The sequence below is a fragment of the Pseudomonas sp. MS19 genome, from assembly GCF_013277615.1.
GTDB lineage: Bacteria > Pseudomonadota > Gammaproteobacteria > Pseudomonadales > Pseudomonadaceae > Aquipseudomonas > Aquipseudomonas marincola.
In genome coordinates, this window is record NZ_VBTO01000005.1 from 1 (window position 1) to 57,671 (window position 57,671).

Below are 57,671 nucleotides of genomic sequence, written 5' to 3' on the forward strand. Positions count from 1 at the left end.
GTGGGGTTCATGGAGCGGATACGAAGCACTCAACTTAAAGCAACTCCGAATCGACAGTAGTTCGCAGGCAGTATGGGGCTGTCCGCTTTTGGTCCAGATTGTGTAAAAACGCAGGCACCAATCTTGATATGATTTGACCAGACTTCATCTCAGCAGGAGATGCCTGTGCGGCGATTCATTCAAGGTGAAAGTCGGACTCAAGTTACCTTGCTCCCCGAGAGTTTGGATGACTATGTGACGGACACTAACCCAGTGCGGGTAGTTGATGTATTCGTCGCCGAGCTCGACCTAGGCAAGCTGGGTTTTGAAGGTGTCGTACCAGCGGAAACAGGTCGGCCCGCTTACCATCCTGCTGATCTGCTCAAAATTTATATCTACGGTTACCTCAACCGCATCCAATCCAGCCGTCGCCTTGAGCGAGAAGCTCAACGCAACGTTGAACTCATGTGGCTGACTGGGCGCTTGATGCCTGACTTCAAAACCATCGCCAATTTTCGCAAAGACAACGGCAAGGCAATTCGCGCTGTATGCCGTCAATTTGTAGTGCTGTGCCAACAGGTAGGGTTGTTTTCTGAAGCACTCATCGCCATCGATGGAAGCAAGTTCAAAGCGGTCAATAATCGGGATCGCAACTTTACTAGCGCCAAGCTCCAGCGGCGTGTGGAAGAGATTGAGTCGAGTATCAATCGTTACCTAAGCGCACTCGATACCGCAGATCGTCAGGAGCCTGTCGTTTCGCAACCGAAGATCGAGCGACTGCACGGCAAGATTGCTGCGCTGAAAGTAAAAATGCAGGAGCTCAAGGAAGTCGAGGTGCGGCTCAATGAGACGCCGGATAAACAGATATCGCTGACCGATCCTGATGCCCGCTCGATGAAGACCCGAGGCACGGGCATCGTTGGCTATAACGTGCAAACAGCCGTAGATGCCAAGCACCATTTAATCGTGGCTCATGAAGTGACAAACGACGGGAGTGACCGAAGCCAACTAAGTCCGATGGCTAAGCTGGCGAAACATGCCATGAGTGTAGAAAAACTATCGGTGGTGGCTGATCGGGGCTACTTCAAAAGCGAAGAAATATTGGCCTGTCACCAGTCGGATATAACCGTACACGTACCGAAGTCTATGACCTCAGGGGCCAAGGCAGATGGGCGATATAGCAAGACTGAATTTATCTACGATACTGAAAGCGACGAATACAAGTGCCCAGCAGGGCAGCGCTTGATTTGGCGTTTCACCAGCGTTCAAGACGGACTGAAGCTCCACACTTATTGGAGTTCACATTGCCAAAGTTGTGAGCTGAAAGGGCAATGCACACCCAGCACGGAGCGACGCGTCAGGCGGTGGGAGCATGAAAGCGTGCTGGAGAGTATGCAGCACCGCCTAGATCAGGCGCCCGAGATGATGCGTATCCGTAAACAGACCGTTGAGCATCCTTTTGGAACGCTCAAGGCCTGGATGGGTGCTACTCATTTCCTGACCAAAACCTTGCCTAGGGTCAGCACTGAAATGAGCTTGCATGTGCTCGCCTACAACATGAAGCGCGTGATCAAGATAATGGGTAGCGCAGCGCTGATGGAGGCAATAGCGGCCTAGGGCTTTCTGCCTTTTGGGCGCCTCTGAAGCGCATGCAGCAGGTTTCTTGCACCCAATCAGGCAGAAAGCCCACGAAACGTTACGGTCGGCTTAGAGCGCCTCCGATTAGCGCGTTGTTGCATCTAGGGCTGGTTATGCTGGCCAATCAGTTGCGTCTGCGTTTTTACACGGTCTGGGCCGGTTCCTGCCTTTCGCATCAAGCAGCTGGCTAGAAACCTACAGCTTCAAACCGTGGCATGGCACGGTTCTACGATCAAATATCAAGATTCTGGATCAAACCCAAACACGCGCAGTTCCTGGTCGCATCGACAAGCTTGGGCGAGGCGTGCGGCCCATGCGATGGCAGCGTCGCGGGAGGGTAATTCGAGTACGGCGAAGCCGCCGTTTAGTGCTGGTGCTTCTGGGTAGCCGCCGATTGTGGTCGAGCCGTCGGCTGAGACGAGCAGGGTGGTTTCAGTATCGTTGATACCGCCAGCGAATACGTAAACACCGGCGGCTTTCGCCTCTTGTATCACCGCATGAGAATCCCGGGTCACGGCTTCCCACTCACCCTCCGGGACAACCATTGCGGCGCTCGGAAACGAAATCAGATACTTGGACATGATGCATCTACTCGCGGTGATGCAGGCCGTAAGTCCTATGCAGCCTGACGCTTTAACTATCGGTTCAGTCGCTTGAGTTCAGGCCTTAACCTTGCAACCGCATTGGCTGCAAGGTTGGGGCGCTCAAAATAAACAGCATAGATGCCTACACGACTTTGGGCGATTCAACCCTCAGCCTTTCTTCCCCCACAGTTGTTCCAGGCGGTCATCACGGCCGCAGCCGCTGCGGTAGTAGTTGTAGCGCAGGGGATTTTTGCTGTGGTAGTTCTGATGGTATTCCTCGGCCGGATAGAAGGTGGTGGCGGGAAGAATTTCGGTAACTACGGGTTGCTTGAATCGCCCCGATGCGTCCAGCGCTTCCTTGGAGGCAACTGCTAGTTCCTTCTCCTTCTCGTTGGCGTAGAAGATCGCACTGCGGTACTGAGTGCCATGGTCGCAGAACTGAGCGTTGGCAGTGATCGGGTCAATGGTTGGCCAGAATGCTTCGAGCAATTGGGCGTAGCTGGTTTTGCGGGTGTCGTAGACCACCTGCACCGATTCGATATGCCCGGTGCCACCGGCTGAAACTTGCTCGTAGGTTGGGTTCTTCACCTCACCGCCGGTGTAGCCAGATGTGGTCGAGATAACGCCAGGCATCTTGTCGAAGTCGGACTCGGTGCACCAGAAGCAGCCGCCAGCAAACACGGCTTTGCCCTGAAACTCGGCAGGCGCGGCATTGGTCACGGGTTCAGCCGCTTGCTCGGCTTGTGAAGAGCCCGCGCCGCAAGCCATCAATACAGTGCTTAATGCAGCCCACAGCAGGGTGCCTGCGATGGGTTTGCAGTAATGCGTTAGCGACAGAGTCATGTTCAGCTCCTGAGCGGCGGTAAGGTTTCGCCCGCAACGATGAATTTCAGTGCCAGGCCGTTATTGCACCAGCGCTCGCCACGCGGCGGCGGCCCGTCATCGAATACGTGACCTTGATGACCTTCGCAGCGCGCGCAGTGATATTCGGTGCGCGGGAGTATCAATTTGAAGTCGCGTTTGGTGGCCATGTGGCCTGCTATCGGCTGGGTAAAGCTCGGCCAGCCGGTGCCGCTGTCGAATTTGTTGCTGCTCTCAAACAGCGGCAAATAGCAGGCAGCGCAAATATATGTGCCTTCACGTTCTTCATGGTTTAGCGGGCTGCTGCCGGGGCGCTCGGTGTTTTCTTCAAACAGCACATCGTAGGCTTCGGTAGAAACCTGCTCGCGCCATTGTTCATGGTCTTTATCGAGCATTTTCACGGTTGGCGTTCTGGCCGGATCGGTTTCGGCCGCCTGCGCGAAATTGCCGAGCAGGGACACAGCGGGCAGTAGCGCAATGGATTGGATCAGTGCACGTCGCTTCATGACTGCAGTCTCATTGAGGGCTTGGTTAATAGACGAGACTTTTGGGTAAATGTTACAGGGCCTTCATGCCGAGAATTTATGATTTTCAGGGCAGATATGCTCGTCCAGCAGTGATTTTAGCGTTCGACGGCGCGGGCATAGGCTCAATCTAACCGCCGCCTGAGATGAGTTGCGCTGCATCTCGCCTCAGGTGGAAAGCATGGCGCTGTGGTTAGCGGTAGCGCAGGGCGATGAGTGGCTTGGTGCGCTGGTAGCGACTCAGTCGCTCGGCCAGTTCCACAGGGAGATCGGCTGCTGGGGTGAAGTGTAAACGGGCATAAAAATCGGCCAGCGCCGGGGCGCAGAATAACCAGACGGGTGCATCAACCTCGGCCAAAGCGCGATCCAGCAAGTGGCTGGCGATTCCCTGATTGCGCCGGGTTGCTGCGACCAGCAGGCTGGTCAGCCAGAAGCCGTCGGCGACCGCGCGTAAACACAGCGCGCCAACAATCTCGTCGCTCTCGGCGACCCAGACCTGATTAGCTTGTTTGGTGCGCATGGGCGAGCGCTGGGCGCGATAGAATTTGTCGGCCAGAGGCGTTAATGCGGCGGGTAGGCAACGAATGCGCGGCGGGTTCATGCGCGGATATTACCTGTGCGAGCCTTTGCCCGCACAGGTAAACAGGCTTATTGACTCGGGGAGTGATTACCCAGCAATGTGGTGCCGGAATGGCGCTGCTTTTTGGCCAGGCGTTTTTCGTGTGCGGTTTTCAGCGGCTTTTTCTTCGCCTGCTTTTTCGCATCGAGACTTTTACTCATGATACTCACCTCGGCAATTCAAATGGTTGAATAGTGGCTCGGTGTTGCCATGCAGTCGTGCGGCATCTGCACCTCCTGATTTGCATGAGGATCACTGTTCAGTCTAGGCCACTGCCAGCTTGAGTGTTGGGGGCTTTCAGCAGATTTCAGCCATTGCTTTTGCAGATATGCCGCTCTGCGCTGATTTCGGGCAGGTCTTCGCGACTGAGATACACCCGTAAGGGGTCAGTGATGTTGATTCGGTCGTCGAGGTGCAAGTCGAGGAGCATTTGCAGGCGCTCGCGCTTGAGTTGCATAACCCCACCGCTAAGCGCTTGCCAGACAAACTCATGGGTTGGGGTGATGCTGTCGTCCGGGATGTCCATGCCGAAGGCATCTTCGCTGAACCGTACGATATAGGCTGAGGTTTTGCGGTTGAAACCGACAAAACCCTGCAGTTGATCCGCTGCCGCGCAAATGCTGCTCGATGTGATGCTCATTGTCATGCCTCGCCATTAGCCGAAAGGGTGTCTGCTGCCGCGCAGCAGCAAGCGCACAAGGCTAAGGTGTCGGCGCGCCAGTGATATTGCTCCGGATCAATAGGCTGCACCGGCGAGGTTCATTAGTGCGTTTCAGGCTTTGCCAGCCAGAGCCTCTGCGGCTTGGGTTGCACCCATGCGTTGGGCGACTTGCAGGGCGGTTGTCCCGCTGTCGTCGGCCCTCAGCGGATTGGCGCCGCGGCTAATCAGCAGTTCAATGGCCGGGATGTTGTTGAACATGGCGGCCATCATCAAGGCCGTTTTGCCGTCGCTGGTCGGGCTCTCAACATCGGCGCCGTGGTCGAGCAGCAGCGTCATCATCGCCATGTCGGCTTTGAAAATCACCCCGGCAAGTGGCGACTGACCATTGAGGTTGCGCTGCTCCGGATCAGCCTGATGATTTAGCAACAGCTGCGCAGTTTCCAAGTGGCCGTGATAACAGGCCAGCATCAGCAGGCTGTCACCTTTGTGGTTGCGCAAGTTGACGGGTAGGCCCTGAGCCAGCATCTCGGCCAGCGTTTGCGTTTCACCGTGGCGGGCGAGATCGAATACCCGCTCGGCGAATGCCAGGGTCTGGTCATCCAGTTCGGCTGCGTTATCGGTGTTGGCGGCGTCGTTGTTCATGTGCGTTCCCTCAAGTTGATGCGTTGAGGATAACGCGCAATGCAGCCGGTGGTTAATTGGCTTTATCCATCGCCCCGATGCACAGAGGCATTGGCAGGGTTGCGCGGCTAGCTGCGTGACTCGCCGCGTGTGGTGCTATCACGCAGTGCATCGAGTTCGCGGCTGGTTTTGCTCATGCGGTGCTGCGGATTTTCGATGGCCCGGCGCAGCTTTTCATACTCTTCATAAGGCAGGCCGCTGCGGCTGAGCATTTCCAGCGCAAACTCTTTGATTTCGGCATCGGTATAGGCGCGCTCGACCTTTTCCGGCTGAGACGAACAACCAGCAAGCAACACGGTTAATGCCAGCAAGGCGATAGTCACGATACGTTTCATAGGGCACCCAGGCGTCAATAGCTTCTTTTAGTGCGCTTAGCGTATTGAGAAACCGTGGGCGGCAGAAATCATTAGCCATGATAGTGATTATCGTCAGGCCGATGCTGCAGATTCAGGGGGGAGAAAGCCGCGTGGCCCCAAGTTTTGGGGCCACGTTGCAGTGCGGCGGGGCGTCTTAGTTGCTTTTAGTCGCGTAGGCGTTCATTTCACTGAATGATGGGCTGTTCATGCCAACCTGAACGGACATCAGCGGTGAATTGTTCAGCCAAATGTTGTCGATGACAATGGCTTTGCCGGTGTCTTCGTTATCGGCGGCAACCAACAGGTAGTAGGTGCCGTCTTCAGGGGCTTCGCCTTCCCAGCCCAAAGACACTGAACCGACTTCGCTGCTGGCGCGCGAAGGCTTGCCCGCAATCACAATGCCGTAAGCATCCATCAGCATGGCTCTTGGTTTGAGCGCATACTTGCTCACGCCAAGGCAGTCATCAAGGCAGCTGGAGCTGACGTTGAGGTTGTAGTGTTCGCCTTGTTTGAGCTTGATCGAGAAGACCCGGTAATTCGAGATTGAGCTGCCGAAGTCCATGCGCGGTTGCTCTTCGCCAATTTTCCAGATGGAGTCGGTTGCATCGGTATGCAGCGGCAGCGGGATCACATCGGCATTGTGGATGGCTTCGATATTACTTTTGGCAATCGGGTTGCTGCCGTCGACAAGACGCTGCGGATGGTCGTTTTGGGCAGGGCTGCTGCAGGCGCCAACCAGCAGGCACGCGGCAATAAGAATGACGTTACGCAAGGTAGAACTCCTTTTGAGCATACGTCCATGTATGCATGCCAGCCTTGCTGCACGGTGAAATTACCGTGCAGGCCAGCAGCGCTTAGCGCAGGAACACGCACTGTTGATTACAACCTAGTCCCCATCCTGTTGGGTATGCGCCGACAGGATGATCGGGAAGTGCGGTTTACTGCGCCGTATCAGTGGTGTTTGCAGCGATCAGACCGCTAAACCGACGTAAACGTTCTGTACGTCGTCGTGGCCGTCGAGGGCTTCAAGAAACGCTTCAACTTCTTCCAGCTCCGTGCCGCTGACCGTGACCGGATTCTTGGCGCGGTAGCCGAGCACCGCCGAGTTCACGGTGAAGCCAAATTCAGGCAGGGCTTTGCACACAGTGTCCATGTCGGTTGGGTCTGTCATGAACAGAGTGGCGCCTTCTTCGGCATCTTCGAAGTCCTGAGCACCGGCTTCGATGGCTGCCAATTCGGCATCAGCGTCATCGGATGCTGGCGAGGCTTCGACCAGGCCCAGATAGTCAAAATCCCAGGCCACGGAGCCGGATGCGCCAAGCTGGCCTTTACGGAACAGTACGCGGATTTCGGCAACGGTGCGGTTTACGTTGTCGGTCAGGCATTCGACGATGACCGGCACGCGATGCGGTGCAAAACCTTCGTAGGTGGTTTTTTCGTAGCTGATGGTGTCACCCAGCAGGCCCGCGCCTTTCTTGATCGCACGTTCGAGCGTTTCCTTGGGCATCGAGGCTTTCTTGGCCTGATGGATCGCCAGACGCAGCTTGGGGTTGGTGTCCGGGTCAGCGCCGTTACGCGCAGCAATCATGATCTCTTTGACCAGACGCCCGAAAATTTTTCCCCTGGCATTCGCCGCGGCTTCTTTAGGCTTGGCTTTCCACTGTGCACCCATGGCTGATTCTCTTGCTCTAAATGAATGAAGATTAGGCGCGGCCGGTAACCTCAAGGCTCAGGGCCGAGGCTGTAATACGCGCGCGCGACGAAAACGCGTATTTTAATCCCTTCGGCCGCCGATGGCACTCTAAAAGCGCGGCAAATTATGGATTACTAGTCTTTGTCAACGCGGCGGACGGGTTGGATTTGTCCGTATCAACGGCGCGCAAGCCCGCTAGTCCGCGGGTTTGCGCCGACCTACGCGCTGGCTCATTCAGCTTGTGGCAGGGTCATGGCCATGGCCGCGCCAATGGCGCCGAGCACTGAAAGCAGCAAGATGATTTCACTCACATCGAGCACTGCGCCGAGTGCGCCCAAAAAGCCCATCAGCAGCAGAATCAGGCCTATCAGGGTGTTGCTGACGGCAACGTAATCGGTGCGTTTGTTGCCTTCGGCCAGGTCCACAACGTAGGTCTTGCGGCCAATGCGCACACCCTGATGGGCGATGCTGAGCATGAAGTACAGCGCCGGCAGTACCCAGCTTACAGCCAGCCAGTCGCTGTGCAGGGTTTGCAACAGATAAACAGCCAAGCCCAGTGCTGAGGTCATCAGCGCCGCTATGATCATCACTTGCCGGCTCGACACATCGGCAAAACGCCCCCAAATAGGCGCCGAAAACAAGCTCGCAGCGCCGCTGGCGAGCATGAACAGTCCTAATAGCGAGGCAGCAGTGCCGATATTTTTTTGCCCCAGAACCACGTAGTAGGGCGCGCTCAGTGCCGAGCAGAGCAACAGTGAACGGGTGATTACAAAACGCCGGAAGGGTTTGTCGTCGCGCATAATCGACAAGCGCTGGATGGCTTCGCGCAATGCATTACCACCGCCTTCCGTTGCCCCGGGCTGCTCCTTTATCTGTGCATAAAACAGCGCGGCAATAATCCAAAGCAAGCCTGCACCGCCGATGAACAAGGCATACATCAGCGTGGTCGGCTGGCTTTCGCCGCTGAGCAGCAAGACGCCAGCCACGCCAACCGTAACCAAACCTGCGGCACTGGCCGACCAGCCATTGACCTGGCCACGGCGGGTTTTCGGGATGGTTTTACCAATCACATCTTTTGAGGCGACCGAGCACAGGCCGCGCGCCAGGCTGAACAGAGTGATCAGGGCAATAATCGACCAACCAGCGGCACTGCCTTCGAGCTGCCATGCCACCAGACCAATACTGCTGATCGCGGCCGCCTGAATCAGGCTCCCCGCGACCCATATCCACTTGCGCACTTGCACCCGGCGAATGTAGCTGGCAATCAACAGTTGCGGGATCAGTGAGCCGGATTCGCGAATCGGTACCAGAAAACCGATCAGATACAACGGCGCATTGATGCTTTGCATCACCCAGGGCAAAACCACCTTGGGGCTGGCGAGCGCGTCACCGAGTTTGGAGAAAAAGTGGCTGAGCACCATCAGCAAAAAATTTTCCGGGAGATTGCTGCATTGGCTCTCGCTGATCTCGCTGCAAACGCGCGCGTCTTCTTCGTTGACCAGCTTGGAGTAGATGTCTTCGCTTACTGTGGACTTGTTCATTGGCAGCCTGTTGCCCTTCATTTGCCTGCAAGGCTGCCGGTTTTCTGCTGGCGGGGTCAATCAGAGTCTGGTCTTGGTGGCTGATTTTCACTGGATGCTGGAGGCCAGCTCGAAAATAGGGATGTACATGAGAATCACGATAACGCCGATGATCAGGCCGATAAATGTCATCAGAATCGGCTCGAATAAACGCACGAACCACTCGATCCAGCGGCCCGTTTCCTCGTCATAGAAGTTCGCGGTTCGCTCCATCATTTCCCCGAGATTGCCCGACTGCTCGCCCGCGCGAAGCATGCGAATGGACACCGGTGTAGACAACTGATTGCTCTCGAAAGCACTCGACAACGAATGGCCCTCACGGATTTGTTCGCTGGCGTGGTCGAGCCTGACCTTTGAACTGACGCCGAGCAAACCGCGCACCATGGCCATTGCCGTGAGGATTGGAATCCCGCCTTGAAGCAGTATTCCCAGCGAGCGGTAAAAGCGCGCCAGCTCATAGATGAAGATGCGATTGCGGATTGTCGGTACTCGTTCAATCAGGCGACTGAGCGCTAGTCGTACACGGTCCTGACGCAATAAGAAAACGCTCAGTAGCAAAAGCGCCAATGACGCACTGATCAACGCGCTTTGATGCTCATGCAAAAACTGCCCGGACTTGAGCAGCACTTGCGAGAGCCAGGGCATGTTGCTGCCAACGCTTTCGAACACCAGGCTGAAGCGCGGCACCACATAGCCGATCAAAAACAGTAAAACCCCGCAGCCGACAATGAACAGCAGGGCCGGATAAATCGATGCGCTGATTACCTTCTGCCGAACCTCATCCATGCGGCTGCGGTAAGAAACATAGCGGCCCAATGCTTCACCCACCGCGCCGGTTTTCTCGCTGGACTGAACCAGCGCGACGTACAAGGATGGGAAAACCTCGGGAAACTGGGCGAGCGCCTGCGACAGTGACTTGCCCTCATAAAGCAGGCGCACCAGATCATTCAGAATGCGCCGTGCCTGTGGCGCCGATTCCTTCTCGGCCAGGCTTTCCAGCGCATCGATCAAGGCCAGTCCCGCATTGAGCAGCGTTGTCAGCTCCTGACTGAACAACAGCAAGGAAAAACTCTCTCGCGGTTTAAGGCCGGGCAGGTGCAGGCGTTGTTCGCCACGCACGGCGAGAACCTTGATGCCTTGCTCCTCCGCCAGCCTGCGTGCATCCAGCAGGCTGGGCGCCTCGAAGACTTGCGAGATGATGGTCGCTTGCTTGCCGACACCTTTAACCAGAATGCGCATGGTCGTCGCCTGCTATTGCCAGCTGGTTATTTCAGCGTTATCACCATCGCCGCCGGGCTGGCCATCCTTGCCCATTGAGAGCAGGTCGAACTCACCATTTTCGCCGGGCGAGCGGTACACGTAATCCCGGCCCCAGGGATCTTGCGGGATGCCTTTGTGCAGGTAAGGTCCGGCCCATTTCGGCTCGTCGCTGGGGGCAACATTGAGCGCTGCCAGCCCTTGTTCAGTCGTGGGGTAGTGGCCGGTTTCAAGCCGGTAAATATCCAGCGCCTTGCCCAGCCCTTCGATTTGCGTCTTGGCTACCTTGACCTCGGAACGCCCCAGCTGGCTGAAGTATTTAGGCGCCACAATGCCGGCAAGCAGCCCGAGAACCACCAACACCACCAGCAGTTCCAGCAGCGTGAAACCCTGGGTGCGAGCAGGCCGGAAATTAGTATCCCGTTTCATCATTGCGATCTCCCTTTACCCATTGAAGTTGGGTGCATGTGCAAACGCTTTTGTGCAGCTATGCAAGAGGCGTGCAAGCGCAGTGGCTTGTGGTTGTTTGCAGCGATTTCGGCACGTGCTTTGCGTGTAGCGTCGCTGCAAGTGAGCAATCGCGATCTTTAGGGCGCGCTGCTTATGGCTCGCAACGGAGGGTGAAATATGAGCAATGCCGGCTGGTTTGCAGGGTTCGTACTGCTGGTTGGTATCAGCATTCAAGGGGCGCAGGCAGACGTCTACATGGTTACTGACAAGGACGGCGGCATTACCCTGACCAACATCTATAAAGCCAATTCGAACTACCAGCGGGTGGCCCGCGAACCCAAGATCGAGTTGGCCAAACCGACTGCCCCAGCCGCCACCGCCATGCGCGCCAGCGGTGAGCAATACAACGCCTTAGTGAGCGCTGCAGCCAGTGAGAATCAGCTGCCTGAGGCCTTGATTCATGCGGTTATCAGCGCCGAGTCGAACTACGATCCCAACGCACTTTCACGCCAGGGCGCTGCGGGTTTGATGCAGCTAATGCCGGGGACTGCGCGTGACATGGGCGTCGCCGATGTATGGGATCCGGCCGCCAATATTCGCGGTGGCGCACGCTACCTGAAAAGCCTGATGAGCCTGTTCAATGACGATATGTCGCTGGCGCTGGCTGCCTACAATGCCGGCCCCGGCGCTGTGCTCAAACGCGGCGGCGTGATCCCGCCGTACCCGGAAACCCAGCGGTACGTGCCCACTGTTCTCGAACGTTTTCAGCGCTTGCAGGCGGCTGTCACAGCCGCGCCGATGTAAGCCTTGCTCTGCCCGCATGTGGGCGATTTTCCCCAGATCCGGGGAGGCGTCACTTCTGCTCATTAATACTTTTTAATTAATCACCACGCCATGGATTGTTCCTGCTTTTCAGCCAGCACAACTGGGGTTTTGGGGGTGAGTGCTGGGGCAAATCCCCCAAGACACCTGATGTTGGTTTCCAAGTGTATGAAAAATAACGGCTTTTTTATTGGCATAGGGATTGCTGAGCGGTTGTAGGCCTATTGGCGACGATGAACCGATCTTGAGGTCAGCCAAGATGAAACGGATATTTTCGAGTAAGTCCCAACACAATGGCAGCAGTCTGGGTCGTAGCCGCTCATCCTTTACGTTCAGCCATCCGCTGCTGGCCATCGCGCTGGCTGTGGGTGTTGGCGGGCTCGAGCAGACGGCTCAGGCTGCAATCAGCTGTGAGCGCAATCTGGTCGCCAACATCGTCGCCATCGACCAGCCGTTAATGTTCAACCGTCTCGGTGCGCAAAACATCAACGGCATGATGTTCGCGTTGCGCAGCGATGTCGTCGATGCCAATCAGGTGCCGCTCACACAGGGCGGCATGGTCGTGCCGGGCGAGGTGACCCTGCGTCCGGATAAACGCCCACGGCCTCTGGTGTTGCGGGTGGCGGCCGGGGATTGCATCACGATCAACCTGCAGAATCTGCTGACCGCGCATTCCAATCCGCGCAGCGACGGCGAATTTGACGGGCCAGAAGAGGAAGAAAATGAAGCCAACGAGGCGGAGTTCGACCCGCTCAATCCGATGAAGATTGACGATCAGGTAGCGGATCGCCACGTTGGTTTTCAGGTTAACGGCCTGCAGCCGGTCAATTCAATCGACGACACCTCAACCAACGTGGGGCGCAACCAGAGCTCGCTGATTGCGCCAGGAGGCAGCCGCTCCTACACCCTTTACGCACAACATGAAGGTGCATTTGTGGCCACCAGCCAAGGGGCAACCTTTGGCGGTGAAGCCTCGTCCGGCAACAATGCCAATGGCTTGTTTGCCCAGGTTGTGGTCGTGCCCAAAGGCGGTCGTACTTACCGCAACGTCGTGACCGAAGAAGAGCTGCGTCTGGCTACTACCGGACGTACGCCAGCCGGCCAGCCAATCGTCGATTATCAGGCCCGCTTTCCAATGGGCGAACCCTGGGTCAGTGAGGGCAAGGCCGGGCGTCCGGTGCTGGCGATGATTGATAACAACGAGATCATTTCATCCGACGCCGATGCGGTTGTGCTGGGGCCAAATGCTGACGGCAGCTTCCCGGCTGCGACCTATCCGCTGGAAAGCATCGGCAAGCGCAATCCGGCCCTGCCTAACCGGCTGGAACCGTTCCGCGACTTTGCCAGCGCTTTTCACGATGAAGCCGCCGCCGCGCAGGCGTTTCCCGGCTACTGGGCCGATCCGGTGTTCCAGCATGTACTGGAGCCGACCCGCGACAGCTTCATGATCAACTACGGTTCGGGCGGCATGGGCGCGGAAGTTGTGGCTAACCGGCTGGGCGTCGGGCCGATGCATGACTGCTTGTCCTGCGCCTATGAAGAGTTCTTCCTCAGCGCGCATACCGTGGGCGATGTCGCCATGCTGGTGGATGTGCCGGCCAACGTCGGCCTGGAGAATATTCGTCCCGGTGAAGTCCCTCCGCCAGAAGCCACTGGCATCAAGGCGAACATGGCGCTGTATCCGGCCGAGCCTTCAAATGTAAGCCACAGCTACACCGGCGATTTCGTCAAATTCCGCAACACCCATGTTGGCTCCGAGCAGCATATTTTCCATCTGCACGGGCATCAGTGGCTGTTCAATCCGAATGATGATGACTCCGATTATGTCGATGCACAGGGTATTGGTTCGGGCGCCGGATATACCTACGAAATCGCCAACGGCGGTTCTGGCAACCGCAACCGGGTGGCAGGTGATGCCATCTATCATTGCCATTTCTACCCGCACTTTGCTCAAGGCATGTGGGCGATGTGGCGCATTCATGACGTGCTTGAAGAGGGCACCGTGCTCGACGTTTCGGCCCAGGGCGAGAATGGTTTTCATAGTGAACCATTTGCCTTGCGCAGTGGCTTGCCAGCCGCCGGATCACGGGCGTTGCCAGACGGAGAGATAATCGCCGGTACACCGATTCCGGCCGTTGTGCCGCTGCCCGGTAAAGCCATGCCGCCCATGCCGGGCAAAGTGGCTGTGGTACCGAAAGTCAGCGAGCGTTTGCTGGCCGAAACGGATGATGACGAGGAGCATGAAGGCGATGATGACAACGTCGCGCACAGCCAGATCATTGGCTCGGTGGCGCTGGTTGATCGCAGCCCGGCCAACTACAACGCCGATGGCAATCTGAAAAACCCGGGCTTCCCATTCTGGATTGCCGGTATGGAAAGCACCGTAGGCCAGCGTCCGCCAACCCCGCCACTGGACATGCTCGACGCGACGCTGGCGCAACAGCTGCGCGACACCGGTAACGCCCTGTGGAGCAATCTTGACCCGGCCCAATCCGGCGGTTGGGATGGTGGCTTGCCGCGCCATTCGCTGGAAGGTGAAGCCGCTGGCGGGGAGGCCACAGTGGTGACCAATGCGCTGGACTTCTCGAAAACCATTACCCGCGCCAAGCCGGTTTTCTATCCGGAGCAGGGCACTGATGTCGAGCAGGCCGCCATGGCTTATCACGCCAAACCCAGCCACCCGAGCTTTGCCGTAATGGCCGATATGCAAGTCGTGCCCAAGGTGTTTAAAACCAATGGCTCGCTGCCTGTGGCCGGCGCGCCTTACTACGAGCCGTGCATTGACGATAATCAGAAACGGCTGACTGCCGCCAACGGCATTGGTCAGTTCAACAGTGGTGAGCGGCTCGATGGCATGAGCTTTACCGGCGGCTCGACCTTTACCGCCGACAATCCGCGGCTCTACAAAGCAGCCAATATCCAGTTCGATGCGGTGTTCAACAAGGTCGGCTATCACTTCCCGCAAACTCGCATGCTGGCACTCTGGGAAGATGCCTGGGGCGTGATTAACAAGCAGCGTCCGCCCGAGCCGTTCGTGATGCGCATGAACACCTTTGACTGCACCATGTATCAGCAGACCAACCTGATTCCCGGCACCTATGAGCTTGATGATTATCAGGTGCGCACCCCGACCGATGTGATCGGCCAACATATCCATCTGCCAAAGTGGGACCTGACCTCTGCCGATGGTTCAGCCAATGGCTGGAACTATGAAGACGGCTTGCTGGCTCCGTCCAGTGTGGTTGAGCGCATTGAAGCCATCCGTGAGTTCAATGCCTGCCATGCCGGTGATCCGCGTGACGGCAGCGCGGACTGCCCGATTGCCAAGGCGCATCCGTTCTTCGGCCAGTACAACCGGCCCGACTGGATCGGCGCGCGTACGGCCATGCAGCGCTGGTTCGCCGACCCGGTGGTAAACGTGCACAACGTCGATCGCGGTCTGGGCAATATCTTTACCCACGACCACCTCGGCCCATCGACTCACCAGCAGGTCGGTCTTTACGCCACTGTGCTCACCGAACCTGCAGGTTCGACCTGGTATCACGCTGAAACCGGTCAGCCGTTGTATGCCGCTGGTCGTCAGGATGGCGGGCCGACTTCATGGCAGGCGGTGATCGCCACCAACGATGTCAATGGCGACGGTTCGAACGACTCCTTCCGTGAGTTCTTCCTGGAATACAGCGACTTCCAGCATGCCTATGAAGCCGGGGTTTATGTGGGCGCCGGGCCTGATGGCGTGCCTAATCCGGGCAGTTATCCGGCCACCGCAGATACCTTCCGCTACGCCATCAACCCGCCTGCAAGGGGAGTTGCCAGCACGGAGTTGGAGCAGACTGTCGAGTTGCCTGGCGGTGTGAGTCCGGGCTGCCCAATCCGGCCTTGTCCGCAAGCCATTTCGGTCGATGATCCGGGAATCTTCGTGGTCAATTACCGCAACGAGCCGGTGGCTCTGCGGGTTTACGACCCGAACCGGATGGCGCCGGATGGCAAACCTGGCATGCAGGCTGCCGGGCTGGGAGGCGACCTCGCGTACGCCTTGCAAACCCGCACCGACCGCGCCATTGCCGCCATGAACATGGCACCGAGCGCCATCTCCAGCGCAGTAGGCCCTACTGGCGGAACCACATTGTTCCCGCCGCATATCAATAAGGCGGGCGACTTACCGGGTGATCCGTTTACACCGCTGCTGCGCACCTATTCGGGCGACAACGTGCGGCTGCGGGTTCATGCAGGTGGCCACGAAGAGGAGCACAACGTGACCCTGCATGGCGTCAAGTGGCTGCACACCGGGACCGGTTATGGCAGCAGCTCCAACTCAGGTTGGCGCGCCTCGCAAATGGTCGGTATCTCCGAGCAGATGGGCTTTGCTGCGCCGGTTTCACTGAGCTCGGGATCGGCCAGTGCGACAGGTGATTACCTGTACTCGATGGACGCCTCGATTGAAGGTTACTGGAACGGCATGTGGGGCGTGATGCGCAACTACAGTGAGCCGCGTACGGATCTGTTTGCCCTGCCGAACAATCCGCATCCGGTGTCGGCGCGCAACACCTCTTCATTTGACGGTATTTGCCCGCGCTACACCCCGAATCCGAATGGAGTGGGGCAGCGGCCAACCGTCAAGCGTGAGTATGAGATTGTCGCGGTGCTGGCCAACGACATCCTCAAGAATCCGCTGAACCTGAGCATCGATGATCCGCAAGGCGCTGGCATGCATGTTGGTGGCGCGCTCAAACCCAACGGCGGCACGCTGGTGTACAACCCCCGCGAGGTGAGCATTGCGCAAGTCACGGTGATCAGTGAAGAGGATGGCACTATCTCGACCATAGGCGGCCAGAGCGGGCCGCTGCATGACCCGACTGCGATCATGTATGTGCGCAAGGATGACCTGAACAAAAACGGCAAGCTGAAAAACAACGTACCCATCGAGCCGATCGTATTGCGCGCCGCTGCGGGCGAGTGCATCAGCGTGATCCTCGAGAACCGCTTGCCGGTGGACATGCCAGACTTGCCGCAAACCGCGATCATGGCGGGCGTGGTCAAGCGTGACCGCAACAGCTCGAACGGCGCCACCACGTTCAGCAATAACCTGATCAAACCGTCGAGCCACGTTGGCATCCACGCGCAACTGCTGAGCTACGACATCACCCGTTCCGACGGCGCCAATGTCGGGATCAACCCGGTGCAGACCGTGGCGCCGAGAACCTCGAGCGCGGCAGAGTACCCGACTAAAACCTATCAGTTCTACGCCGGACATCTTGAGCGGGAAGGGCGGCCACTGGTTCGTCTCGGCCGTGCGGTCGATAACATCAACGCCACGCCAATCGAGTTTGGCGGGCTGGCCATCACTCCGGCAGACCCGATCAAACAGGGCCAGAAAGGCCTCGGCGGCGCCATGAGCATCGTGCCGCAGGGCGCCACCTGGACAGAAGACCCGGGTATGCGTGCTGCTGCAACGGTGAAACCACTGGAGGGTGCGTCTTACCGCGACTTTGCGCTGGTCTGGCAGAAATCGCTGAACCCGCGCTGGGCCAGCGGCCGGCCGCTGGAAAATATCGCGTCGGAAGGTTTTGGTGTCGGCGGCGACCCGCAGGATAACTCGGGCATGGCCATCAACTACCAGACCGAGCCGCTGTGGTATCGCCTGCAACTGCCGCCCAACGCACCGTTTGGCCGCGCCAATGGCGGTGGCTGGGGCGACACGCTGAATGCGCACATGGCTTACAGCAATGCGCTGGTGGGCAGCGATCCGGTCACTCCGATTCTGCGGGTAAAACCGGGCCAGCCATTCCGTACCCATGTGGTGCTGCCAACCGGTGGCAGCCGCGGCAGTATTTTCCAGCTCACCGGGCATGACTGGGCACGTTCGCCGTTCCAGTCGGAATACCGCGATGAGTACGGCTACCCCACCAAATACCCGGGCGTGGGTTCCGTGCGCTTTGGCTGGAACCCGGAAAGCACCTTTATCGGTGCCCAGGAAAGCGTATTGCCGGCCGCGCATTTCAGCATGCTGTTCCCGAGTGCCGGCGGCGGCAACGCGATCCCGGGTGACTACCTGTATCGCGACTATGCAGGGCAGGGCAATGCCAATGGGCTGTGGGGCATTTTGCGGGTCAGCGATGAACCCGATCAAACCCCGGCTCCCTGAGCAAGGCATGCAGCGCTGGAGCCTCTTTGCGGAGGCTCCAGCTGGGGATTGGCGAGACCAAGGAGCGCAGTAGCCGTGGACAATATAAGAAAAGCCTCATGCATGCTGCTGGTCGTGTTTGCCATCGCTGGCGGCGCGGCATACATCAGCGAAGCGCGCGCCGCCTCACAAGCTGGCGCAGCGCCGAAGGCTGAACCTCAGGCGCCAGTTGCCGATACCAATCGGATCGAACGGGATGGCGTCGCCGTGACCTTCAATCTGCAACCGGTCAGTCCCGGCACCGGTCTGATCGAGGGCGCGTTGGCAGATGTGCAATTTCGCGTCAGCGATGTCGCCTCCGGGCAACCGTTATCCGCCATAGCGCCAGGCGCGTGGTTGGATCAGGGCCAGGCCGGCATTTCAGCCGAAGGCCAGAAGATGCAGTGCAAATCGCGCATTGGCCTGTATTTGAAAGGCGTGCTCAATGCCAAGCCGCTGATGGACCTGAACAGCTATTACCTGATGGTGCTGAATAAGGATGCCAGCATCACGGTGATCGACCCGAACACCTCGCTGGGCGGAATAACCAGCACCATGGCGGTGATCATGCTGAAAAAGCCGGCCATGGACTGGGCCGTAAGCAGTGACGACAAGCGCTTGTTCGTGAGCATGCCGAGTGCCGGTGAAGTGGCAATCGTCGACACCGAAAAGTTTCAGGTGGAGGCCAGCGTACCGGCGGGCGTGGAGCCGTTTCGGGTGGCGCTGCAACCTGACGAGCGCTATCTCTGGGTCGGCAATAACAGTGCTGATGCGGCCAGCAGCGGGGTCACGGTGATTGATATGCAGACCCGCAAAATCGCCCTGAGTCTGGCCACCGGTAAAGGCCATCACGAGATCGCTTTCAGCGATGACTCGCGCCACGCCTTTGTCAGCAACCGCCAATCGGGCACCGTCAGTGTGATCGACATCGCCAGCCTGAAACTGCTCGCCACGCTCGAAACGGGCCCTGCACCGCTGGCACTGAGCTATTCACCGCTGTCGCAAGCGGTGTATGTGACCGACGGCAAGCAAGGTGAAATCACCGTGATTGATGCCAAGAGCCTGAAAGTGCGCACAGTCATCGAGGTTGGTCAGGGTATCGGGCCTCTGCAATTCAGTCAGGAGGGGCGCTACGGTTTTGTGCTCAACACCATGCAAGACCGCGCCGTGGTGATCGATGCCGCAAGCGATAAGGTCATGCACTCGCTTGAGGTTGTCGCCGAGCCTTATCAACTGGTGTTCACCAAGGCTTACGCCTATATCCGCGGGCTGGCAACTTCACGGGTGAGCATGGTCAATCTGTCGAGCCTGGGTGAGGGCCAGAAACCGATTCTGCAAAGCTTCGAGGCAGGTCCTTCAGCGCCCAAGCTGGCCGGTGATTTGCCCTTGGCTGAAAGCATGGGGCAGGGCCAGGACGACAATGCTGTGTTTGTGGTGAACCCCGTCGACAACACCACCTATTTCTACATGGAAGGCATGAATGCGCCCATGTTTGGCTACCTCAATCGCGGCCACAGTGCGCGCGCGGTGACAGTGGTTGACCGCAGCCTGCGTGAGGTTGAGCCGGGCCTGTACAGCACACGCATCAAGCTGCCGGCGTCCGGGCCACTGGATATTGCTTTCATGATCAATCAGCCCGAACTGACTCACTGTTTCACCACCGACGTGCAACCCAATCCGCAGCTTCAGCAAGCCTACGCCAAGGCGCGCATCGAGTACCTGAAACAGACTCCGGTGATTACGCTTGGCGACCCGGCGGTTGCGCGTTTCAGAATCACTCAGGGCCGGGATAACAGCCCGCGCACCGGCGTCACCGACTTGCGCGTGCGTTACTTCATGGCGCCTTCGTCGCAGTCGCATGAGGTTGTCGCGACCGAGTTGGGCGATGGCGTGTATGAAGCGCCGTTGGCAATCAGTAAAGCCGGCGTCTACTTCGTGCATGTCGGCTCCGACTCTCTGCACCTGCCTTTCGGCGCACAGGCGTACAGCAGCCTGCGCGTGCAAGCCGTTAAACCGCAGTCCACTGCAAGCAATTGATCAGAGCTGGATGAGGATAGAGCCATGCAAGGGTTTCTCACAGGTTTTACTGCAAGTCTGTTGGCGCTGTCGCTGAACGCTGCACCGGCGTTTGCGCACACCATGGATGAGCACGCCGGGCATGATATGGACGGCCATGCTGAACACATGGCGGCGCAAAAGGCAGCCGTTAAACAAGAGAGTGCCAGCGTAACTTTCGCTGACGTGCCGCTGCTCAATCAGAACGGCGAGACCGTGCACCTCGAACAGGATCTGGTGGCGGACAAGATCGTGCTCATGGGCTTTATCTACACCAGTTGCACAACCGTGTGCCCGGTCGTTTCAGCAATCATGAAAAAAACCGAAAAGCAGTTGCAAGCCAACGGTGGCCCCGAGGTGCAACTGGTCTCGATCAGCGTTGATCCGTTGCGCGACACGCCGGAGCAACTGCGCCGCTATGCGCAAAATTACAGTGCCGGGGATAACTGGAGCTGGCTAACCGGCAAGCCTCAGGCGATCACCGACACGCTCAAGCAATTAGGCGCCTGGTCGCCTGATTTGAAGGAGCACCCGGCGCTGATCATGGTGGGCGATGGCCGCACCGGTAAATGGACACGTTTCTACGGTTTTGCCGACCCTAATACGCTGGCCGCGAAAATTCAGGAAATCCAGCTCAGTCGCGTCGAGTACGAAGCCCAGCACATCGCGGGCAACAGTGGAGTGCAACCATGAGAAACGCATTGCGGCTGGCACTAGGACTGGCCTTGGCCAGTGGTCTGGCGCTGGCTCACGAAGGCCATGAAAACCACGCCCAGGGCGCGGCCGAGAATAAGACCCCAGCGGTGCAGGGGGTAAAAGTCAGCGGCACGCATGATGCGCAAACCTACTTCACCGATACCGTCCTGCTTAATCAGCATGGCGAGGAAGTACGGTTCTACAGCGATGTGATGAAAGACCGTATTGTCATGCTCAACGTGATCTTCACCCACTGCGAAGATGCCTGCCCGCTGATCACCCGCAAGCTCAGGGAAGTGCGCGAGGCCATGGGCGAGGAGAAGGCCAGCAAAATCACCTTCATCTCGCTCACCAGTGACCCGCAGCGTGACACCCCCGAAGTGCTCGCCGAGTACGCCCGCAAGCAAGGGGCTGACTCACCGAACTGGGTCTTCCTCACCGGCACGCAGGCAAATATGGACTTGGTGCTTAAGCGTCTGGGTCATTTTATCGAGAGCCCAGAGCAGCATTCGACCCAACTGATTGCGGGCGATGTGGCGCACAAGCAATGGAGCAAGATTCGCCCGGACGCACCGGTTGATGCAATCGCCCAGCGCTTGCAGTTGCTCTCGATGCCGATTGCCGGGCGTTAGACAAGGAGCCTGCCGTGGGCAAATTTATCGGGCTGTTTTGCAGCCTTTGGCTCACCAGCTCTCTGGCCACGGCACTGGAGCTGACCGAGCGTGAGGCTGCCGGTCAACAACTCTTTACCCAGGGCATAAGCGCAGGGGGCGGTGAGGTCATCGCGAGGGTTGGCGCCTCCGGTGCGCAGGTTCCGGCAGCGGTTGTGCCCTGCGCCAATTGTCACGGTGCAGATGGACGCGGACGGCCGGAAGGCGGCGTGCGGCCGCCAGATATTACCTGGCGTCGACTGACCATGGGCTTTTCCACGTTAGCCAGTAATGGCCGTACTCACCCGGCCTATACCGATGCATCGTTGGCGCGGGCCGTCAGCGAGGGCATTGATCCGGGGGGCAATAAGCTCGACCCGGCGATGCCACGGTTCATCATGTCGATGCGCGACATGAGTAATCTCACCGCCTACCTCAAACGCCTCGAAGAACAACGCGACCCCGGTGTGCAGAATGATGTGCTGCGCATCGGTACGCTGCTGCCGCAGCAAGGCCCGTTAGCTGAACTGGGCAAGGTTGTTGGCGAGGTGCTTGAAGGTGCTGTGAATCAGGTTAATCAGGCCGGCGGTATTCACGGTCGCCAGTTGCAACTGCTGGTGGCCGACGCGGGCAGCGACCAGCAGAGCGCTGAGCGTGGCCTGCGCTCATTGCTTGAGGATGATCAGGTGTTTGCCTTGTTATCGCCCTTGGCTCCCGCGCTGGATGGGCAATATGCCGAGTTGCTGGAACCCACGGGTGTGCCGCTGATTGGGCCGCTGGAGTTGAAAACCGAAGGGCCGAAAAGCCGCTTGATCTTTGCGCCCCTGCCCGGCGTGGTCGAGCAGTTGCAGGCGCTGGGCAAGTTTGCCAGCCAGTCGCTCACCCCCGCGCCTGGCACTGTACTGATTGTTTATGAGCAACAAGCGTCCCAGCAACAGCTGGCGCAACGGTTACAGCAGCGCTTGCAGCATGATGGCTGGCCCAACGTGCAGTTACAGGCCTACCAAACCGAGCGACTCAGTGACACGGCAGCGCAGTTGGCGGATGCCAGCACGGTATTCTTCCTCGGCTTATCGAACACCTTCAGCGAGCTCTCAGCGCGGCTTAATCAGGCCGAGCGCCACCCTTATCTGTTGGCAGTCTCCGCGCAGGTGGCGGGCGGAGCTTTGGGGATTGCCGAAGGCTTTAATCAGCGGGTGTTTCTGGCGTATCCCTTTGTGCCATCGGACTGGACGCCAGAAGGGCTAAAGGCGCTTGAAGCGATTCGCGAGCAAAGCGGTCTGGGCAATCAGCATGGCGCGCTGCAAGTCAGTGCCTACTGTGCCGCGTTGCTGCTGAGCGAGGGGCTCAAGCGCGCTGGGCGCGATGCCAGCCGGGAAAAGCTGGTGAGCGCGCTGGAAAATCTACACAACTTTCGCACCGGCCTGACGCCCCAGTTGAGCTTCGGGCCTGGCCAGCGAGTGGGTGCCTCGGGCGCTCATATCGTCATGGTCGACAGCCAGGCGCAACGGTTTCAGGCGTTAGGGCAGTACATCTCGGTTGATTCGGATTTTTAGAGGGCGCCGTCATGCGCATATTGAGCCGTGTTGGGGTGTTGATGCTGTTGCTGGCGGGCACTGTTCAGGGCGGGGAAACCGGCATTGCGGCGCGGGTGAACGGGACTGAGATCAGTAACTTCCGGCTGGAGCGATATTTCAGCGAATACTTGCAAGCGCAGGGCCGTAGTGTGGGCGGGATCCGCAATCCCGACACCTACAAGCGGCTGAAACGTGAAGCCCTCGACCAGATGATTGCCAAGGAGCTGCTCTGGCAGGAGGCGCAGCGCCGCGGCATCAGTGTCAGCGATGCGGAAATCGACAAGCAACTGGCCATGCTCAAACAGGGCCTCGGCGGTGATGAGGCGTTCGCGCGCGAGCTGAACAATGCCGGCTTTGATACCCAGAGCTTCACCGACTACTTGCGCCATGAATTAGTCGCCAGCCGGATGCTTGAAGCCCTCAGCGAGGTTGAGCCGGCCGCCGAATCCGAAGTGCAAACGGTGTATGACGCGAATCGCCAGCACCTGCAAAAACCCGAACAGGTCTGGGCCCGGCATCTGTTGTTAAAAGCCAGCGACCCGCCAGACCCCGAAGCAGATGAAGCATCGCGTCAGGAGTTGCTGGCTTTGCGCGAGCAGATAGAGGCCGGAGCGGACTTTTCCGAAGTGGCCGAGCAACACTCGCAGGACTCCACAGCAGCGGCGGGTGGCGACCTCGGTTACTTCTCGCGGGGCACGATGGTGCCCGCCTTTGAGAACGCCGCCTTTGCGCTCAAGCCCGGCGAGGTCAGCCAGCCGGTGAGAACCGTGTTCGGCTGGCACCTGATCAAGCTGGAGAGTTACCTGCCTCCCAGCCCGCTGCCCAAAGAGCAGGGCATGCAACTGGTGCGTGATTTTCTCCATGATCAGCGGCGCAAAGAGGCGCGCGAGGCCGCACTCAAGCAACTGACCGCCACCGGCAAGATTGAGGTCGTCAGCGGTTTGTAACGCTCCAACCAATCCCCGTTTCTGGGGGCGCAGCATCACCCAAAAACCATTTGCCCCATTATTGGGGGGGCTGGGTGGGCGCGCGCTTTCGAAAAAAATTCAGTGAAATCAGCTGACTACAGCAATACTCAAAAGAACAGTGGCTGGCATGAAGCGTGCAATCCCTGATTTCAGGTGAGCACTTTATTCCGCATCAGGCACTTCCCGAGAATTCAGTGCTAGGAGCAACACCGTTGAACAACAGGATTCTGGTGGTTGAGGACGAGCATGTACTCGCGCAGAACTTCAAGGATTATCTGGAGTTGATGGGCCTTGAAGTATTGGTTTCGGATGACGGCCTGACAGCCATCAGCTTCGCCCGAATCTATGAGCCTGCGGCAATCGTCCTGGATTTTCGTCTGCCGGATATGGAGGGTTTTCAGGTGCTCGATGCGATTGGCAATGGCTGGGGGCGTAAATGTGTGCTGGTGACAGCGCAGCCGCTCGGGGAAGTCAGTGCCAAGGCCCTGCAGCATGGTATCGAGCAGATATTGTTCAAGCCGTTTCCACTGAAAGACCTGGGTCGTGCAGTGAAAAACTTGATCGATAGAGGTGACAGCACTCACCGCTGAATCGTTGCTGGCAGACGAACACCCTCCGCAGCAAGGACGCATATGTGGCCGTAACAGGTTCAAGCCCGCCAGGTTAAGTGCCTGGCAATGCAACGGGTTTGTGGTTTGCGCTGTGGAACTTGGAGGGTGCGGTATGGACAGGCTTTCCCTCGCTGTAGAGGCATCACCGGTTGCTGACCCGCTGCCAATTGAAACGCGTTTCGAGGCGGCGTTACTGGCTCGGGCGCGCGAGGAATCGACTGGGCAGCAACGCATTGTCGATACGCTTGAAGCATTGGCCGGGCTTGAGTCGGCGCAGTTTGTCCGGCGCCTTGGCGCCACGCTGCACTATCCGGTTTTAACCTGCGACGCCTTGTTCGCCTGCATTCCTGCCTTCGACCGGGTGCCGCTGGCGCAGGCAATCAAACGTGATTTTGTCACGGTGCATCTGGGCAACACGCTGGTGGGCGTATTTGCCGACCCCTTCGATAATGCCCGCCTGGCCTGGATTGACGAGTGCCTCAATGGCGCGCCGCTGTATCTGGTGCACCCCGCGGATTTGAGCGGGTATCTGGCGCGTCAGGAAGAGAGCTACCACGCGGTCGATTCGCTCGACGCGCAAGACAGCGACGTAAGCGAGCTTGAAGATGTTGAAACGCTGTCGCTGGCGCGCATCAGCGAAGATTCAAGCGTGGTGGTCAAGTTGGTGAACTCCACGCTCTACGATGCGCTGAAAATCCACGCCAGCGATATTCATCTGGGCATGACCGGCAGCGGTCTGGTGATCAAATACCGGATCGACGGCGTCCTCAACAGCATCAGCCGGGTGCAGGGTATCGAAACTGCCGAGCAGGTTATTTCCCGGGTCAAGGTGATGGCCGAGCTGGATATCGGTGAAAAGCGCGTGCCGCAGGATGGTCGCTTCAAGGTGTCGATCAATGGCCGTCAAATCGATTTTCGGGTGTCGATCATGCCCAGCATCTTTGGTGAAGATGCCGTTTTGCGGGTGCTCGACAAACAGGATCTGGCCGATCAGGTGCACGGTGTAAGCCTGGAGGCGCTGGGCTTTGAAGCCGGCATTATGAAGAAACTCCGGCGTCTGGCGGCTGAGCCTTACGGCATGGTGCTGGTGACCGGGCCTACCGGCAGCGGCAAGACCACCACGTTGTACGCGATGATCACCGAGATCAATCACGGCGTGGATAAAATCATCACCATCGAAGACCCGGTTGAATATGTACTGCCAGGGGTTTTGCAGATTCCGGTGAACGAGAAGAAGGGCCTGACGTTTGCCCGTGGTCTGCGCTCGATACTGCGCCACGACCCGGACAAGATCATGGTCGGCGAAATCCGTGACCCCGACACCGCGCAAATCGCCGTGCAATCCGCGCTCACCGGCCACCTGGTTTTTACCACCATCCACGCCAACAACGTGTTCGATGTGATTGGCCGCTTCACTCAGATGGAAGTCGACCCCTACAGTTTTGTCGCCGCACTCAACGCGGTGCTGGCGCAGCGGCTGATCCGTCTGGTGTGCCCGACCTGCGCGCAAGCAGTAACGCCTTCAATTGAGGAGCTGCAAGCTTCCGGGATCAATCCCGAAGATGCCCCGCATTACCACTTTGTCCACGGCACCGGCTGCGGGCGCTGCCGTGGCACGGGCTATCGCGGGCGCACAGCGATTGCCGAACTGCTGCAACTCGACGATGAAATCCGCCAGCTGATTATTGACCGTGAGCCCATCGCCAAGCTCAAGGAGCAGGCGTGCAAGCGCGGGCTGCGGCTACTGCGCACAACTGCACTGGAGTTGGTGCGTGAGGGCAAAACCACCTTGGAGGAGATCAATCGTGTCACTTTTAGCGCGTGATTCCTTTGTCGCGGTGGTAACCCTGGAGCAGGCTGCCCTTTTTCGCCGCCACGGCCGTGAACTGCGTATGCTCGAACGCAAGGATGTGCAGCCTGCCGACGGGCGGGCGACTGAATGGCCCGATGCGCTCAATGCGCTGCAACTGATACTGCATGTGCACAGCCGCAAGCGCGCTGAAATCACCGTGTTGTTGTCCAACCAGTTCATCCGTTTTTGTCTGGTGCCGTGGAGCGAGCACATCAGCACCCCGCAGGAGCTGCAGGGTTATGCGCGGATTTGCTTTGAAGAAATCTACGGCCAACTGGGCGAGGGCTGGAGCCTGACTCTTTCGCCGGAGCCTGCGGGTCAATCGCGTCTGGCCGCTGTGATGGCCGACACCATGGTTGAGCAACTGCGCACGATCGTCAGCCATGAAGGCATGCGACTGATCAGCTTGCAGCCTTATCTGATGGCCGCGTTCAATCATTTCCGCCATTCGCTGCGTAAAGATGATTTCGTGTTTCTCCTGGCCGAGCCCCACCGCAGCAATTTGATCCAAGCCCACGGTGGGCACTGGGTAAGCGTTCGCTCGATCAGCAGTGATGACTCCGACGCCAGCCTGAGTGCGCTGATCGCCCGTGAGCATGAACTGAAGATGCTGGAAAACCTCGATTTCGACTCGGTTTACCTGCATGCCCCGGCGCGCAACAGCAAGCCGCCACACCCGGTATGCGGCGTGAGTACGCATGCGCTGACGCTGCCAACGGGCGAGCGTGAAGATGCGTTGTTCAACATGGCCCGGGCGGTGGACTGAAATGCGCGAACTTCAGCTCGATTTTCAACCGCAGGCGATTGCATCCAGGCTGGGCTGGTCTTTGCTGGCATTGGGTGGCGCGCTGGCGGCAGCGATGCTGGTCACGCATCTGCTGGTGAGCAAGGCTGGTGACGTGGAGTCGGCCAAGTTGAGCTATCTGCAGCAACAGTTGAACGGCGGCAAGCCGGCGAAAGCCTCCGTCGCCAGCAAGGGCAGGCAGGGAAGCGATGTCAGTATCGCCGAGATGCGGCGTATCTCAGCCGAAATGAACCTGCCATGGAATGCCTTGTTCAACAGCCTCGAAAGCATGCCGCGTGACGACATCGCGCTGCTCTCGATAGCGCCCGATGCGCGTAAACAGCAACTGCGCTTAACCGCCGAGGCGCGCAATCTGGAGGCCATGCTGGCCTTCCACCGCAGCCTGGAGAACACCCAGCAACTTCGTGATGTCTCGCTATTAAGCCACGAAACGCTGACCCAGATGCCTGAGCGCCCGGTGCGTTTCAGCCTGTCCGCAACCTGGCTGGTGGAATAGTCATGGCTATCAATAAGCTCATCGCCTACGAATACATCCAGCGTCTGGGTTGGCCTGGCCTGACGGGTATCGCCCTGATGCTGGTGGCGCTGCTGTATGCGTTGTTGGCGCTGTTACCGGCCCGCGAAAACCTCCAGCACATCAGCCTGCAAGTGGTGCAAACCCAGCAGTACCTGAACCAGATCAAAGACGGCATTTTGCCTCCGCCCACCGCTGAAGGCAGTGAGCTTGAAACCTTTCTCGGCATGCTTCCGCAGCAGGCCGAAGCAACACGGGCGATTGACCAGATCTACACCCAGGCGCAATTGCAGAACATTGCTCTGGCTCGCGGCGAATACTCACTCGGCGTCGACCCGAAAACACGCATGGCGCGCTACCAGATCCTGCTTCCGGTCAGTGGCAGTTATCCGCAGCTAAGGCGCTTTTTACACGCCGTACTGAGCCAGGTGCCGGCGCTGGTGCTGGAGAACGTAGACATCAAACGCAAGCAGATTGCCGACGTTCAACTCGATGGGCGGGTGCGCATGACGCTTTATTTGTCGAGGCGCATATGAACAGTCGGCGCGGGCTTTATTGGGCGATCTTTCTCGGCGCAGCAGCATTGGTTGCGCTGATTCCCGAGTACTTTTTTGCCGGTGATGACGAGTTGGCCGTTCAACCAACAAACCCGGCCTCGCGCTTGCAGAAACCAGCCGTTGCGGCGCAGCAGGGCGAGCAAAGCGGCGCAGGCTCCGGGGCTAAAAGCGCGCCTGCGAGTGTTCCGCAGGCGGATTTATTTGCCGTGCGCAGCTGGCGAGTTGTTCCCCAGTTCAAACCGGTGGCTGTCGCGCCAGTCGTGCCTGTGGTCTACCGCCCCAGTGCGCCACCTCTGCCTTTTCACTTCATCGGCAAACTTGAAGACCACTCCCGTTTGCAGGTGTTTTTGCAGGAGGGCGAGCAAGTGCATGTGGTGCGGGTTGGCGATGTGATTGGCGGTACCTACAAAGTGCAAAGGATCACGCAGGAGCAAATGACCCTGCTGTATCTCCCCTTGAAAATTTCCCAGTCTCTGGCTGTTGGGAGCACCTTATGAAGGCAACACGTCTGGCTTGCAAAAGCTTGTGTCTGGCGCTGATTCTGGTCGGTTGCGCGACTAACAAGGCCCATGATGATGGCATGCAGATGATCGAGGCTGGTCAGTACGAGGCAGGCCTCGCCCGGCTGGAGGAGGCCGCCCGCGAAGCGCCGCGAGATACCCGCATCCAGATGACGCTGACCACCCAGCGCGCGCGAATTATCGAGACGCTGCTGAGTCAGGCCGATCAGGATTACACCCAGCGCAATTACACCATGGCGTTTCAGGGTTATCAGCGCGTGATGGGCATCGATCCGCAGAACTCCAGAGCGGCTGAGGGGCTGCGTCAGATTGCAGCGTTAAAGTCGATTGACGCGATGCTGGTGCAGGGCCAGACCTCGCTGCGCCGGGGCGATATTACCGGTGCGCAGCATCAGGTCCGTAACATTTACGCGCTCGACCCGCAGCACCAAGGCGCTCAGCAATTGCAGCGCGACATCGAACTGCTCCAGCGCCGCTCAGAGGCGCCTTATCCGCAACTGCGTTCGCAGTTGAGCCGGCCCATCAATCTTGAGTTTCGCGATGCCAATCTCAAAGTCATCTTCGAGGTGCTGGCGAAAACCTCGGGGCTGAACTTCATCTTCGACAAGGATGTGCGGCCGGATGCCAAAGCCACCATATTCGTGCGGCAGGTGCCGATAGAGTCGGCAATCGACTTGCTCCTGCAGCAGAGCCAGCTGCACCAGAAAGTGGTTAACGACACCACCATTTTGATCTACCCGGATTCTCCGCAAAAGCTCAAGGATTATCAGGATCTGGTGATGCGCACGTTCTACCTGACCAATATCGACGCCAACAGTGCGTTGAATATGGTCAAGACCATGCTCAAAACCCGCGATGTGTTTATTGATGAGCGCCTCAATACCTTAACCATGCGTGACACCATTGATGCCGTGCGCATGGCTGAAAAGCTGTTCCAGGCGCAGGACCAGTCCAACCCGGAAGTGGTGCTGGAAGTCGAGGTCATGGAAGTCGCCACCCAGCGTATTCTCGACCTCGGTTTGCAATGGCCGAACACCTTCGGCGTGATCAACGATGACGGCTCAGCGGTGAGCATTCTTGATCAACTGCGCGGCATTGATTCGGGGCGGATCAGCATTTCGCCGTCGCCGCAGCTGCGTATCAATGCGCAGGACAACGACATCAACACCTTGGCCAGTCCGGTTATTCGCGTCAGCAACAACGAGCAGGCGCGCATCCATATTGGTCAGCGGGTGCCGATTATCAGCGCCACGTCGGTGCCGTCCACACAAGGGCCGGTGATTACCGAGAGCATCACTTATCTGGATGTCGGCCTTAAACTGGAAGTGCAGCCAACGGTGTACCTCAACGATGAAGTGGCGATCAAGATTGCCCTTGAAGTGAGTAACGCCACACCGCTTGAAGCCACGCGCCAGGGCACCATTCCGGTTCAGGTCGATACCCGCAACGCGACCACCACCTTGCGCCTGCGTGACGGTGAAACCCAGGTTCTCGCTGGGTTGATGCGCAATGACCAGTTCTCCACCGGCAACAAGATTCCGGGGCTGGGTGATGTGCCGGGAGTTGGCCGCTTGTTTGGCAGCAATAAAGACACCAACAACAAGTCGGAGCTGGTGCTGTCGATCCGCCCGCGCATCGTGCGCAATCTGCCGTATCAGAGCCCCAGTGATATGGAGTTTGCCACCGGCACTGAGAGCAGCATGCGTGTGCAGTCGGCTTCGCGGTTCGGACAGATGGCCGATTACAGCGCACCGCCGAGTGCACCGGCATACGTAACACCGGCTCCGGTTAGCCCCCCGGCATTGCCTGCCAAGGCGCAACCGGTAGTCGTGCCGGTCAAGGCGGCCAGCGAAGATCTGCGCTTGAGCTGGGTCATGCCGAGCGAGATGCACGCCGGCGAGGAAGCGGTTTTCGTGCTCCAGGCGCAAGCCGGGCAACCGCTGCACAGTTCTTCCTTGCAGTTGTCTTACGACCCCGCGCGGTTGAAGGTGCTTGAGGTGCTCGAAGGCGGCTTGCTCCAGCACGACAGCGCACAAACATCATTCACGCCACGGCTTGATGAACAGGCCGGTGTGGTTTCTGTCTCGCAAATTCGCAGCGGCGCGGCAGGTGCGACTGGCTCCGGCGGCCTGTTGCAAGTGCGGGTGCGGGCCCTGCAAAGCGCGGATGCGCAGGATCAGCAGGCTTCGATGCAGGTGATCAAGTTTTCCGGCATCGGTCAGGACAAACGCTTGATTGCCGCCACGCTGCCAACGCAGCAGTTTGTCACTGTGAAGCCTTGAGGCGGCTGCCATGAAAAGAGCAACTCGCGGGTTCACCCTGATCGAAGTGGTCATCACCATGGCCCTTATCGCGTTGCTCGCCAGTATTGCCGCTCCCCTCACCGAGACAGTGGTGCGCCGGGGTAAGGAGCAGGAGCTGAAAACCGCGCTGCATCAGTTACGCGATGCACTGGACGCCTACAAGATGGCCGCCGATGCCGGTCATATCGAGAAATCGCTGTCCAGTTCGGGCTACCCCGAAAACCTCAGCGTTCTGGTCGACGGAGTGCGTGATCTGCGCGATGTGAAGGGCGGCAAGATCTATTTTTTGCGGCGCATCCCGCGTGATCCATTCGCCCCGCCACAGCAGGACATCGCCGAGGTCTGGGGGCTGCGGTCCTACGACAGTCCGGCGGATGATCCGCGCTCGGGCGAGGATGTGTTCGATGTTTATTCGCAGTCCCGGCTGGTCGGGCTCAATTCGATTCCCTATTCGGAGTGGTAATGCGATGCGCAGGCATGCAGGTTTCACCCTTATAGAACTGCTGGTGGTGATGTCGATCATCGCGATGCTGATGACGATTGCGGTGCCACGTTATTTTTCCAGTTTCGATAACTCCAAGGAAACCACGCTGCGCCAAAGCCTGGCGGTGATGCGTGACTCGCTGGATCAGTATTACGGCGACAAAGGTCATTACCCTGAGTCGATTGAGGAGTTGGTCGAGCAGCGTTACTTGCGCAACATGCCGCTCGACCCGATCACCGAACGCAGCGATTTGTGGGTGATTGTGCCGCCGCCCGAAGGCGTGAGCGGATCAGTTGGCGATATTAAAAGCGGCGCGAGTGGCAAGGCGCGGGATGGGAGCTTGTATGCGCAGTGGTGATTTTGGCCGCCGGCAACAGGGCTTCAGCTACTTTGCCGTGCTGTTTTTGATCGTGCTCCTGGGCACTGCGCTGGCTGGTGCGGGGCAACTCTGGTCAATCACCAGCCAGCGCCTGCGTGAACAGGATTTGCTCTGGGTGGGCAGCCAATATGCTCAGGCGCTGCGCCACTATTATCAAGTATCGCCAGGCGTTGCCCAGTACCCGCAAACCCTTGACGAGCTGATTGAAGACCCGCGTTTTCCCTCTCGCCAGCGGCATTTGCGCAAGCTCTATGCCGACCCGATAACCGGCAGCAACGACTGGGGCTTGATTCAGTCGTTTGATGGGCGGATTGCCGGCGTGTACAGCCGCTCGGAACAGGCGCCGATGAAACAGGCGCAATTCCCGGCGCAGTGGGTCGATTTTGAAGGGATGAAACACTATTCGGACTGGCAGTTTGTCGCCGATAAGTCATTCATGCAGGGGCTCAGCCAGAACACCCCGGCAAACCCGAGTAAGGCGCAACTGCCTTGAGGGGCTGACGATGTTCCGTTCGTCATTGGCGCATCAGTGTCTGTTGAACAGCGGCCTTATTGTCTGCTTGAGCCTGGGCCTGTTGACGCCTGCGCAAGCCAGCAGTGAAGACGAGCTAAAGGGCTTCATTGTCGATAACAGTATTTCCAACATTGGTCATGAGTTTTACCGCTTCTTCACCGAACGCCTGCGCGATACCAGCCGCATGGATTTCAATCTGGTGGTGCGCGAGCGGCCTTCCGCACGCTGGGGCAGCCTGATCTGGATCGAATATGAAGGGCGCATTCTTTACCGGCGTTTCCTTGCGCCGAATACCGCCGAGTTGCAGCCCACAGCTTATGAAGCGGCCGATTTTATTCAGGAAGAAATTACCCGGCAGAAAATCGAATACCTGCTGCAAGACACCATCGACATGGATAAGGACGAGCTATGAACAGTAAGCATATAGCCATGAGTGCCAGCTTTAGCATCCTGGTATCGAGTGCTGCGGCGCTGGCCACCGAGTTGGTTTATACGCCGGTGAACCCGACCTTTGGTGGCAACCCGTTAAACGGCACGTGGCTGCTGAACCGGGCACAGGCGCAGAACGATTACGACGACCCCGACGCGATAGATCGCTCATCGTTCACCGGCACTACGGCGCTTGAGCGGTTCAGCAGTCAGTTGGAGTCGCGCCTGCTTTCGCAACTGCTCACCAACATTGAAGCTGGCAATACCGGCAGCCTTTCGACTGACTCATTCCTTATCGACTTTGTGGATGTTGATGGCGCTTTGAGCGTGCAGATCACCGACAAGTTGACCGGTGAAATTTCAGTCATCGAAGTCAACGGCCTCAACGCCAACTAAGTTCAGCGTGCCCAAGGATGCCCGGACCATGAAAAAAACAATGCTGTTGGTCATGATGGTAGCTGCATTACACGGCTGTGCCGTTCGCGAGCCAATGCCCGCCGAGGTTGAGGAAGACACGCCGACCCTGACCCCACGCGCCTCGACTTATTACGATCTGCTGGCGCTGCCCCGGCCAAGAGGCCGTTTGGTCGCAGCGGTTTATGGTTTTCGCGATCAGACCGGGCAGTACAAACCGACCCCGGCCAGCTCATTTTCAACCAGTGTCACCCAAGGTGCGGGCAGCATGCTGGTGGATGCCTTGCAAGCCAGCGGCTGGTTCCGTGTGCTGGAACGCGAGGGCCTGCAAAACGTGCTGACTGAACGCAAGATCATCCGTGCCTCGCAGAACAAACCCAATACCCCGGTGAATATCCAGAACGAGTTGCCGCCGCTGCAAGCGGCCAACATTTTGCTGGAGGGCGGCATTATTGCCTACGACACCAACGTGCGGTCGGGGGGCGAGGGCGCGGCGTATCTGGGCATCAGTCTGGGCCGCGAATACCGGGTCGATCAGGTGTCGGTGAACCTGCGCGCAGTCGATGTGCGCACCGGTATGGTTTTGGCCAATGTGATGACCTCGAAAACCATCTATTCAGTGGCGCGCAATGCTGGGGTCTTCAAGTTTGTCGAGTTCAAGAAACTGCTCGAAGCCGAGGCCGGTTACACCACCAACGAGCCCGCGCAGCTGTGTGTGTTGTCGGCCATTGAAGCGGCGGTTGCGCATATCGTCGTGCAAGGCGTTAACAGCAACCTGTGGCAGATGGCAGACGGTCAAAAGCTCGATCAAACCTCGCTGGACAAGTACCTCACCCAAGTGCAATAGCACGCATAGCGTTTGCGTCTGGCGATCTTCGCCCGGCGCAAACGCGACCCGATGCAGTGAATATATCTGCGTTCGCTTAATAACTGACTTCTTAGTTACCGGCCGCATATTTTGCAGGGCCGTTGCCTCGCCTGCGCCGCGCCGTAATCAAAGTTAAACACCCACGGCCGTGGGCCTCAGCCACAGAAGTTAAGCGTTATTAAAGGGCGGGGAAGGGGGCGTTCAATCCATGGGCTGAACACAAGACTGCCGCCAAAGTGGCGGCAGTCTTTAACACCTCAACGCGCGAGGTGGATGGTTATTGCTGAACCGCGTTAGCGGTGTTGCCGTTACCGTTCTGGGTAATGGTGGAGATCATGTTGTTGCCCGACTGAGTCACCGTGGCGCTGTTGAATGAGCCTGCCTGGAAGACTGACGAGAGGTTGGCGTTGTCAGTCTGGCTTACAACAATGCTGTTCTCACTGCCCATCGACTGCTCGGTGAGCGACTGGTTATTGGCCCCCGACTGGGTAATTTCGACGGTGCTGAAATCATCCGTCGAGGTGCCGTCTACCAAGTTGTCGGTGCCGGTCTGGTCAACCAGCAGTTGGTTACCATCACCGTTCTGGGTGAAATACAGCTCATTCGATGTGCCGCCCTGGCTGGTTTCCATCGAGTTTTCATTACCTGTCTGATTCAGCACTGCGAGTTGCTGGAGGCCGTCTTGAGTCAGGGTGATGGCGTTGGATTCGCCGTTTTGGGTCAGGGTTGCAGTTTGTCCAGAACCATATTGGCCATTTGCGCCTGAGACGATGCCGGCGTAAACCTCGTTACCAGTACCAGTCGAGTTGACGGTCAGCACATGCCCGGTGCCTTCCTGATAGGCTTCGGCGTAGTTGACGCTGCCGTTTTGCGTCAGTGTCGCCGTCATCATGTTTGCATTGTATTGCTCGGCCGCCAGTTCGTTGCCATTACCAATCTGGGTGATGGTCAGTTGGTTGTCGGTGCCCGCAGTCTGATCGATTTGAGCACCGTTCAAGTTGCCGGTCTGAGTCAACGTGTAATGACTGTTCATTTGAGCAGTTTGAAAGGCATCGACCACGTTCTGCGCGCCAACTTGATCCACTGTAGCCGTGGTGAAGTCGCCCTCGTCCTGATAAATGAACGCCTCGTTTGCATCGCCGTTCTGATTGATGGTCATCTGGCTGTCACGCTGAAGAAAGCTGTCCGTCGAGGCCATGTTGGCGCTGCCGCGTTGGTCGATAGTGGCGTTGTTGCGCTCACCGTCGGCTTGATACTCATCGGCCTCGTTGGCATTGCCGCGCTGCCTGAGGTGCATCTCACTGTTGGTTTCGAATAACTGCGTGCCAGTGCCAAAGTGCGACGAGCCGCCCTGATTGGAGCGGATCAAGTTGTCACTACCGCCTTCCTGGAAATTCGATGATCCCTGGAGGGAGCCATTCTGGACTTGCACCGAGCGGCTGCGGCTTTCTCCACTTTGCAGTACAAAGCTGTCGTTGGTATCACCTGACTGGGTTTGTTCAGCGCGGTTGCGGCCAAACTCTTGCTCGATCCAGCCGATCTGCCCGCTGCCGTCTTGGGTCTGAGTAGCCTGGCTGCGACCGGCCTGAGTCTGGAACACATCGGCGATATGATCTTCGCCATCCTGCGTCTGGGTTGAAGTGCTGTTGTTTGCGAGTGCAGGCAGGCTCACGATGGCCAGAACTGCGACAGCAAGTGGTTTGAACTGGAACATGGCATTGCCTCCTGGTTTTAGCGTGCTCTTCGAGCAATAGGATCGATTAAGCACTTTCAACGGTACTGGTAGAGCCTCACGCTCTGGTTGTTTCCATACTGGGCGATACTGCTGGCTTGCCCAGTGCCTGTTTGTTCGATCAGTGCGCTGTTGTAGACACCGTTTTGGCTGATCTGCGCCTGGTTATAGGCACCGCTTTGGCTGATGTAAGCCTCGTTGGCATAACCCTGCTGTGTGATTGAAGCCATTTGCCCAATGCCTTCCTGCAGGATGTAGGCTTCCTGATTACTGCCCGATTGCACGATCTCGCCCAGTATCGACTGGCCATGCTGTGCAATCAGCGCCACATTGTTCTGGCCGTCCTGGCTGATCAACGCGAGCTGGTTGGCAGTTAACTGGCTGGGCGTGGCGATATCGCTCGAGCTGTCAGCCAGGTCAAAGTTGTCGGCGAGGTCGGCGGCCTGTACCGCGTTAAGCAGCCCGCAAAACCCCAGTAAAAAGGCGGAGAGTTGGCTTGCTAACCTTGGCCTTTGCATGCTCGACTCTCCTGCTGTTTTGCCCGGTGGTTGCGGTGCGCGGTAACACGCACCTCAACCACCGAGCGACTGCTTAACGCACATCCAATGTTTGCTGAACCACCGTGCCGACTGAAGACCTGACCGAGATCACCGGATTGGCGCTTGGCACTACTTCTGTCGAGGTCAGCGATAGCCGCCAGCGGCCGGTGCCCGGGACAGCCGTCGTGCCCAGTTCCTGCAGGCCATTGGCGGTGGTCACGCTGACAGTCATCACGTTGCCATTGGTGATCGACGTCTGGCCGCGGATGTCCCACGTGAAGCGATTGTTCGAGCGCGGGGTGACCTGTGCAGTGGTGACCGTCAGGTTTTCCACAACGGCCGGTGGAAGTGGCGGATTGACCGTGACGCTGACCGACGCCGGCACTGATACCGCGCCCAGTGAATCGCGGGCGGTGTAGCTGAAGGTCGTGGTGAACGCCGTCGTCACCGTGGCCGGCGGGGTGTAGGTCAGCGTTGTGCCATTGCTGGTCACGCTGCCCTGGCCGGCGGCGGGTTGGCCGAAGCCGTTAATGCTCAACGGCACGTTGCCTTCCGGGTCGGTGTCGTTGGCCAGCACATCAATGGTGATCGGCGCATTGAGTGTGGTTACAGCGTCGTTGACCACAGTTGGCGGCAGGTTCGGGCTAACCGTAACGGTCACGGTCGCCGGTGTTGCCGACTTGTCGCCGAGTGCATCCTGCACGGAGTAGCTGAACGTCACGGTGAGTGGCGTGGTGACGTTTAACGGCGGGGTATACAATACCGAGGTTGTGCCATTCAGCGCAACACTGCCCAAACCGGTGGCGGGCTGACCCAGGTCGACAATGGTCAGCGGCGTGTTGTCGTCCGGGTCGCTGTCATTGGCCAGCAGGTTGATTGAAATTGGCACGCCTGATGAGGTCGCCGCCGCATCATCCACTGCAACCGGCAACTCATTGTCGGTTGGTGCTGGCGCCGTACCCACGACCCTGACCATCTCGGTATCGCTGCCGCCAGCTGCTGATTTGACCGTGACGGTGGCAGGCGGCTGGCTGAGGTCGCTGACTTCGAGGGTTTGCTGAGTGCCCGATTTCGACAGCCTGCCGAAGCCGGGCGCGGCCAGATCTGGCACCTGTACCTCGTCACTGGACGTGGCCGTGACGCGCAGCGTTTGGTCATCCCACGAGTAGGTTGCAGTGCTGATTTTAACGACGTCAGCCAGTTTGCTTGAGAGCGATGTCTGCTGCTTGACGCCGCTCGGGTCTACGCTCGTCGCCACAATAAAGGGTGGCAGCGTTGTTGCCGCCGAATTATGGCCAAAGTACTTGCCGCTGTTATTGGCCGTCATGTCGGTCAGGCAAGGAGAAGGCGGCACGCCATCCACCAGATCGAGGGTTTCGCGGAAGCAAACGTCGCTGTTGGACGCCGAGTCTGCGAACACACTTATCTGGGTGCCACTCGCAGTCCGCCGGTAGGTTGCACGTTCGATTTCCAGCGGCAGCGGATCACGCGGATCAGACAGTTTGCCCGACACGCTGAACAGGCTGGTTTCGATCACCCCGGCCGGGCCTTCAATTCTGACGAAGTTGGTGTCGAACGGGCTGCCGGTGACGGCTTCGGTAATGTTGGGGTTACCGATAAATGTCTCGGTCTGTCCCGTTTCCGGGTTCTGCGCCTGATATGGTCCACCCACTCCATGCAGGAACGGGCCAATGTCGCCGCCCAGTGCGCCGCTGAAGTCGCCGGGCGCCCCGATGCCGATGTCGCGGGTCATGTTGATGGCGCGACGTCCCGGCGTGGTCACATTGAAGGTGTCGACGCCATACGGGTGAGTCACGGTGTAAGTTCCGGCGACTGGCACGCTGATGCGTATACGAATCCGCGCAAAGCTCACCTGATCGCCAGGTAATGGATCACCACCACCAAACGCGGCTTCAATACCGGCCACATAGGCGTCCATTTCATAGCCTGCCACTGCACCTTCTGGGATGGTGGTTTCGGCCAGGAACCAGAATGACTCGTCTGGCCAGTTGTCGGGGAAGACTATTGGCTTGGTGTCATCGAAGATACCCGGGTTGGGCAGCAGGATGCAGAGGTAACCTGCTCCCGGTGTGAGCTCGGCCTTGGACAGGCAGAGATCGAGACGCTCGGCGGCCGGCTCACTGGTATCTTCATACCAGGCGGGGTAGCCGCCGGTTGCCGGGGTGTAGGGTGGCGGGGCGACCCCACCCAACTCAGCCTGAGCATTGCTGATGGCAAGAGCGATCAGGCTCAGGGATGAGATAAACATGCAGGGCAACTTGTTCATGATGCCTCCTGGCGCAAATTCTGATGCGCAACCGTCATGGAAGGATGACCACTTCTTCGGTATCCGAGCCGCCATTCGATGAGCGAACGGTGATGCTCGCCGGTGGAATTGGGCTGATACCGGTCTGGGTCGAACCGTTGCTTAACGTGGCAATGAAGTCGCCACTGCTGTTAAACACCGACAGCGTTGGCGGGCTGACCTGGTCGCTGCTACTGGTCTGAACAATCAACTGGCCGGAGCTCAACCCATAGGTCGCCGTGCTGATCGTCACGTGATCGACCAATGGCTGGACCAGCGTTGCGGGCGTGCTGCTGGCGATCGCCAAGGTGTTGTCGACGGTCAGTTCAACGTTTGCCGGCAAGCTCGGGTTGACGCTGGATTGGCCGTACCAGTTGCCGGTCGAGTCCGCCTCGGTCATGGTCACGGTTGCGCCGCCGGTATCCACATAGCTGGCTTTGGCGGGAGGCGGTGGCGCCTTGAGGAAGACATCCTGTTGGGCGTTCAGCGGTCCTTGCTGGCTGTTGCTGCGCGAGTAGGTTGCCCGGTCTACGAGTGCCGGAGTTGGACGAACCACGCTGGATAATTTGCCGGCAATGGCAAAGTCGGTGGTGCTCAGGTCAATCCCGCCCGGGCCTTCAATACGAACGAAGTTGGTGTTGAACGGGCTGCCGGTTACCGCTTCAAGCAAGTTAGGGTCACCAATGAAGATTTCCATAGCGCCGGTGTCCGGGTTGACCTCGGTGTAAGGGCCATTGACGCTGCGCAGGAACGGGCCGATATCACCGCCCAGCGCGCCGGTGTAGGTTTGGGGTGCGCCAATACCGACATCGCGGGTCATGTTGATGGCGCGATTACCGTCGGTGCCGAAATCGTCAGCGGTTACATCGAAAATGTCGACGCCGTAGGGGTGAGTGATGGTGTAAGTGCCGGGCGTGGGCACATCGACCCGTATCCGGATACGGGCAAAGCTGATCTGGTCGCCAGGCGCGGGGTCGCCGCCACCAAATGCCGCCTCGACCGCCGAAATGTAGGCCAGGTCTATGCCGGATGCGGCGTCGACGATCGCGGCATCGCCGGTGAACCAGAATGCTTCATCCGGGAAATTATTCGGAAACACCATCGGTTGGGTGTCATCGAAAATGCCCGGGTTGGGCAATAGCGAGCACATGTAAGAGGGCGCGCCCGGCGTTGACGGTACGCGTGAACTGAGATTTTTGGATAAACACAGGTCAAGGGTTCGACCGTGGGTGTCTTGATACCAAGCAGCGAAAAAGCCATTTTCCGCCAAGTACTCCCCAGCAGGAGCACCAGGATCTACCGCAAACAAATCAGCTTGCGCTGCCTGACTTGCAGCTAAGGCAAGGCATAGAGCAGTCACAGGTACCTTCAGTTTAGTGTGCATGAGTGCGTCCTCTTGCAGTGTGCCGTGTCTCATGCGGCTTGATGGGGCCACCGACACGCTGCAAGCCGTATCGCAACATCCATACCATGTATCAAAAACCAACGACTGACCGCTCTAAAACGGTGGTTGCAAGGCCTTGGTGTTTGCAGGCGGCGAGTTTTGCCGGGCTGGGGAATAGGGGGGCTTTCCCCAAAGTTGGGTTTTGGCGGGGGGGCTGAGAGCTGGGAAAACTGGAAGGTTATTTGGCGTTAAAAAACCGGCGATCAACTGTGCAAGAGCCGGTTATATCTACTTCAAGCCTAATACCAAATTATGATTTAAATATTCTTCAGAATCTGAGCTATAAACAAGTCAGGACAATAAAAAACAGCCGGAATTCCCCATGTGCGTTGCCTTCGATCTGAGCAAATTAACGCCCTGGAGGGATGAGAAACTGAGCAGTCGCTCATTCAATTTGCTGCGCTGGTTTTCCCTGATCAGTTTGGTCATCGTCGGCACAGTGGCAGTTGGATTAGGGATTATTTCCACTCAGTTCGTGGTTAAAGAGAGCATTGAGCGTGACGCCATGCTCACCGCCCAATTCATCCGCGCAATCGGGGCCACCGAAATCCGCCATCACGGGCTGGGTAACATGGTGATGTCCGAGGTGATTGATCCACGCAACGACAAAAACTACTCGCAAGCATTGGCCGAAGAGCGACAGCGGGCTCGATCCGAGTTCTTCGACCATATCGCCAATCTCCCCGACGCCCTCTTAGCCAATATTTATGCTGCTGACCATGTGGTGATCTGGTCGAGCAATCCCTCACTGATTGGCCAGACCATTATTAACCAAGATTTAGACAAGGCCTTTGCAACGCGTGAGTCAGTCGTTTCCAGCTACAACCACGCGGACGAATCGCATGCCGAGCAACAGTTTCCTCACGCCCCGCAAGAGTTATTTATCGAGAACTACGTGCCGATGCTGGATCGCAATGGCACCGTTGTTTCGATGGTCGAGGTCTACAAGGAACCACAAGACCTGATCGCCCGCCTGCAGCGCGGCTACCGGGTCATCTGGATATCGACAGCGATTGGCGGTGCGGTGATTTATTTCAGCTTGTTCTGGATTGTGCGCCGCGCCGCGATCTTGCTCGACTCGCAGCGCCAACAACTGGTTTCCAATGAGTCATTTGTGGCACTGGGAGAAATGTCTTCGGCATTGGCCCACAGCCTGCGCAACCCGCTGGCGACTATCCGTTCGAGTGCGGAATTGGCGCAGGAAATGTATGACGGCAAGCCGCCAAAAAATCTCGCCGACATTATTGGCCAGGTCGACCGGATGTCGAACTGGGTGCGCGATTTGCTGATTTCTTCACGCCCGCTGAGCGGTGAAATCGAGGTTGTTGATCCTGCAGCGGTGCTCAAGGATTGCCTGAGCAGCTTTGAGCTGCAATTACGTCAGGCCAATATTCAGGCAGAGATCACGATCGACTCATCCGCTTTTGTGGTCAGTCATCGGATGATGCTGCGGCAAGTGCTTAATAGTCTTATTTCCAACGCGATCGAGGCCATGCTCAAGGGCGGGGTGCTCCGCGCCAAGGTTGAGGTGGTCGAGTTGGGTCGTCGGCTGACTCTGACCGTGAGTGACTCCGGCAAAGGCATGTCGCGCCAGCAGGAGTTAATGGCCTTTAAACCCTTCTACACCACCAAACAAGGCGGCTTGGGGGTGGGTCTGGTGATGGCCAAACGAATCATGGAACGCTTTGGCGGCAAGATTTCGTTGTCGAGCAAAGAGCAGCACGGCACGACCGTGGTGCTCGACTTCAAGGTTGCCTCGCAGGGTCAGCAGCATCGGGCTGCTGAGGCGGCGTGAGAGATACTTAACCAGTAAACAGAGTACGCACAAGCGCGGATTTGCAGTTTGGATGCGGGCGTTATTCAGGCAGGCGGGCTTGAACGCGTGACGCCGCGGGTAGTCGCAGGTCGCCCTTTTAGATGAATCAATTTGAGCCTGGGGAGGCGATATGGAACATTGCATTTTGATCGTCGAAGACGATGAGATGTTGGCCGAAAATATCCAGACATTTTTGCAGCGCAAGAATTTCGAGGCGCATGTCTGCCATTCTGCCGAAGAGGCGCTTGAGCTTCTGCCCACGCTGCAACCCGATGTCATGCTCACCGATCATTCATTGCCCGGCATCAGTGGCATCGAGTTGCTGGCCAAGGTGCATGCGAGTGCGCCGCAGATCAAACTGATCATGATGACCGGCTACGGCAATATTGATGACGCGGTTGAGGCGATGAAGGCCGGTGCATTTCATTACCTGACCAAGCCTGTCGCGCTGGTAGAGCTGAAACTGCTTATCGAGAAGGCTCTCGATGCGCAGCGGCTCGAACACAAGCTGTCGTTTTATCAGCTGCGTGATTCTCAGGAGTCGAGCAAGCAGGCGCTTATCGGTAATTCAGAGCCGATGAAGGCCTTGAAGTCGATTATCCAGCAATTGCTCGACGCCGAAAGCCGCATGACCGATGCCGAGCTGCCTGCGGTTCTGGTGGAAGGTGAAACCGGTACGGGCAAAGAGTTGATCGCCAGAGCACTGCACTTTGGCGGCGGCCGCAGCAGCGGGCCATTTATCGAATTCAACTGCGCCTCGATTCCGGCTCATCTGATCGAGGCCGAATTGTTTGGTCACGAGAAAGGCGCATTTACCGACGCCAAGGAACGCCGGCTGGGCTTGGTCGAGGCGGCAGATGGCGGCACGCTGTTTCTCGATGAAATCGGTGAGATGGACCTGAGCCTGCAAGCCAAATTGCTCAAGCTGCTTGAGGACCGGACCATTCGCCGCGTGGGCTCGGTCAAGGAGCGCAAGGTCAATCTGCGCATCATCAGTGCAACCAACTGCAACCTTGAACAGATGGTTCAGCAGGGCAAGTTCCGTCGTGATCTGTTCTTCCGGCTTCGCATCATCTCCATCAAAGTGCCGCGTTTGTATGCGCGTGGCGATGATGTGCTGTTGTTGGCACGCCACTTCCTGGCCATGCATTGCAAACGCTACGGCAAGCCGGGGCTGCAATTCAGCGCCGAGGCCGAGAGCCTGCTCAAGCGATACAGTTGGCCGGGCAATGTGCGCGAGCTACGCAATATGCTTGAGCAAAGTGTGCTGTTGGCGCAAAGCACGATTATCGGCCCCAGCCAGTTGGTTATCTGTTCGAGCCTGATGGAGCCGGAGTGCCGCGAGCCTGTCGCTCAGGCCGCGCACAATGAGGCGGGTGAGGAGGAAATGGATGGCTTCAATCTGCCTGAAGTCGAGCGCGACATGGTGATTAAAACCCTCAACAAAACCGACTGGAATGTCACCAAGTCGGCGAGAATTCTCGGTTTGAGCCGCGACATGTTGCGCTATCGCATCGAGCGTCTGGGGCTGACCCGACCCGGCCGCCAGCATTAGTGCGTAACACAGCTAAAAGAAAACCCCGGTTGTTCACCAGGCGTCTTGGCAACGCTGCAAGGTGAGCAAACCGGGGTTTTTTAGTCTGGAGCGAGTCCGTGCATGGCTATGCGCCACGCGACTGGCTTAGTCCTGACGGCTGGTAACTTCCAGCAGGTGATAACCGAACTGAGTCTTCACCGGACCCTGAACGACATTTACCGGAGCGCTGAAGACCACGGTGTCGAATTCTTTAACCATCTGGCCAGGGCCGAAAGAACCCAGGTTGCCGCCATCACGGCTGGATGGGCAGGTGGAGTTTTCTTTGGCGATCTGAGCGAAATCAGCGCCGCCTTCGATGGCTGCTTTCAGTTCGTTGCACTTGTCTTCGCTTGCAACCAGGATGTGGCGGGCAGTGGCTTTAGCCATGGGGAAATACCTCCTTTCAATGAAGCGTAGAGCCTACCGCAATCGTCCGGCCAAGCAAATGCTGGCAGACGGCGGACAGCTACAGATTGTCGGTTTTTATCGACTCGTGGCGTGTGCAGGTGCGCGCGATTGCCACGCACCTGCTTGCAATTACGGCTTGCGCGCGGTGATAACGGCGCGCATGGGCGCGGGCAGGCCTTCGATGGTTCGGCTGTGGTCGGCCGGGTCAAGAAACTCGGGCAGCGACTGATAACGCATCCATTCGGTCGAGCGTTGTTCGGCAACCGAGGTGGTGCTGACATCCACGCACTGCACATCAGTAAAGCCGGCGCGGCGCAGCCACAATTCGAGTGCCGGTACCGAGGGCAGGAACCACACGTTGCGCATTTGCTGGTAACGGTCTTCAGGCAGCAACACTTGCTGCGCATCGCCTTCGACCACCAACGTTTCCAGCACCAACTCGCCACCTTTGACCAGGCAATCCTTGAGGTCGAACAGGTGATCAATCGGCGAGCGACGGTGATACAGAATGCCCATCGAGAACACTGTATCAAAGCCTTGCAGCTTGGCCGGAAGCTCCTCGAAACCCAGCGGCAGATGCCACACGGGTTGGTCAGGCAAATAGTTTTTCATCGCCAGAAACTGGCACAGAAACAGCCAGTTCGGATCGATCCCGACCACGCTGGCCGCACCCGCGCCAAGCATGCGCCACATGTAGTAGCCATTGCCGCACCCGACATCCAGCACGCGTTTGCCGGTGAGATCGAGATACGGCGCCACACGCTGCCACTTCCAGTCTGAACGCCATTCGGTATCGACATGTACATCGAACAGGTGGAAGGGGCCTTTGCGCCAGGGAATCAAACCCTGCAGGGCGCTTTTCAGCTGTGCGCGGGTTGGCTCGTCACAGGGGCCGTTGAAGCTGAAATTTTTCACCAGCTCAAGTTGCTCAACGCTGAGTGCGGGCAAGGCCTCCACGGCGTTATGCCAGCGCTGCAAGTCGCCGTGACCAATGGCCAGCTTGGCGTCTATTTGCCCCGGAAGATCAGCGCTCCACTCTTGTAACGGGGTGCCGGCAAGGTGTTGTTGCAGCGCGTCTAGGTCAAGTTTGCGGATCATGGCAGGGCAATCATCGAGGCGAAATTAAGGCATTGAAACCAGGGAATGACTTTACTGAAACCGGCCGCCAGCAAGCGTTCGCGGTGCTGTTCAAGGCTGTCGGGAATCATCACGTTTTCAATTGCGCTGCGTTTCTGCGCAATCTCCAGTTCGCTGTAGCCATTGGCACGTTTGAAGGCGATATGCAGATCGGTCAGCAGTTGCTGTTGTTCGGCATCGGCAAAGCACAGCTTCTCCGACAGCAGCAGGGCGCCGCCGGGCATCAGCGCCTGGCGAATCCGGGTGAGCAGCGCCAGGCGCTGTTCCGGCTTGATGAACTGCAAGGTGAAGTTCAGCGCCACCAGTGAAGTCGGCTGAAAATCGAGATTGAGAATATCCGCCTCGATCACATCGACTGGCAGCAACTCCTGAAACATCGAGTCCTGTGCATGCAGGTACTCGCTGCAACGCTCAACCATCGCGCTGGAGTTATCGACCGCAATCACCCGGCAATCCTCAATCTGCACATGCCGGCGCAGCGCCTGAGTGACCGCGCCCAGTGAGCAGCCCAGATCGTAAAGCACGCTGTGCGGTTGGGCGAACTGGCTGGCCATTACACCCAGGTTTTCGACAATCGTCGGGTAGCCGGGCACCGAGCGCTTGATCATGTCAGGAAAAACCCGAACCACGTCTTCATTGAAGGTGAAATCGGGCACCTGTTCCAAGGGCTGGGCAAAGATGCGATCTGGCTGTTTGTTCACGGCGATACCGATAAAGGTCTGCAAAGCCGGACATTTTAGCGAAGCAGGCTGTGAAAAAGTACTGCACCGCGTGTTACTGCGTCGTAAAGCCGCTGTTTGCAGCGCTTGCGCGTCTGTACAGGCGACGCATGGCTACTTCAACTGGTCGGAAAAGTACTCGCCTGCACCCTGCAGCGGCCCCAGAGGATTGCGTTTGACCTCCAGGCGGCGAATGTTCGGCTCGCCATTGCTGACCTTGTGCACCAGCGTGTCGTCGATCAACACAAAGATTGCGCGAAACGACCAGCCCTGAATTTCCCGTTCTTTCTTGAAGTTCAAAACGTCTGCCCAGAAGCTGCCAACGCGCGCCGAGTCAGTTTTGGTGAAATCGAATGAGTAGCCAATGCAGCGGTCTTTGGCCTCCAGACATTCGACCAGGCCTTCGGGCAGGTACTCAATCGGGATGTTGGCCTGCACGAAGAGTTGGCGGATGTCGATGAACGAGAGCATTTTGCCGTTACCTTGCGCCAGCGGATCGAAGCCCAGGGCGAACAGCTCGCTGCGGGTTGTCTTGCCGGTAACGGCCTGGTTGTATCTCGCTTCCGCGTCGAGATAATCGGTGAATGGTGAACGCGCCTCGGAACGCTCACTGGGAAGCATGCTGCCGCAGCCACTGAATAAACCGAGCAGGACCAGCGCTAACAACAATTGCAGTTTTTTCATAATCAACCACACGTCGTCGATGAGGTTGCAGGCAATTCAAGCGCAGGCGCTATTGCCCTTTTGTTGTTTTAGTTGGCATTTTTCCAGAGGTTCTACAGGCCGCCGTTTAAAGACTCAGGCCTGCCTAGTTTCTATAGTCGAAGTTGCGCAGGTTTGCTGCGGATTCTGCGCAGAGATGTGAAGTGCAGACGCACTGATTGCCCATTGTCCCAGCCAATAGCTGACAATGATCCAGTAACCGGCGGAGTCGAACGGGGCGACGAAACGGTTGATGCCGATAAGGCTGTCGGAGAACACAAACAACAAGGCGCCGACCGCAGCGAGCAGGGCGTTGTTGCGGTTTTTGGGCTGCATTGTCAGGCGTGCCAGTGCGCGCCAGAGCATTGCGCCAATCGCCGTTGCGTAGCAGGCAACCGGAATCAGCATCGGTCCCAGCCCCGCACTCGCCAGCACGCTGAACATCGAGCCGCCCACTGCCAGCGCGAGCAATAGCGCCAGCCACGCAGGCTGTTTGCAGTCACTCAGGTAGGCGCGCAAATAGGCCAGATGAGCCAGCAGAAAGGCGCCCAGGCCGAACACAAAAAGATCGTGCGGCCATTCGAGCAGCACGTCGCCCGCGAGCGAACAGAGCAGGCCAATACGAATCCAGCGCCGGTAACGGCCCGCCGGTGCGTTCGCCAGCCAGAAGAACATGGCAATGACCGGGACGCCTTTGCTGAACAACGCAAGCTCAGCCGAACCGGTTGCCCGGGCGACAATGAACACAACACTGGCAATCAGACCGAGTACTAACCAACGCATGGCAGCCACCTTGCAGAGCGATAGACGTTGCTGCGCGCATTAGCGGCGCGCGGCGAGTATCAGCGAGTCTGTATTTCGCAGTCGAAGGTTTTTTCCGGGGCTACGTCGGCTTCCCACGGACGTTGATAAGTGAGCAGCAGACGACCTGTGCCTGGCTGCAGAACGCTAAAACGCCAGGTCGATTGACCGGCGCTGCCGACCAGGCCGGCTTCTTCCGGGTTGCTGTAAACCTCGGGGCCGAGGCTTTTGAGTACGCTTGGCGCAGCGTCTTGGACGACCCAGCGGAAACCGGTGGTTGGGTTGCTGGGCAGCGTCAGGATGAGTTGCTGATTGCTGCTCAACTCGATTGGGCACTGGTTGCTTTTTTGCAGATTGATACTGCTCGGCTGGCTTGCACACCCTGCGAGCATCGCAAGGACTACGGGCATTAACAGGCGATTTGGCGCGGACATTGGCAACTCCGACAATTGGCAATGGCCAGCAGCATAGCGGGTGATTGGGGCTTTAAGTAAGCCCTCAGTGGATTTATCTCGGTGATTGCTGCAAGCCGCGCACATGCGGTGTCGCGGCTGCAGCAACAGGCGGATGGTTACTTGAACATGACTTTGGCAACATCACTGAAACGTATGGCGAAGTGCACGGTCAGGCCTTCACGCAGGTATTCGGGCAGCTCTTCATAGTCGCCCTGATTGGCTTGCGGAAGGATCAGCTCGTTGATTTTCTGACGACGCGCCGCAATGACTTTTTCGCGCACACCACCAATCGGCAGCACTTGCCCGGTAAGCGTTAACTCGCCGGTCATGGCCACGCCTTTTTTCGGTGCCTGCTGACGAGCCAGAGAGAGCAGGGCAGTGGCCATGGTCACGCCTGCGCTTGGGCCATCTTTCGGGGTCGCACCTTCAGGCACATGCAGGTGGACAAAGGCATCATCGAAATAGCCGGACTTGCCGCCAAATTGTTTGAGGTGCGAGTTGATGTAGCTGTATGCAATCTCCGCAGACTCCTTCATCACTTCGCCCAATTGCCCGGTCAATTTCAGGCCGCGATTGAGCGTGTGAATCCGGGTAGCTTCAATCGGTAACGTCGCGCCGCCCATGCTGGTCCAGGCCAGACCGGTCACGACGCCTTCGCCGGCAAGCACCCGCTCCTTACGGAACATCGGTTTGCCCAGCGCCTCTTCAAGCTCCTTGCTGCCGATTTTCACTTTACTGTCTGGCGACTCCAGCAGTTTCACCACCGCCTTGCGCACCAGTTTACCCAGCTGTTTTTCCAGCTGACGCACACCGGCTTCGCGGGCATAACCTTCGATGACGCCGCGCAAGGCCGAGTCGGTAATGCTCAAACGATTTTTCGGCACGCCGGCTTTTTCAAGCTGCTTGGGCCACAGGTGACGCTTGGCAATCGCCAGTTTTTCTTCGGCGATATAGCCGGACAGGCGAATCACTTCCATGCGGTCCAGCAGGGGGCCGGGGATCGAGTCGAGGGTGTTGGCCGTGCACACGAATAGCACCTTGGATAAATCGAGGCGCAGGTCGAGGTAATGGTCGAGAAATTCGACGTTCTGTTCAGGGTCCAGGGTTTCGAGCAGCGCCGAGGCCGGATCGCCCTGATGGCTGGCGCCGATCTTGTCGATTTCATCGAGCATGATGACCGGGTTCATCACCTCTACATCTTTCAGCGCCTGCACCAATTTACCCGGCATGGCGCCGATATAGGTGCGGCGATGGCCCTTGATCTCGGCTTCATCGCGCATACCGCCGACACTGAAACGGTAGAACCGCCGGCCAAGCGACTCGGCAATCGATTTACCAATACTGGTTTTACCCACGCCGGGCGGGCCGACCAGCAACACGATTGAGCCGGCAATCTGGCCCTTGAACGCGCCGACAGCGAGGAACTCGGTGATCCGCGATTTAATGTCATCCATGCCCGCGTGGTGGTTGTCCAGCACTTGGCGGGCATGATTGAGGTCCAGTTGGTCTTCGCTGTAAATGCCCCAGGGCAGCGCGGTTGCCCAGTCCAGATAATTGCGGGTCACGGCGTACTCGGGTGAGCCCGTTTCAAGAATGGCCAGTTTGCCGAGTTCTTCATTGATGCGTTTGCGCGCCGATTCCGGCACGGTCTTGCCTTCGAGGCGCTGATTGAACTGCTCGATGTCGGCACTGCGGTCATCTTTGCTCAGGCCCAGTTCCTGTTGAATGATCTTCAACTGTTCCTTGAGGAAGAACTCGCGTTGATGGTCGGCGATCTTGCGATTGACCTCGGCGGAAATTTCTTTCTGCAACCGCGCCACTTCAACCTCTTTGCGCAGCAACGGCAGCACCTTCTCCATGCGCTTGAGCATTGGCACGGTATCCAGCACGCCTTGTAACTCCACACCAGGCGCTGTGGTCAGCGCGGCGGCAAAGTCGGTCAGCGGCGACGGATCATTCGGGCTGAAACGATTGAGGTAGTTCTTCAACTCTTCGTTGTACAGCGGGTTGAGCGGCAGCAGTTCCTTGATCGCGTTGATCAGCGCCATGCCGTAGGCCTTGATCTCGTCACGCGAGTCGAGGTTGATCTTGGGGTACTCGACCTCGGCCAGATACGGCGGCTTGCGGCTTAACCAGCCGCGCACGCGAACACGGGTGACGCCTTGGGCAACAAATTGCAGTTTGTCTGCCTCTTCGGCGACATGATGAATGCGCACCAGCGTGCCGTGCTCGGGCAGAGCGTCGGGGTCGAGCAGGCTGCCGTCTGTGGGCGGATTGTCGATAAAAAACAACGCCAGACTTTTATGCTCGGTATTGCCCACACGCTGCAGCGTTTCGGCCCAAGGCTCTTTGTTGACGATAATTGGCAGCGCCTGCGCCGGAAACAGCGGGCGATTATGAATCGGGATGACATAAAGCTTGTCGGGCAAGCGGTGCTGCGGCAGGGCCAGGCTGTTGCTTGACTGGGCGTCTTGCTCTTCAACGATTTCGATATCGGGTTGATCGTTCATGCGGCACCTGTGATTTCTGTATAGAAACAACATGGGGGACGACTTTGCCGTTTTCAATCGGGGGCTCGGCATAACACCTGCAAACCCAACTCTGCTGATCGCAGGTACTGCTGTTTGCGCCTGCAAACGGTTAAACTTCGCTTTTGCAGATTATTACCTTTTTGTGCCCATGTTTAACGCCCGTCTTACCTGCCTCGATAACCAAGCGCATGAACACACCCACGACCACCATCAACTGGTGTTGTCGCTCTCTGGGCGCGCTGAATTCGAGGTCAATGGTTGTGGCGGTGAGGTGTGCCGCATGCGCGCCTGTCTGGTGCCGGGTGATGCGGACCATCAGTTTGCCGGGGTGGGTGACAACCGCATGCTGATCGTCGACCTGCACGAGTCTGAAATCAGCGCCAATGACCTGCAACTGCTCACGCATCTGTTCGATGCGCCGCGTTATCCGCAGCTCGATCCCGATTTCCAGAACCTGTTGAGTTACGCCGGCGCCGAGCTTGAGCGCTACGGCAGTGATCCAATGCTCACGCGTTCATTGGGCGGTGTGTTGCTGCGCGCCCTGCATTTGCGCGTGTTCGGCGAGCAGCGCACGCGGGTGCATGCGGCGCTGGATATGCAGAAAATCGATGCCTACATCAGCACGCATCTGGCCCGGCGCATCAGCGTTGCCGAGCTGGCGCAGGTCGCCTGCCTGAGCCCGAGCCACTTCCATGTGCAGTTCAAGGACGCTGTGGGCATGAGCCCGCATCAGTACCTGTTGAAGAACCGCCTTGATCGTGCGGCGCGATTGCTGCGCAGTTCCAACTTGCCGCTGATCCGAATCGCCGAAGAATGCGGCTTCTCATCACAAAGCGCCCTGACCACCGCCATGCGCCGGTACTTGGGCCTGACCCCAAAACGCTTGCGCACAGACGAAGCCTGACGCCCCTCAAGTTTTCCCTCCGCCAGTCGATATTCACTGTTCAGACGCAGTTGCTTGGGTGACGAGATCAGCCCTCATCGGGGGACTAACTTCGGTGAGTACCGGGATTGTTTGGGGGAAGACAGGTTTGCACCTGCTCAGAGTTTTTAATCACTGCGTTGTATCTGCCTTTAAATTGCCGGTATTGCTGGCGGCTTGCGCGTGCCTGAGCGTTACCTCTGCGGCCGCGGCAAGCCTGCAGGCGCAAATGCTGGACGCAGCGGGCAGGCCGTTGGCCAATGCGGTGCTGACGCTGCGCGGAACTGCTGGCGCTGCGCACTCGGTTTCAACCGATGTCATGGATCAGGTCGACCGGCAGTTTGTGCCCAACGTGCTGGTGGTGCGCACGGGCGAGGCGGTCAAGTTCCCCAACAGCGATAATATCCGCCATCACGTTTACAGTTTCTCTCCGGCCAAGCGTTTTGAGTTGCGCCTCTATCAGGGCACGCCAAGCGAGCCGGTGGTGTTTGATACGCCAGGCGTTGTGGTGCTGGGCTGCAACATTCATGACTGGATGGTGGGCTATGTCTACATCACCGATGACCCGTGGTTTGCGGTCAGTGATGCACAGGGCCAGCTCAGCCTTGAGAATCTGCCTGAGGGCCGTTACGAGGCCACGCTGTGGCATCCGCAGAACGCCAAGATGTTGCCGGTGGCGGCGGGCGAGCTAGAGCTGGGGGCGAAGGGGCTTAGCCAAACCTTTGACTTTGATGTTGCCGCTTCGGCCGCAGTTGCTCCTGAAGCGCCTGTCAGCAGCTTCGGCGATGCATTCAATAAAGCCAAACGCAATGCTGCGCAGTAGTTTTCAGGCGCGTATCGCCAGTGTATTGGTCCTGCTGTTGCTGGTGGTCATTGGCTCGCTGTATCTGGCCGTGCAAAAAGCCACGGGTGTGGCCGTGCGCGCTCAGGCAAGTGAGCAATTGGAAATTGGCTCGCGGGTTTTCCAGCAGTTACTTGAGGTGCGTGAGCAGCAGCTCAGTGATGCGGTCAACGTGCTCACCGCCGACTTCGGCTTCAAACAGGCGGTGGCCAGTGAAGACGCTGCCACCATCCGCTCGGCTTTGGCCAATCACGGTGCACGCATTCACGCAGAAGTGGTGATGTTGCTCGACCTCGACGGCGCGATTCAGGTCAGTACCCAGCCTGAGCTCAACGAGGCGATGAGTCGGCGTTTAAGCACCAACAGCGCGGTGCAGATGCATGAAGCCTTGCGCACTTATCTGATGCCGCTCGCCGGGCAGATCTACCTGCTGGTCGAGACAGTGGTCAAAGCGCCCGTGCCGATCGCCAATGTACTGATGGGCTTTCGGGTAGATGAAAATTTTACCCGCGATTTGCAGGCGCTCACCCACCTTGAGCTGTCGCTTATAGGCAGTCAGGACGGCTTGCCGGATATCTGGGTGAGTACCTTGCCAGATGCGATGCATGAGTTTTCCCCGGCGGATTCACTGGCAAGCGCGGCCAATCGTGAAGACCGGGTCATGCTCGATGGCCAGCATTTTCTCCGCCAGCAGTTGGTCTTGGCCCGCGGTGATGGTTATGCGGTGCAAGCCCTGCTGTATAAATCCCTGACCCATGCTCAGCAGGCGTTTGCCCCGCTGGATAAGCACATATTGCTGATTGCCTCGGCCGCTTTGCTGGCCTCGCTGGTGGGAGCGCTGCTGTTGGCGCGCAATATCTCGCGGCCGGTCCGTGAGTTGGTCGAGGTGTCCGAGCGCATTGGCCGTGGCGATTATCAGGTGCCGCTGCAGGTGCAGCGCAGCGATGAACTGGGCCGGCTGGCAACGTCGTTCCAGCAGATGCAATCCGGCATCGCCGAGCGGGAACGCCAGCTTGCGCACAATGCTCTGCACGATGGCTTAACCGGCTTACCCAACCGGACTCTGGTCGCAGAGCGCCTTGGCAGCGCCCTAACCGCCGAGCGTCCGGTGTCATTGTTGTACCTGAGCATCGTCGAGTTTCGCACCCTCAATGAAACGCAAGGCCCGGCGAACGCCGATAAAGTCTTGCAGCAATTGGGGCAGCGATTGAGCGCGGTGTTACGCCCGGGCGACAGCCTGGCGAGAATTGTTGCTGATGAGTTTTTGCTGTTGCTGGAAAACGCCAACAGCGAGAGTGCGGTGGCGTTTGCAGACCGTATTCAGCCACAGCTGAAAAACCTGCTGGTGCTGGGCGGTAATGAAGTCTCGCTGGCGCTGCGCATTGGCATCGCCAGCTATCCGGGCGATGGCAACACGCCCGATGAGCTGATTCGCCGGGCGCGTCTGGCCTGTACCGATGCAGGGCAGTCACCCGGCTGGGTTCAGGTCTATGAACGCGGTCGTGACACCGCGCATCAGCGCCAGATGCAGCTGATTCGGGATCTGCGCCACGCCGCCGAACAGGGCGAGTTGTGCCTGCACTTTCAGCCCAAGATCCACATTGCCAATCGCTCGATCATCCAGGCCGAGGCGCTGTTGCGCTGGCAGCACCCACAGTTTGGCATGGTTTCTCCCGGAGAATTCATTCCATTGGCTGAGCGCAGCGGCAGCATTCAATTGCTCACCAATTGGGTGATCGGCGAGGCGATGCGTCAATTGGCCGAATGGCAGCAGGATGGGCTGAAAGTTGATTTGTCCTTGAACATCTCGACCGAAGACCTGCTCGACCCGCAACTGCCAGCGCGGATTAATAAGCTGCTGGCGCAGCATGCGCTCGACCCAGCACAGCTGACCTTTGAAATCACCGAAAGCGGGGTGATGCTCAATCCACAGGTGGCGCTGCAAGTTCTTTACGGATTGCGCGATTGCGGTGTATCGCTGTCGGTGGATGACTTCGGCACCGGCTATTCCTCTTTGGCGCAGCTTAAGCGTATGCCGGTGCAAGAGTTGAAAATCGATCAGTCGTTTATCCGCGAACTCAACGACATGAGCGAGGACGCTGTAATCGTCCGTTCAACCATCGAAATGAGTCACAGCCTCGGCCTCAAGGTTGTGGCCGAAGGGGTGGAGCATCAACGCAGTTTCAATCTGCTCAAGCGCTGGGGATGCGATGTGATTCAGGGATATCTGATCAGCAAGCCCCTGACCGCGCAGGCCTTCGTGGCGTGGCTTGAACAGGCGCCTATTCAATCCGCTGAAACGGTTCTCTGAGTCATGGGTGTTAAGCAGTTTCTTGGCGCAGCCTGCATTGCGTTGGCGCCGGCATTGGCCACGGCAGATGCTGGGCGTTTACTCGCAACGGGTGGCGCAACCAGTCTGGAAGGCGCAGCAGGCGGCGGGATTACGCCTTGGGCAGTGTTGGCTGGCTACGGTGAGCGCGGCGAGTGGGGCGCGGATGTATTTGCCAGCCGGGTTGAAACGGCCGACTACCGGCTCGACGCTGTCGGCGTGGCGGCCTCGTTTGATAACCGTGTGGAGTTGTCGTACGCCCGCCAGCGCTTTGATCTTGGCACTTTGGCGCGCGATCTGAACTTGCCGGAGAACAGCCTGAGCCAGGATATTTTCGGCCTAAAAGTGCGCCTCTTCGGGGACCTGATCTACGACCAGCTTCCACAAGTAGCGCTGGGCATCCAGTACAAGAAGAACCGCGATTTTCTGATTCCGCAACTGATCGGCGCGCAACGTGATGAAGATGCAGAAGGCTATCTCACTGCCAGCCGGCTGATTCTCGGTGGCGCATTTGGCTACAACCTGTTGTTGAATGGTGGCCTGCGCTACAGCCGGGCCAATGAATTGGGGATTCTCGGCTTTGGCGGTGATCGCCGTGACCAACACTCGGTGCTCAAAGAGGGCTCGGTTGCCGTGCTGCCGGATCGTCATTGGGCGGTAGGCGTGGAGTACCGGGAGAAACCGGACAACCTGAGTTTTGCCGGTGAGAGCGATTGGGCGGATGTCTTCGTCGGCTACTTCCCCAGCAAGCATGCGGCCGTTGTGCTGGCTTATGCGCGATTGGGCGAGATTGCCACGCTGGATAATCAGGACGCCGTGTACCTGTCGGTTCAGGGGAGTTTTTGATGAGACGTCTAAGCGGTTGGATCGCCGTGTTGTTGCTGACTGGTTGCGTGCAGTCACCGGTTAAGGATGACAGCCTCTACCGAGACTTGGGTGAGTTGCCAGGTATTACCCGGATCGTTGAGGGCATGCTGCTCAATATTGCCGGCGACTCACGCATTGTTGAGCACTTCGAAAACGTCGATATCGAACGCCTGCGCGAAAAGCTCATTGAGCAATTCTGTGTTGAGGCCGGCGGGCCATGCGAGTACACCGGAGACAGCATGGCCGAGAGCCACAAAGGCCAGAACCTGACGCCGAGTGATTTCAATGCGCTGGTCGAAGACCTGCAAGACGCTATGGATACGCTGGACGTTCCGGTGCGAGCCCAGAACCGTTTACTCGCGCAATTGGCGCCGATGCGCGGCGAAGTTATCGACCAGTAACGCCCGGCTTCCTGTGCAGACCGTCCAGGGTCGTCAATAGGCGCGCCCAGTCCCGGGGTGATGGTCCCACCCGATAGTGGGGACGTATCCCCGCAAGGCTTAATAGCAAGCCGGTGGCAGGGCAAATGACACGTTGAAGTGCCATTAAATATGGCTAGAGGCCAGCATCTCTGTTCTTGAAATGTATTGAAACATTTTGGCATGACCCTTGCTGATTACTGATTAACCCCGCTTGCGGGTTCAATTCAGCACCAGCTGAGGGCTACCCGAATGAGTCGATCAACATCGAGCCCAAACGGCAACTCGTTCCGCCTTTGCAGCGTGCCTCAGAAGTCAGTTGTTCTGGCCCATATTCAAACGCTGCATCTCTTTCAGCCGATTCACGCCGGCTGGCATTGTTGCGGGCCACCCACTCCAAGCGATCCGGCTTAATCACGGATTCAGTCCAGCGCTGTTCTTTGCGCATGTATTCGACCGTAGCCAGGGTTCGAAGGGTCTTTGCTGTCTCGCAATCAAGGTTGTACGGTCCGCTGGGTGACTCCGATAACACGATAAGACCCTCCATTAATTGTGTTTACGGTGATCAAAATGAACACGCTAACACCGTACAAAGCCATCTGCGGGCAGGCCTTCAAACTGACCAGAATTGCCTCGGCCCTGTGCCTGATCCTGGGCATCACCGGTGCGCACGCAAGCCCTATCGATGATGTGGACCAACCGCCAGTAACTGATCCATCCGCGTATACCGATCCAGCTGATGATCCGGTCCAGGCCCTGAGCGACCTGTTGACAATGCCGGACGCCAACGAGGGCTCATTTGACTTGCCTGACGAGGTGAAGGGCGATAAATCGACGCCGTTGGTTGAGAATATTCTGCAACCCGCGCAGCAAACCTCATTTAACTATCCCACCAACGGCTTGCCGAGCCCTTTATTCGGCGCGCAGCCCTACACCCAGCAACTGTTGATGTTCGAGGAATTTGGCCCAGTCAAGCTGGACCCTGCGACGCCACCCGCGCCGATGATGTTCCCGCTTGCCAAAGTGGGGCCAGCGCCGGCGCAGGACCCTGACAATGTGGCACGCAGTGGCCCGGACGGGGCCGAGCTGGATGCCTTCCTCAAGCAGCCGGGGCTGACGCCGTTCCCCAGCCAGTATGCCAATGTGCTGGACCATAATCCGTGGCAGAGCTTGATCGAGGCATTTCTCAATCGCCGGGTCGATTCACCTGCTGAGGGACGGCCTGGCGGCAAGGGCTGGTCGCATCAGCGCTGGAATGAGTTCTACCCGCAAGTGGCCTACAAAACCGTGCAGGCCGGGGCAAGAACCAACTCTGGTTTGCGTGACAGTTGGCAACACCATGAGTACGGCCATGGCGAGTATGGGCCTGACGGCCTTTACTACCATCCCGATGGCCATGACGCGTCGACAGCCAGCACTAAAGGCATCGATGTGCGCTTCCACCCGAGCATGCCCATACAGGATCACAATTCAGTCTGGACCTTCGACGGCACCATGCCGCCAAAGCTGCTCATGGTGCGTTATGGTCAACCGGTACTTATGCGTCATTACAATGCGTTGCCGATTGATCCGGCGGCCAACCATGGTTTCGGTTTGCACACCATCAGTACGCATGAGCACAACGGCCACACACCCGCTGAAAGTGACGGCTACGCCAATGCGTATTTCTTCCCGGGCCAGTATTACGACTACCGCTGGCCAATGCAGTTGGCCGGCTACGACACCATTAATACGGCGGCTGAAGACCCGCGCGCGGCATTTCCCTGTTCGCCAGGTGAAACCCTGTGGGTGAATGATCGCAATCCCGGTTTGAAAACCTGTGACAACGGCACGATCAAGATTCGTGGCGACTGGCACGAAACCATGAGCACCCACTGGTTCCACGATCATATGCTCGATTTCACCGCGCAGAATGTCTACAAGGGCAACGCCGCGATGATGAACTACTACAGCGCGATTGATCGGGGTAATGAGGCCATCGATGATGGCGTTAACCTGCGTTTTCCCAGTGGTGCAGACATGTCCTGGGGCAATCGCGACTATGACGTCAACCTGCTTATCGC

The 57,671-nt window shown here is 58.1% G+C and carries 52 protein-coding genes and 1 pseudogene (1 of these 53 running past the window's edge); 29 read left to right on the plus strand and 24 right to left on the minus strand.

From position 1 onward, the window contains the following. The first annotated feature begins 165 nt into the window (after positions 1 to 165). Complete coding sequence (locus tag FEZ62_RS02375; protein ID WP_172926692.1) at positions 166 to 1,596, plus strand: IS1182 family transposase; 1,431 nt, start codon at positions 166 to 168, stop codon at positions 1,594 to 1,596. A 260-nt stretch (positions 1,597 to 1,856) separates the two neighbouring features. Here FEZ62_RS02375 and FEZ62_RS02380 read toward each other — a convergent pair whose 3' ends face one another. From FEZ62_RS02380 to gspG, 13 genes are all read right to left on the minus strand, one after another. Beyond that, complete coding sequence (locus FEZ62_RS02380) at positions 1,857 to 2,198, minus strand: YciI family protein (protein WP_172926693.1); 342 nt, start codon at positions 2,196 to 2,198, stop codon at positions 1,857 to 1,859. A gap of 171 nt (positions 2,199 to 2,369) precedes the next feature. Then, on the minus strand, positions 2,370 to 3,044 hold the full coding sequence (gene msrA / locus FEZ62_RS02385; RefSeq protein WP_201970322.1) for a peptide-methionine (S)-S-oxide reductase MsrA: 675 nt from the start codon (positions 3,042 to 3,044) through the stop codon (positions 2,370 to 2,372). 2 nt (positions 3,045 to 3,046) lie between these two features. Further along, entirely contained in the window at positions 3,047 to 3,568 is a 522-nt protein-coding gene (gene msrB / locus FEZ62_RS02390) for a peptide-methionine (R)-S-oxide reductase MsrB (RefSeq protein ID WP_172926694.1), read from the minus strand. 211 nt (positions 3,569 to 3,779) lie between these two features. Beyond that, positions 3,780 to 4,187 (minus strand): GNAT family N-acetyltransferase, encoded by a 408-nt coding sequence (locus FEZ62_RS02395; protein ID WP_172926695.1) that lies wholly within the window; start codon positions 4,185 to 4,187, stop codon positions 3,780 to 3,782. Between the two features lie 47 nt (positions 4,188 to 4,234). Continuing rightward, the gene (locus FEZ62_RS20830) at positions 4,235 to 4,366 is read right to left on the minus strand and encodes a hypothetical protein (protein WP_274600612.1); all 132 of its coding nucleotides are present in this window, start codon (positions 4,364 to 4,366) and stop codon (positions 4,235 to 4,237) included. A gap of 146 nt (positions 4,367 to 4,512) precedes the next feature. After that, positions 4,513 to 4,845: a DUF2025 family protein gene (locus tag FEZ62_RS02400; RefSeq protein WP_172926696.1), complete on the minus strand. Its 333-nt coding sequence runs from the start codon at positions 4,843 to 4,845 to the stop codon at positions 4,513 to 4,515. Between the two features lie 132 nt (positions 4,846 to 4,977). Continuing rightward, positions 4,978 to 5,508 carry an ankyrin repeat domain-containing protein gene (locus FEZ62_RS02405; protein WP_090513369.1) on the minus strand — a complete coding sequence of 177 codons (531 nt, stop codon included), beginning with the start codon at positions 5,506 to 5,508 and terminating at the stop codon, positions 4,978 to 4,980. A 107-nt stretch (positions 5,509 to 5,615) separates the two neighbouring features. Then, complete coding sequence (locus FEZ62_RS02410; RefSeq protein WP_172926697.1) at positions 5,616 to 5,882, minus strand: hypothetical protein; 267 nt, start codon at positions 5,880 to 5,882, stop codon at positions 5,616 to 5,618. Positions 5,883 to 6,057: 175 nt separating this feature from the next. Next, positions 6,058 to 6,675, minus strand: a complete 618-nt coding sequence (locus tag FEZ62_RS02415; protein ID WP_172926698.1) for a hypothetical protein — start codon at positions 6,673 to 6,675, stop codon at positions 6,058 to 6,060. 198 nt (positions 6,676 to 6,873) lie between these two features. Next, on the minus strand, positions 6,874 to 7,575 hold the full coding sequence (locus FEZ62_RS02420; protein ID WP_090513361.1) for a YebC/PmpR family DNA-binding transcriptional regulator: 702 nt from the start codon (positions 7,573 to 7,575) through the stop codon (positions 6,874 to 6,876). Positions 7,576 to 7,826: 251 nt separating this feature from the next. Beyond that, positions 7,827 to 9,137, minus strand: a complete 1,311-nt coding sequence (locus FEZ62_RS02425; RefSeq protein ID WP_172926699.1) for an MFS transporter — start codon at positions 9,135 to 9,137, stop codon at positions 7,827 to 7,829. Between the two features lie 87 nt (positions 9,138 to 9,224). After that, on the minus strand, positions 9,225 to 10,415 hold the full coding sequence (locus FEZ62_RS02430; RefSeq protein WP_172926700.1) for a type II secretion system F family protein: 1,191 nt from the start codon (positions 10,413 to 10,415) through the stop codon (positions 9,225 to 9,227). A gap of 12 nt (positions 10,416 to 10,427) precedes the next feature. Beyond that, the gene (gspG, locus tag FEZ62_RS02435) at positions 10,428 to 10,862 is read right to left on the minus strand and encodes a type II secretion system major pseudopilin GspG (protein ID WP_090513589.1); all 435 of its coding nucleotides are present in this window, start codon (positions 10,860 to 10,862) and stop codon (positions 10,428 to 10,430) included. Between the two features lie 198 nt (positions 10,863 to 11,060). Between gspG and FEZ62_RS02440 the strand changes: the two genes are divergently transcribed. From FEZ62_RS02440 to FEZ62_RS02535, 20 genes and pseudogenes are all read left to right on the plus strand, one after another. After that, positions 11,061 to 11,687, plus strand: a complete 627-nt coding sequence (locus FEZ62_RS02440) for a lytic transglycosylase domain-containing protein (RefSeq protein ID WP_172926701.1) — start codon at positions 11,061 to 11,063, stop codon at positions 11,685 to 11,687. Positions 11,688 to 11,964: 277 nt separating this feature from the next. Next, positions 11,965 to 17,850, plus strand: coding sequence for a manganese-oxidizing multicopper oxidase MnxG (gene mnxG, locus FEZ62_RS02445; protein ID WP_242454865.1), 5,886 nt, complete (start codon positions 11,965 to 11,967; stop codon positions 17,848 to 17,850). A 75-nt stretch (positions 17,851 to 17,925) separates the two neighbouring features. Next, positions 17,926 to 19,905 (plus strand): cytochrome D1 domain-containing protein, encoded by a 1,980-nt coding sequence (locus FEZ62_RS02450; RefSeq protein WP_345940418.1) that lies wholly within the window; start codon positions 17,926 to 17,928, stop codon positions 19,903 to 19,905. A gap of 24 nt (positions 19,906 to 19,929) precedes the next feature. Further along, complete coding sequence (locus FEZ62_RS02455) at positions 19,930 to 20,616, plus strand: SCO family protein (RefSeq protein ID WP_172926702.1); 687 nt, start codon at positions 19,930 to 19,932, stop codon at positions 20,614 to 20,616. Continuing rightward, complete coding sequence (locus FEZ62_RS02460) at positions 20,613 to 21,251, plus strand: SCO family protein (RefSeq protein ID WP_172926703.1); 639 nt, start codon at positions 20,613 to 20,615, stop codon at positions 21,249 to 21,251. The genes FEZ62_RS02455 and FEZ62_RS02460 overlap by 4 nt, the downstream gene beginning before the upstream one ends. Before the next feature lie 14 nt (positions 21,252 to 21,265). Then, positions 21,266 to 22,825 carry an ABC transporter substrate-binding protein gene (locus tag FEZ62_RS02465; RefSeq protein WP_345940419.1) on the plus strand — a complete coding sequence of 520 codons (1,560 nt, stop codon included), beginning with the start codon at positions 21,266 to 21,268 and terminating at the stop codon, positions 22,823 to 22,825. Positions 22,826 to 22,836: 11 nt separating this feature from the next. After that, entirely contained in the window at positions 22,837 to 23,793 is a 957-nt protein-coding gene (locus FEZ62_RS02470) for a peptidylprolyl isomerase (RefSeq protein WP_172926704.1), read from the plus strand. A 233-nt stretch (positions 23,794 to 24,026) separates the two neighbouring features. Then, positions 24,027 to 24,404, plus strand: coding sequence for a response regulator (locus FEZ62_RS02475; RefSeq protein WP_069901555.1), 378 nt, complete (start codon positions 24,027 to 24,029; stop codon positions 24,402 to 24,404). Between the two features lie 133 nt (positions 24,405 to 24,537). After that, a complete protein-coding gene (locus tag FEZ62_RS02480) occupies positions 24,538 to 26,250 on the plus strand; it encodes a GspE/PulE family protein (RefSeq protein WP_172926705.1) in 1,713 nt (570 codons plus the stop codon). Then, positions 26,231 to 27,043, plus strand: coding sequence for a hypothetical protein (locus FEZ62_RS02485; RefSeq protein WP_172926706.1), 813 nt, complete (start codon positions 26,231 to 26,233; stop codon positions 27,041 to 27,043). Before FEZ62_RS02480 ends, FEZ62_RS02485 begins: the two co-directional genes overlap by 20 nt. 1 nt (position 27,044) lies before the next feature. After that, positions 27,045 to 27,578 (plus strand): PilN domain-containing protein, encoded by a 534-nt coding sequence (locus FEZ62_RS02490; RefSeq protein WP_172926707.1) that lies wholly within the window; start codon positions 27,045 to 27,047, stop codon positions 27,576 to 27,578. 2 nt (positions 27,579 to 27,580) lie between these two features. Then, positions 27,581 to 28,132, plus strand: a complete 552-nt coding sequence (locus tag FEZ62_RS02495; protein WP_172926708.1) for a pilus assembly protein PilO — start codon at positions 27,581 to 27,583, stop codon at positions 28,130 to 28,132. After that, positions 28,129 to 28,650, plus strand: a complete 522-nt coding sequence (locus FEZ62_RS02500; protein WP_172926709.1) for a hypothetical protein — start codon at positions 28,129 to 28,131, stop codon at positions 28,648 to 28,650. Before FEZ62_RS02495 ends, FEZ62_RS02500 begins: the two co-directional genes overlap by 4 nt. Further along, positions 28,647 to 30,386: pseudogene (locus tag FEZ62_RS02505) on the plus strand (secretin and TonB N-terminal domain-containing protein); the annotation flags it as partial. The gene FEZ62_RS02500 and the pseudogene FEZ62_RS02505, both read left to right, overlap by 4 nt. Positions 30,387 to 30,966: 580 nt before the next feature. Beyond that, the gene (locus FEZ62_RS02510) at positions 30,967 to 31,440 is read left to right on the plus strand and encodes a type II secretion system protein (RefSeq protein WP_069901561.1); all 474 of its coding nucleotides are present in this window, start codon (positions 30,967 to 30,969) and stop codon (positions 31,438 to 31,440) included. A gap of 4 nt (positions 31,441 to 31,444) precedes the next feature. Then, positions 31,445 to 31,819, plus strand: a complete 375-nt coding sequence (locus tag FEZ62_RS02515; protein WP_069901562.1) for a prepilin-type N-terminal cleavage/methylation domain-containing protein — start codon at positions 31,445 to 31,447, stop codon at positions 31,817 to 31,819. Next, positions 31,806 to 32,333: a type II secretion system protein gene (locus FEZ62_RS02520; RefSeq protein WP_172926710.1), complete on the plus strand. Its 528-nt coding sequence runs from the start codon at positions 31,806 to 31,808 to the stop codon at positions 32,331 to 32,333. Before FEZ62_RS02515 ends, FEZ62_RS02520 begins: the two co-directional genes overlap by 14 nt. 10 nt (positions 32,334 to 32,343) lie before the next feature. Next, entirely contained in the window at positions 32,344 to 32,766 is a 423-nt protein-coding gene (gene csgE / locus FEZ62_RS02525) for a curli production assembly/transport protein CsgE (RefSeq protein WP_172926711.1), read from the plus strand. Next, complete coding sequence (locus tag FEZ62_RS02530; protein WP_172926712.1) at positions 32,763 to 33,179, plus strand: curli assembly protein CsgF; 417 nt, start codon at positions 32,763 to 32,765, stop codon at positions 33,177 to 33,179. The genes csgE and FEZ62_RS02530 overlap by 4 nt, the downstream gene beginning before the upstream one ends. A 28-nt stretch (positions 33,180 to 33,207) precedes the next feature. Continuing rightward, a complete protein-coding gene (locus FEZ62_RS02535) occupies positions 33,208 to 34,044 on the plus strand; it encodes a CsgG/HfaB family protein (RefSeq protein WP_090513314.1) in 837 nt (278 codons plus the stop codon). Positions 34,045 to 34,342: 298 nt separating this feature from the next. Here the strand turns inward: FEZ62_RS02535 and FEZ62_RS02540 are convergent, their stop codons facing one another. From FEZ62_RS02540 to FEZ62_RS02555, 4 genes are all read right to left on the minus strand, one after another. Next, a complete protein-coding gene (locus tag FEZ62_RS02540) occupies positions 34,343 to 35,779 on the minus strand; it encodes a hypothetical protein (protein WP_172926713.1) in 1,437 nt (478 codons plus the stop codon). A gap of 56 nt (positions 35,780 to 35,835) precedes the next feature. Continuing rightward, positions 35,836 to 36,315 carry a curlin gene (locus FEZ62_RS02545; RefSeq protein ID WP_172926714.1) on the minus strand — a complete coding sequence of 160 codons (480 nt, stop codon included), beginning with the start codon at positions 36,313 to 36,315 and terminating at the stop codon, positions 35,836 to 35,838. Positions 36,316 to 36,388: 73 nt separating this feature from the next. Further along, the gene (locus FEZ62_RS02550; RefSeq protein ID WP_172926715.1) at positions 36,389 to 38,623 is read right to left on the minus strand and encodes an Ig-like domain-containing protein; all 2,235 of its coding nucleotides are present in this window, start codon (positions 38,621 to 38,623) and stop codon (positions 36,389 to 36,391) included. Positions 38,624 to 38,657: 34 nt separating this feature from the next. After that, complete coding sequence (locus FEZ62_RS02555) at positions 38,658 to 40,025, minus strand: hypothetical protein (RefSeq protein ID WP_172926716.1); 1,368 nt, start codon at positions 40,023 to 40,025, stop codon at positions 38,658 to 38,660. A 382-nt stretch (positions 40,026 to 40,407) separates the two neighbouring features. Here FEZ62_RS02555 and FEZ62_RS02560 point away from each other — a divergent pair, with 382 nt between their 5' ends. Both FEZ62_RS02560 and FEZ62_RS02565 read left to right on the plus strand, forming a co-directional pair. Next, positions 40,408 to 41,880 carry a HAMP domain-containing sensor histidine kinase gene (locus FEZ62_RS02560; RefSeq protein WP_172926717.1) on the plus strand — a complete coding sequence of 491 codons (1,473 nt, stop codon included), beginning with the start codon at positions 40,408 to 40,410 and terminating at the stop codon, positions 41,878 to 41,880. Between the two features lie 151 nt (positions 41,881 to 42,031). Then, on the plus strand, positions 42,032 to 43,456 hold the full coding sequence (locus tag FEZ62_RS02565; RefSeq protein ID WP_069901572.1) for a sigma-54 dependent transcriptional regulator: 1,425 nt from the start codon (positions 42,032 to 42,034) through the stop codon (positions 43,454 to 43,456). A 126-nt stretch (positions 43,457 to 43,582) separates the two neighbouring features. Here the strand turns inward: FEZ62_RS02565 and FEZ62_RS02570 are convergent, their stop codons facing one another. From FEZ62_RS02570 to lon, 7 genes are all read right to left on the minus strand, one after another. Continuing rightward, positions 43,583 to 43,864 carry a peptidylprolyl isomerase gene (locus FEZ62_RS02570; protein WP_069901573.1) on the minus strand — a complete coding sequence of 94 codons (282 nt, stop codon included), beginning with the start codon at positions 43,862 to 43,864 and terminating at the stop codon, positions 43,583 to 43,585. Between the two features lie 150 nt (positions 43,865 to 44,014). Further along, positions 44,015 to 44,983 (minus strand): tRNA 5-methoxyuridine(34)/uridine 5-oxyacetic acid(34) synthase CmoB, encoded by a 969-nt coding sequence (gene cmoB / locus FEZ62_RS02575; protein ID WP_150548706.1) that lies wholly within the window; start codon positions 44,981 to 44,983, stop codon positions 44,015 to 44,017. Further along, positions 44,980 to 45,723, minus strand: coding sequence for a carboxy-S-adenosyl-L-methionine synthase CmoA (gene cmoA / locus FEZ62_RS02580; protein WP_069901904.1), 744 nt, complete (start codon positions 45,721 to 45,723; stop codon positions 44,980 to 44,982). The genes cmoB and cmoA overlap by 4 nt, the downstream gene beginning before the upstream one ends. A 132-nt stretch (positions 45,724 to 45,855) precedes the next feature. Further along, entirely contained in the window at positions 45,856 to 46,425 is a 570-nt protein-coding gene (locus tag FEZ62_RS02585; RefSeq protein WP_150548708.1) for a hypothetical protein, read from the minus strand. A gap of 114 nt (positions 46,426 to 46,539) precedes the next feature. Further along, positions 46,540 to 47,226 (minus strand): lysoplasmalogenase, encoded by a 687-nt coding sequence (locus FEZ62_RS02590; protein ID WP_172926718.1) that lies wholly within the window; start codon positions 47,224 to 47,226, stop codon positions 46,540 to 46,542. Between the two features lie 59 nt (positions 47,227 to 47,285). Continuing rightward, on the minus strand, positions 47,286 to 47,678 hold the full coding sequence (locus FEZ62_RS02595; protein ID WP_172926719.1) for a protease inhibitor I42 family protein: 393 nt from the start codon (positions 47,676 to 47,678) through the stop codon (positions 47,286 to 47,288). 137 nt (positions 47,679 to 47,815) lie between these two features. Beyond that, positions 47,816 to 50,209 carry an endopeptidase La gene (gene lon / locus FEZ62_RS02600; protein WP_172926720.1) on the minus strand — a complete coding sequence of 798 codons (2,394 nt, stop codon included), beginning with the start codon at positions 50,207 to 50,209 and terminating at the stop codon, positions 47,816 to 47,818. Between the two features lie 169 nt (positions 50,210 to 50,378). On the opposite strand from lon, the gene FEZ62_RS02605 reads away from it, so the two are divergent. From FEZ62_RS02605 to FEZ62_RS02630, 6 genes are all read left to right on the plus strand, one after another. After that, positions 50,379 to 51,134, plus strand: coding sequence for an AraC family transcriptional regulator (locus FEZ62_RS02605; RefSeq protein WP_172926721.1), 756 nt, complete (start codon positions 50,379 to 50,381; stop codon positions 51,132 to 51,134). 247 nt (positions 51,135 to 51,381) lie between these two features. Next, a complete protein-coding gene (locus FEZ62_RS02610) occupies positions 51,382 to 51,975 on the plus strand; it encodes a methylamine utilization protein (RefSeq protein ID WP_242454866.1) in 594 nt (197 codons plus the stop codon). After that, on the plus strand, positions 51,962 to 54,304 hold the full coding sequence (locus tag FEZ62_RS02615) for an EAL domain-containing protein (RefSeq protein ID WP_172926722.1): 2,343 nt from the start codon (positions 51,962 to 51,964) through the stop codon (positions 54,302 to 54,304). The genes FEZ62_RS02610 and FEZ62_RS02615 overlap by 14 nt, the downstream gene beginning before the upstream one ends. Positions 54,305 to 54,307: 3 nt before the next feature. After that, complete coding sequence (locus FEZ62_RS02620) at positions 54,308 to 55,168, plus strand: DUF3034 family protein (RefSeq protein ID WP_172926723.1); 861 nt, start codon at positions 54,308 to 54,310, stop codon at positions 55,166 to 55,168. Then, complete coding sequence (locus FEZ62_RS02625) at positions 55,168 to 55,590, plus strand: group 1 truncated hemoglobin (protein WP_172926724.1); 423 nt, start codon at positions 55,168 to 55,170, stop codon at positions 55,588 to 55,590. Before FEZ62_RS02620 ends, FEZ62_RS02625 begins: the two co-directional genes overlap by 1 nt. Before the next feature lie 588 nt (positions 55,591 to 56,178). Beyond that, positions 56,179 to 57,671 carry the 5' portion of a multicopper oxidase domain-containing protein gene (locus tag FEZ62_RS02630; RefSeq protein ID WP_172926725.1) on the plus strand. The gene runs 1,417 nt beyond the window's last position, so only the first 1,493 of its 2,910 coding nucleotides appear in the window; its start codon is at positions 56,179 to 56,181; its stop codon lies beyond the right edge, outside the window.

Excerpts from the sequence above, each read along its gene's own strand:
- FEZ62_RS02380 (WP_172926693.1), bottom strand. The coding sequence starts at position 2,198 with ATGTCCAAGTATCTGATTTCGTTTCCGAGCGCCGCAATGGTTGTCCCG.
- msrA (WP_201970322.1), bottom strand. The coding sequence starts at position 3,044 with ATGACTCTGTCGCTAACGCATTACTGCAAACCCATCGCAGGCACCCTG.
- msrB (WP_172926694.1), bottom strand. The coding sequence starts at position 3,568 with ATGAAGCGACGTGCACTGATCCAATCCATTGCGCTACTGCCCGCTGTG.
- FEZ62_RS02395 (WP_172926695.1), bottom strand. The coding sequence starts at position 4,187 with ATGAACCCGCCGCGCATTCGTTGCCTACCCGCCGCATTAACGCCTCTG.
- FEZ62_RS20830 (WP_274600612.1), bottom strand. The coding sequence starts at position 4,366 with ATGAGTAAAAGTCTCGATGCGAAAAAGCAGGCGAAGAAAAAGCCGCTG.
- FEZ62_RS02400 (WP_172926696.1), bottom strand. The coding sequence starts at position 4,845 with ATGAGCATCACATCGAGCAGCATTTGCGCGGCAGCGGATCAACTGCAG.
- FEZ62_RS02405 (WP_090513369.1), bottom strand. The coding sequence starts at position 5,508 with ATGAACAACGACGCCGCCAACACCGATAACGCAGCCGAACTGGATGAC.
- FEZ62_RS02410 (WP_172926697.1), bottom strand. The coding sequence starts at position 5,882 with ATGAAACGTATCGTGACTATCGCCTTGCTGGCATTAACCGTGTTGCTT.
- FEZ62_RS02420 (WP_090513361.1), bottom strand. The coding sequence starts at position 7,575 with ATGGGTGCACAGTGGAAAGCCAAGCCTAAAGAAGCCGCGGCGAATGCC.
- FEZ62_RS02425 (WP_172926699.1), bottom strand. The coding sequence starts at position 9,137 with ATGAACAAGTCCACAGTAAGCGAAGACATCTACTCCAAGCTGGTCAAC.
- FEZ62_RS02430 (WP_172926700.1), bottom strand. The coding sequence starts at position 10,415 with ATGCGCATTCTGGTTAAAGGTGTCGGCAAGCAAGCGACCATCATCTCG.
- gspG (WP_090513589.1), bottom strand. The coding sequence starts at position 10,862 with ATGAAACGGGATACTAATTTCCGGCCTGCTCGCACCCAGGGTTTCACG.
- FEZ62_RS02440 (WP_172926701.1), top strand. The coding sequence starts at position 11,061 with ATGAGCAATGCCGGCTGGTTTGCAGGGTTCGTACTGCTGGTTGGTATC.
- mnxG (WP_242454865.1), top strand. The coding sequence starts at position 11,965 with ATGAAACGGATATTTTCGAGTAAGTCCCAACACAATGGCAGCAGTCTG.
- FEZ62_RS02455 (WP_172926702.1), top strand. The coding sequence starts at position 19,930 with ATGCAAGGGTTTCTCACAGGTTTTACTGCAAGTCTGTTGGCGCTGTCG.
- FEZ62_RS02460 (WP_172926703.1), top strand. The coding sequence starts at position 20,613 with ATGAGAAACGCATTGCGGCTGGCACTAGGACTGGCCTTGGCCAGTGGT.
- FEZ62_RS02470 (WP_172926704.1), top strand. The coding sequence starts at position 22,837 with ATGCGCATATTGAGCCGTGTTGGGGTGTTGATGCTGTTGCTGGCGGGC.
- FEZ62_RS02480 (WP_172926705.1), top strand. The coding sequence starts at position 24,538 with ATGGACAGGCTTTCCCTCGCTGTAGAGGCATCACCGGTTGCTGACCCG.
- FEZ62_RS02490 (WP_172926707.1), top strand. The coding sequence starts at position 27,045 with ATGCGCGAACTTCAGCTCGATTTTCAACCGCAGGCGATTGCATCCAGG.
- FEZ62_RS02495 (WP_172926708.1), top strand. The coding sequence starts at position 27,581 with ATGGCTATCAATAAGCTCATCGCCTACGAATACATCCAGCGTCTGGGT.
- FEZ62_RS02500 (WP_172926709.1), top strand. The coding sequence starts at position 28,129 with ATGAACAGTCGGCGCGGGCTTTATTGGGCGATCTTTCTCGGCGCAGCA.
- FEZ62_RS02510 (WP_069901561.1), top strand. The coding sequence starts at position 30,967 with ATGAAAAGAGCAACTCGCGGGTTCACCCTGATCGAAGTGGTCATCACC.
- FEZ62_RS02515 (WP_069901562.1), top strand. The coding sequence starts at position 31,445 with ATGCGCAGGCATGCAGGTTTCACCCTTATAGAACTGCTGGTGGTGATG.
- FEZ62_RS02520 (WP_172926710.1), top strand. The coding sequence starts at position 31,806 with ATGCGCAGTGGTGATTTTGGCCGCCGGCAACAGGGCTTCAGCTACTTT.
- csgE (WP_172926711.1), top strand. The coding sequence starts at position 32,344 with ATGTTCCGTTCGTCATTGGCGCATCAGTGTCTGTTGAACAGCGGCCTT.
- FEZ62_RS02530 (WP_172926712.1), top strand. The coding sequence starts at position 32,763 with ATGAACAGTAAGCATATAGCCATGAGTGCCAGCTTTAGCATCCTGGTA.
- FEZ62_RS02535 (WP_090513314.1), top strand. The coding sequence starts at position 33,208 with ATGAAAAAAACAATGCTGTTGGTCATGATGGTAGCTGCATTACACGGC.
- FEZ62_RS02540 (WP_172926713.1), bottom strand. The coding sequence starts at position 35,779 with ATGTTCCAGTTCAAACCACTTGCTGTCGCAGTTCTGGCCATCGTGAGC.
- FEZ62_RS02545 (WP_172926714.1), bottom strand. The coding sequence starts at position 36,315 with ATGCAAAGGCCAAGGTTAGCAAGCCAACTCTCCGCCTTTTTACTGGGG.
- FEZ62_RS02550 (WP_172926715.1), bottom strand. The coding sequence starts at position 38,623 with ATGAACAAGTTGCCCTGCATGTTTATCTCATCCCTGAGCCTGATCGCT.
- FEZ62_RS02555 (WP_172926716.1), bottom strand. The coding sequence starts at position 40,025 with ATGCACACTAAACTGAAGGTACCTGTGACTGCTCTATGCCTTGCCTTA.
- FEZ62_RS02560 (WP_172926717.1), top strand. The coding sequence starts at position 40,408 with ATGTGCGTTGCCTTCGATCTGAGCAAATTAACGCCCTGGAGGGATGAG.
- FEZ62_RS02565 (WP_069901572.1), top strand. The coding sequence starts at position 42,032 with ATGGAACATTGCATTTTGATCGTCGAAGACGATGAGATGTTGGCCGAA.
- FEZ62_RS02570 (WP_069901573.1), bottom strand. The coding sequence starts at position 43,864 with ATGGCTAAAGCCACTGCCCGCCACATCCTGGTTGCAAGCGAAGACAAG.
- cmoB (WP_150548706.1), bottom strand. The coding sequence starts at position 44,983 with ATGATCCGCAAACTTGACCTAGACGCGCTGCAACAACACCTTGCCGGC.
- FEZ62_RS02585 (WP_150548708.1), bottom strand. The coding sequence starts at position 46,425 with ATGAAAAAACTGCAATTGTTGTTAGCGCTGGTCCTGCTCGGTTTATTC.
- FEZ62_RS02590 (WP_172926718.1), bottom strand. The coding sequence starts at position 47,226 with ATGCGTTGGTTAGTACTCGGTCTGATTGCCAGTGTTGTGTTCATTGTC.
- FEZ62_RS02595 (WP_172926719.1), bottom strand. The coding sequence starts at position 47,678 with ATGTCCGCGCCAAATCGCCTGTTAATGCCCGTAGTCCTTGCGATGCTC.
- lon (WP_172926720.1), bottom strand. The coding sequence starts at position 50,209 with ATGAACGATCAACCCGATATCGAAATCGTTGAAGAGCAAGACGCCCAG.
- FEZ62_RS02605 (WP_172926721.1), top strand. The coding sequence starts at position 50,379 with ATGTTTAACGCCCGTCTTACCTGCCTCGATAACCAAGCGCATGAACAC.
- FEZ62_RS02610 (WP_242454866.1), top strand. The coding sequence starts at position 51,382 with ATGCTGGACGCAGCGGGCAGGCCGTTGGCCAATGCGGTGCTGACGCTG.
- FEZ62_RS02615 (WP_172926722.1), top strand. The coding sequence starts at position 51,962 with ATGCTGCGCAGTAGTTTTCAGGCGCGTATCGCCAGTGTATTGGTCCTG.
- FEZ62_RS02620 (WP_172926723.1), top strand. The coding sequence starts at position 54,308 with ATGGGTGTTAAGCAGTTTCTTGGCGCAGCCTGCATTGCGTTGGCGCCG.
- FEZ62_RS02625 (WP_172926724.1), top strand. The coding sequence starts at position 55,168 with ATGAGACGTCTAAGCGGTTGGATCGCCGTGTTGTTGCTGACTGGTTGC.